Source organism: Paraburkholderia sp. WS6, assembly GCF_030464835.1.
GTDB lineage: Bacteria > Pseudomonadota > Gammaproteobacteria > Burkholderiales > Burkholderiaceae > Paraburkholderia > Paraburkholderia madseniana.
Genome location: NZ_JALQCK010000007.1, coordinates 115,344 through 172,604, shown reverse-complemented (window position 1 = coordinate 172,604; position 57,261 = coordinate 115,344). Strand labels below are relative to the sequence as shown.

Below are 57,261 nucleotides of genomic sequence, written 5' to 3'. Positions count from 1 at the left end.
GGCGGATGGGTGGAAAATCTCGACGGCGGAAACTGGAAGACCATTACCGTCTCGAATGCTTACATCCTGTCGAAAAGAACTACTGTCTACCAGCAGGTGACCTACCAACACGCGTCGGGCGCCAATGGCTTCGCTTCGCTCGCGGCCGCAGGCGTGGCATCCGGCCGGTCCACGACCGGCGTCTCGGTTGGTATTCAGCACAACTTTTAGCAGTGCAACGCTAACCTCGACGGGTGGTACGTTCGTTTGGCAGTGCAGCCTCACGCTGACTGCCACAAACATGTGCAATTGGTCGAAGGAATCCTGCCGGATGTGTATCGTCTCTGACGATAGGTTGCATCGAAATGTATAGGCTTCTTTCCAGGCATGCAATCGCGTACCTTTCCTTTGACGAGATCACACGCCGAGCGGCGGCTTCTTTCACGGCCGCCGCCCGGCACTTAGTCTATGAGGAATAGCATGCAGAACGTCCATGCCGGTAACGCGGCCATTCCGGCCATAGGCTTTGGCACCTACGGGATGACTGGCGACGACATCTATCGAATGATTCCTGAAGCCCTTCGTGCCGGCTTCCGTCATATCGACACCGGGCAAATCTACCGTAACGAGGCAGAAATCGGCGACTGCGTCGCCGCATCCGGCATCCCAAGAAGCGAAATGTTTCTGACGACCAAGGTCTGGGTGAGCAACTACTCGGCAAGACACTTCGATGCGTCAGTCAACGAAAGCCTGCGCAAGCTCAAGACGGACTACATCGACCTGCTCCTGCTGCACTGGCCGGGGGGATCGGATGTGCCTCTCGCCGAACAGATTGGGGAGCTCAATGAGGTCGTGCGTGCCGGCAAGGTCCGGCACATAGGCGTCAGCAACTTCAACCGCGCACAGATGACCGAAGCGATCCGGCTCTCGGCGGCTCCATTGGTCACGAATCAGTTCGAATACCATCCGTATCTGAACCAGTCCTTGCTCATCGAAAGCACACGCGAGGCTGGGCTTGCCGTGACAGGATATTGCGGCATGGCGGTTGGCCGCGTGTTCTCGGACCCAACGCTCAAGGAGATCGCCGCTCGCCATGACAAAACCATCGCCCAGATCGTCCTGCGGTGGCTTGTTCAACAACGCGGCGTTGTGGCGCTTTCGAGAACCACGCGGATCGATCGGCTGGCACAAAACCTGGCGGTATTCGACTTCGAGTTAGATAACGCGGACATGGCCGCAATCCAGGCATTGGCGACGACAAACAGCCGAATTGTCGATCCGCCCGGTCTTGCCCCGCGGTGGGATAGCACAGCCGCCTGACTATCTGACCTCTGGCGCGATAACCAGACATCCGGAATGTCCGAGTTCGCGACGATGCCTACGTTGCCCGATCGAACTTGTGTGCAAACCGCTCCGTCGCCCAGTCGATAAAGACACGCAACCGTTGGCTCATATGCCTGTCTGGCGGATAGACAAGGAAGAATGGGTAGGGATCCGGTTGCCATGCGGGCAGAACAGGCAGAAGCTCGCCACGCGTGATCGCGTCCTTCGCGGCAAAGGAGAAGGTTTGAATCACACCGAGGCCGGCCAGTCCAGCCGCGACATGTGCGTTGCTCTCGTTGACACCCATGCCTTGTGAGCCGCCGATTTCGATTCGCTCGCTGCCCTTCTGAAAACGCATCGGCATGACGCGTCCGGTCCGTGCCGAAACGTAGCTCACGATGCGATGCCCGTTTTTTAGCTGGTCGGGATGCGTCGGCCTGCCGTGCTGCTTCAGATAATCGGGCGCCGCGCATGTCACCCACGATGCACGGCCAAGCGGACGTGCGATGAGCGAGAGCTCGTCGACGCTACCGCCGCGCACGACACAATCCACGTTATCGCCTATGAGGTCGACTTGCCGGTCGCTCACGCCCAGATCGACACGTATGTCGGGATATCGCTCAATAAAGTCGGGCAGTGCGGGGATCAACACGCAGCTTGCGTTCGCCGAGCCGATGTCGATGCGCAGCCGTCCGCGCGGACGCTGATGTGCGCTGGCGAACCCCGAGTCGATGTCCTCGATCTCCTTCAGCACGCGCGAGGTGCGCTCGTAGTACGCAGCCCCCTCGGGCGTGACAGTGACGCGTCGCGTCGTTCGCTGGAGCAGCCTGACACCGAGATGCAGCTCCAGCAAACGCACGAGTTTGCTCACCGTGGCGAGCGGCATGTCGAGCGAGTCGGCGGCACGCGTGAATGCGCCCGCTTCGACAACGCGGGCGAACACGCGAATGGCAAGCAATTGGTCCATGTCGATTATCTATCCACGTAGATAAAGTTATTAGATTTAGCCACTTTTTCAACATTCTCCTGGTTTGTACAGTAGCTCTCACATCTTTGAAAAGGAAGTTGATCGTGACTACGAACGCACTTGAACGCCTGTTTGAACCCGCTCGCCTCGGCAGGCTGGAACTGAAGAACCGTCTGGTCATGGCGCCGTTGACCCGCAGCCGCGCCGGGTTTGACGGCACGCCGGGAGAGTTGACCGCGGAGTACTATGCGCAGCGCGCGAGCGTCGGCCTGATTGTGACTGAAGGCACTCAGCCGTCTGACGATGGTCAGGGCTATCTTGCTACGCCGGGCATCTATACCGATGCGCATGTGGCGGGATGGAACAAGATTACCTCCGCCGTCCATGAGCGCGGTGGCCATCTCTTCATCCAGCTTATGCACGCAGGGCGCATGTCGCACCCGGACAACACGCCGCATCATCGTCAGAGCGTCGCGCCTTCGGCCATCGCGGCGCCCGATACGTCGATGTTCACGGCCAAGGGGATGCAGGACATTCCGGTACCGCGTGCGCTGACGACCGACGAGGTGCGCCAGACGGTGTCCGACTTCCGCTTCGCGGCACGCCGCGCGATCGAGGCCGGCGCCGATGGCGTCGAGATCCACGGTGCGAATGCCTACCTGGTCCATCAGTTCCTCGCACCAAGCGCAAATGTCCGCACCGACGAGTATGGCGGCTCGATCGAAAACCGCGCCCGCTTTGCCATTGAGGTGGCGATTGCAATCGCTGAGGAAATCGGCGCTGACAGGACGGCCATTCGCCTGTCGCCTGGCCTCGCGCGGTGGGGCATCGACGAAGGCGCCGAAGGACCGGCGCTCTACCGCTATCTGGTGGCTGAACTGAACAAGCTCGGTCTGGCGTACCTGCACGTGACGCATCGGGGCAACGAACCGCTGCTAGCTGACATTCGCAAGCTCTGGACGGGCACGCTGATCCTGAACCGGCCCGGCCGCTCCCGCGACCAGGCTGGCACCGACGTCGCATCGGGGCTCGCTGATCTGGAAGCCTATGGCCAGATGGTGTTGGCCAACCCGGATTTCGTTGCGCGCCTGAAGACCGGTGCACCGCTGAACGATGCGAACCCCACTACGTTCTTCGGCGGCGATGGACAAGGTTATACCGACTATCCGGTGTTGGCCGAAGCTGAAGAACGCTAAGAGAGCGCGCCATGCCGGTCATCCTGATCGACCGCGTTGCGTGGGACCGGGGTAGGCGCTAAAGCGCTAACCCCGGATCGACCGCGTTGCATGAGACTGGAGTAAGCAATACACCATGACACGGAAGGCAGGCAGTCACTCGACCATGATCGAGGCAAACCAGTTTGTGTACTTCGCGTGCGTAGTCAAGCATAGAAGCTTCAGCGCAGCGGCGAAGGAAGTCCGCGTAAGCAAGTCGACGTTGAGTCGTGTCGTCGCAGACCTGGAACAGGGGCTCGGGACATCACTTCTCACGAGAACGAGCCGGCGCGTGGACGTCACGCACGCAGGCGAACAGTTATACACACGTTGCCTCGCCGTCTACAGGGCCGTACTGGCGGCTCAGAAGGCACTCGATAATATCGAGGCAGAACGCGGGGCGAACGACCCCGGCCCACTGCGCAGCGACATCGAGCGCCAATGCGCCATTTACCCGCCGACCTGCGTTGCGCCCTAGAACGGATACTGCGTCTGGGTGCTGCGCGAATTGAATGTGACTTTGCATCAATCCAACCGGAAACACACGGGCGATTGCATTGCTCACTAAACTTTGCAAACGTAAAAAATAACGTATAAGATGGATCTAAGCCGAGGAGGGAATGCCCCCGCCCGATGCTAAAGAATTCCTCATAGGAGACAACGGCCATGCCGAAGCGAAAAATTGACACGCACCAACATTTCCTGCCGAAGCTCTACGTGGACGCAGTTGGGCTGGACTTGCTGAATGCGGCGATGCCGGGCGGCGTGGCCCCAACCTGGTCCGTCGAGGCAGCCCTCGCGATGATGGATGAAAACGGAATCGACGAGGGCATCCTGTCGATCTCCTCCGGCCCCACGCTTCCGGATGCAGCCACGCTGCTGAGAAAATGCAACGACCACGCTGCGGAACTCAGAACCCGGCATCCTGGACGGTTCGGTTCCTTCGCGAGCTTGCCGCTGCCCGACATCGACGCCTCTCTGAAGGAAGTCAGCTATTGTCTTGACGTGTTGAAGGTTGATGGTTTCATTGTCTTTACGAACTACGACGGACGGTATCTGGGGGACGAGCATTTCACGCCGCTGTGGGAAGAATTGAACCGGCGCGGGACGGTGGTTTTCGTTCACCCCAACCAGCCGCCTCACGATGTGCCGTCGGTCGCTCCTGCGTCCGTGCTCGAGTTTCCCTTCGAGACGACACGTACAGCCACCAGCCTGATCATTTCAGGGGCGATGAGCCGCTTCAGGAACATCCGGTTTATCCTTTCGCATGCCGGGGGGACGCTGCCGTTTCTCGTCCCTCGCATCGCCCTGTCAATTTCCATGATGCCCGCGGTGGCCGAGCGCGTGGGCGACACGTTGGCGGCGGTCCGATCCTTCTACTTCGACACGGCACTTTCCGCCGGCAACGCGCCCCTCAGTGCGCTGGCGCAAGTGGCAGACCCCGATCACATTCTCTTCGGGACGGACTTCCCGTTCGCACCGGTAAGCGCAATCCGGCAGTTCGGGAAAGTGCTCGATAATATCCAGATTCCCGGCATTGAGATGGACAAGGTGTACGGAGACAATGCTGCCCGGTTGCTTGCGCGCTAACTGTATTGCGAACGCGGAGTTCAAGGAAAAACGATGCGTAATATCAACGAAGACACCATCACCCAAGCGGTGCTCGCGGCAATGGCCGGCTGTAACAACGACAGGCTGAGCACCGTAATGACCAGCCTTGTCCAGCATTTGCATTCGTTCGCAAGAGACGTGAAGTTGACCGAAAGTGAATGGGCATACGCAATCAACTTCCTCACCGAGGTTGGCCATATCACGGATGAAAAACGCCAGGAGTTCGTCCTTCTGTCCGACACGCTCGGCTTGTCGATGCTGGTTACGACACAGAACAACCGCAAGCCGGTCGAATGCACGGAAGCAACCGTTCTTGGTCCCTTCTTTGTTGCCGGTGCTCCCGAGTACAGGAACGGTGACGATATCTCCAACGGCGCAGCGGGTCTTCCCTGCTTTGTTGCCGGCAGCGTTCGGGGTCTTTCGGGAGAACCTGTCGCCGGGGCAGCGATCGAAGTCTGGCAATCCGATGAAGACGGGTACTACGACGTGCAGTACGGAGACTCGCAGGATCCAAACGTGGAGTTTCAAGCACGTGGTCGCTTGCAGACGCTGCCCGACGGGCTCTTTCATTTCCGCTCGATTCTCGCCGAGGCCTATCCCATTCCGCACGACGGGCCGGTTGGTCGAATGCTCGATGCGCTCGGACGCCATCCGTGGCGGCCAGCCCACCTGCACTTCTGGATCACGGCGCCGGGGTACGAGCCATTGATTACGCATGTGTTCCGCAATGGGGACAAGTATCTCGATTCGGACGCCGTATTCGGCGTGCGCTCAACGTTGATCGTCGACTGGGTCGAGCACTCGCCGGGTATCGCGCCGGACGGCACGGCGATCGACACCCCGTTTTATACGCTCGATTACGACTTCGTTCTCAACCCCGCGGTACACGGGTCATGAACGGGCACATTTTCGCCGGGACCCGCCATGTCACCATCTGAATTCGTCTATAACGGGCGCGGCACGCGTGTCGTCTTCGGGTGCGGCTCACGCAGCCACATCGAACGCGAATTGCACACGCTGCAAGTACGCCGCGCTCTGATTCTGTGTAGTCACGAACAACGCACATTGGGTGTATCAGTTGCCGATCAGTTGGGTGTGCTCGCAGCGGGTGTCTTTGATCGAGCTGCCATGCACGTGCCGGTCGAACTGGTCACGGAGGTACGCACGGTTGCCGCGTCGCTGGATGCCGACTGCCTCATCGCCGTGGGCGGCGGCTCCGCAATCGGCCTCGCGAAGGGTCTTGCTCTCGAGACAGGTCTGCCCATTCTCGCCGTGCCAACCACCTACGCCGGCAGTGAAATGACGCCCATATTCGGGTTGACCGAATCGGGCCTGAAACGGACAGGCACCGATCTGCGCGTATTACCCAAAACGGTTGTCTACGATCCGGACTTGACCCTGACTTTGCCGGTAAGCATGTCCGTGACCAGCGGCATCAACGCAATCGCACACGCGGCAGAAGGTCTGTATTCACGCGATGCCAATCCTCTTACCAGCCTCATGGCCGAAGAGGGCATCGCGGCGCTCGCGCGCAGCTTACCCAAAATCGTCGCCCAGCCGAACGACCCATCCGCACGCGCCGATGCGCTTTATGGTGCCTGGCTTTGCGGCGCCGTGCTCGGAAGCGTCGGCATGGCGTTGCATCACAAGCTATGCCATACGCTCGGCGGGAGTTTCAATCTGCCGCACGCACCCACCCATACCATTGTGCTGCCGCACGCCCTGGCGTACAACGCAGGCGCTGTGCCTGATGCGATGAGACGGATTGCGCGGGCGCTCGGGCACGACAGCGCTGCACAAGGTCTGTACGAACTCGCGCGCGCAAACGGTGCGCCCGTTGCGCTGAAGGAGATCGGTATGCTCGAAGAACAACTCGACCAGGCGGCCGACATTGCCTGCAACAACGCCTACTGGAATCCCCGCTCGCTAGAACGCGGAGCAATTCGCGCTTTACTGCAGCGCGCATTCGACGGTAACGCACCGATTGATGGCTTGTAGAGCGAGTTTCGTCCGGACCAATGATCCAGACACTCATTATTCATTTCAACGTGTCGCAAGGTATTCGCACATGGCGTCACATACACTTCCTGAGGCAAGAGATATCCGGGCACGTCGCCCGGTTGAACTGAAGCGTACTGAACAGCTTCGCGCGCAGGAAACGCGCTCGGCCATCTTAAATGCGGCCCTTACTGAATTTTCATCAAAGGGTTTCGAGGTCGCGAGTATTCGTAGCATTGCAGAGCGGATTGGAATGCAACATCCGCTCGTTACCTACCACTTTCGTTCCAAAGAGATTCTGTGGCAGGCGGTAGCCGAATATGTATTCGAACGTGTCCGGCAAGAACGCGATGCAAGTCTGTCCAGCTTCGGTCCGGCTAGCGCGGTCGATCGGCTCAAGCTGGCATATAGGGCGCTATTTCGTTTCACTGTAGCGTTTCCCGAGTTTCACCGCTTCATACTTCAGGAATCGCTAGGTTCCAGCTCGCGGCTGCAATGGCTCGCCGATGCTTTCCTGAAACCGCTGATCGGCTGGTTACTTCCGCAAATCCGCGCCGCCCAGGAGGAACACGCGCTACCCAACGTCGAGCCTATTGTTTTCCACTATATGCTGATTAGTTTGACGTCGACCCTCTCGAGCTTCGGTCCGGAATTTTCGGCGACCAGTGATCTATCGCCATCCGATCCGGCGCTGGCCGAAGAATATTGGCGCACCGTGGAGCAGCTCGTGTTTGGAGCATTTGCATCACGCTAGAGGGGCCGCATCCCGCAACGCGCCATTTGCCGACGCCCGCTCTAAACGGGCGATCTCCGTCGACACAACAACATCAATTGAGTACCTTGCGCGCCATCAGTGCCTTACCCGAGCGTGCGCCGTTCTCCCGGCCCATTTGCTGACTCACCCAATCGCCAATCGAAACGACGGCGTCCAGGTCAATGCCTGTTTCGACCCCGAGGCCATCTAGAAGGTAGAGCAGATCTTCGGTGGCAACATTGCCAGTTGCGCCTTTGGCATAGGGGCAACCGCCCAGTCCACCAACGGACGCGTGGAACGTTGTCATTCCGACCTGAAGGGCACCGAAGATATTTGCCAATGCCTGCCCATAGGTATCGTGAAAGTGGCCAGCGAGACTTGCCAACGGAAACTCCCTGGAAGCGGCCTCAACCACTCGCTGAACCTGGTGCGCCGTGCCCACCCCAATGGTGTCGGCAATATCGATTTCGTCACACCCCAGATCGCGAAAGCGCCTGACCATATCGACGACGGCATCAACGCTCACCGGCCCCTGGTACGGACATCCAAAGGAGCATGAAATGCTGGCGCGCAATTGCAATCCCGTTTCTTTCGCTATCCGCGCGACCGGCGCAAAGCGTTCGAGCGATTCCGCTACAGAACAATTGATGTTGCGAATGGAAAATGCTTCGCTCGCGGCACCGAAAATGACGACCTCGTCGACCTTGCTCTCAATCGCGGCCTCGAGCCCTCTCATGTTGGGTGTCAGCGCGGCGTACGAGACCCCCGCTGCGCGATCGATTCCAGCCATGACTTGCGCGCCGTCGGCCATTTGCGGAATCCATTTTGGCGACACGAAGGACGCCGCTTCGATTCTTCGTACGCCGGCGCCAACGAGTCGATTGACCAGTTCAATCTTGGTGTCCGTTGGTATGAACGTGCTTTCCGCCTGCAAACCGTCTCTAGGCCCGACTTCGACAATGTGTACGCGCTTTGGAAGACCGCTATCCGTGCCCTGCCTCCAACGTTCCTGCTGATTCATTTGAAACTCCATTTCGTGGCGAAGGTCCACCCTCGCGACGTGGGGCACGATTGCGACACCGCAGAAACGGTTCCATCACGAGTGGGCCCACATGCCTGCGGCGAGCAAGACTAACGGTGCCCGACGAATTGTGCATGCGTCCCGCCGTCGACCCGCAATCACACGAATCCAGGCGAGACGCTCGCTTCCAGTATTTACTTCGAGAGCACCTGTCCCAAGGCCCGGCGAAGTTCGGCTGCCGGATCACTCGGCAAAGTAAGGCTACGCCACGCAACATGATGGTCCGGGCGGGTCAATACGCAACCACTGTCGCCGATTTCACGCACGCGAGCCCAGTCGCCCGTGTGGTCCGCATAGGCCTGCCGCGGACCAATTACATGTACGTCAATCTTCAACCCCAGCTCCTCACCGACCTTTGAGGCAGCCTCGACCCATGCTTCGCCGCCCAGACCGGTGAACAGTACGAATCGCCCATGTCCCGCGAGGTCAAGCGTGGAGTGTTGCCGTCCACGGGCGTCGAAAACCCAGGCATGCGGCAGACGCGCGCCCGGCCATGTCGTCGCCTGGTAATACAGCTCACGGTCACGCGTGAACTCCGGTTCGGCTTGTCCATCGGTCACCGCAGCGCTCGATTGATAGCGTTGATTCATCTCTACGCCCTGGGCGTCCAGTTCATATCGCTTGAACGCCAATGCTTCCCGGATTTCGTCGCGCTGTTTTTCGGCGGCCGCCGTGGACCCGCTTCGAGCATGCATATTCGCTTGCAAGACCTCGCCGTCGTTCGATTTGTCGATTCCAAGCGCGCTATAGAGCGGAGCAAATTCGGCAATCGACTGGTTCGCGCGGGTTACAACCTGCTTGGCGATCGGCGCACGCTCGGCCGAATAGGTATCCAGAAACGCTTCACCCGCGCGCCCCTTGATGACTTCCGCGAGCTTCCATGCGAGGTTAAACGCATCCTGAATCGACGTGTTGGAGCCCAACCCGCCGGACGGTGGGTGCCGGTGGGTCGCATCGCCCATGCAGAACACTCTCCCCTCCTGCATGCGGGTCGCGTACATGTTGTTCACTGTCCAGGTATTCGCACCCAACAGTTCGATCTCGAGATCCGGCTTACCCACGAGTTGGCGTGCGATCGTGGTGGCCTTTGCCTCGTCCACAACCGGCACCGGTTCGTTGATGTCATAGCCCCAAACGATCAACCACTCGTGCCACGGCCGAACCATCCGGATCAGGCCCATCCCGATACCGCCCACTTCTGCACCCGGTTGCATGATTGGGTACAACACTGCCGGGCGGTGTGCGACGAATTCAGACAGGTCCGCACGGAACCAGATGTTCATCGATCCCCGCACACCCATCTGCCCTTCGAAAGGCAGACCTGCGTCCTTTGCGACCTTGGAATTCCCGCCGTCCGCGCCGATCAGGTACTTTGATTTGACCGTGAACTCCTCCCCGGACAATCGGTCACGGCAGCGCGTGAGAACACCCTCGTCAGTTTGCGTATGACTCAGATATTCCGTGCTCATCCGCGCTTCAGTTCCTCGCGAGCAAGCCGTTTTGAAAAGCAGCGGCTCCATGAACGTCTGCGGCAAATCGTTCATCTTGGTCGGACTCGACAATTGACGTTCCGCTCTTGAGAGCGGATGCAGTCCCCAACTGGGCACCCGGCCAATCTCCTCACCGGTCAGGCTTTCGCAGAAAACCGTTCCACCCATCAGATCCTGATCGGTCGCGTGCAGGTAGGCCTCCTGCTCCACCTGCTGGCCGAGGTCGCGCAGGACCTCCATGGTGCGCAGGTTCGTGATGTGCGCCCGCGGCGTGTTGGCCAGCCAGCGATACTGGTTGATGACCATGTTGTCGATACCGTACGTCGAAAGCAGCGCGGCACTGGCGGAGCCGGCAGGCCCCGTTCCGACGATGAGTACGTCCGTGGTTATTTCATACATTCGACACCTCCAATTGTCATGCCTTCGTGCCTCACCGTTTCCGTGTAGTTCGGATAACTAATTCAAGGTGAGTGTACGAGTCTCTGTTTTTACGATCCTGTCCGGTTTTCGCTAACCTGTCAGGCGGTCTTGTGCTCGGTCAGATTGAGATAGCGGATCATCTCCTCACGCATGGCGAACTTCTGTACTTTTCCCGTAACAGTCATAGGCAGTTCGCTCACGAAGCGAATATATTTGGGTACCTTATAGTGCGCGATCTGTCCTCGGCAAAAGTCTCTGATGTCCTCCTCAGTCGAACCTTCGCCTTTTCGAAGCACGATCCAGGCGCACAACTCCTCGCCGTTCTTCTCATCCGGCACGCCGAACACCTGCACATTCTGTATTTTTGGATGCCTGAAGAGGTATTCCTCAACTTCGCGGGGATAGATATTCTCTCCCCCTCGAATCACCATGTCCTTCAACCTTCCGACGATGTTGCAATATCCGTCGGCATCGATCGTTGCGAGATCACCCGTATGCATCCATCCGTCAACGATGCTTTCGCGCGTTTTTGTCTCGTCTTCCCAGTACCCCTGCATCACCGAGTACCCTCGTGTACAGAGTTCTCCCGTCTCGCCGACCGATACAGTCTTACCGTCGAAATCAACGATCTTGACTTCGAGATGAGGTTGAATCCGCCCGACCGTTGTCGTGCGCTTATCGAGCGGATCCGTGGTTCCGCTCTGAAACGATACGGGGCTGGTCTCTGTCATGCCATACGCAATGGTGACCTCTCGCATATTCATCCTGGTCACAACCTGATTCATTGTCTCGACCGGACAAGGCGATCCAGCCATGATCCCGGTCCGCAGAGTGCTCAGATCAAACGATGCAAAGTCCGCATGCCCCAGTTCAGCGATAAACATGGTCGGCACCCCGTGAAGTGCAGTGCAACGCTCTTCCGAGACGGCTGCGAGGGTCGCGCCAGCGTCGAATCCTTCGCCCGGGAAGACCATCTGAGCGCCAACCGACACGCACGCCAATACGCCGAGCACCATGCCGAAACAGTGGTATAGCGGCACAGGAATACAAAGCGAGTCGGCTTCGGACAGCTTCATCGCCATGCCGACAAAGCGTGCGTTGTTGACGATGTTTCGGTGCGTCAGCGTTGCACCCTTGGGGCTGCCGGTGGTGCCGCTCGTGAACTGGATATTGATCGGGTCCTGAGAAGAAAGTGTTTGCTCGACGGTGTCGATTGCCTCACGCCCTTCGTCTCGAAGAATCCCCTCTCCACGCTGCATGACCGTGTGGAACGACATGACGCCCGATACGCGCCAGTCACCCACGGAGATCACCGTGCGAAGGTCCGGCAGACGTTCGACCTTCAACTCGTCCGGCTGCTGCGACGCGAGTTCGGGCGCTATGTCGAGCAACATCGAAATGTAGTTCGACGTTTTGAAGCTCTCGGCGGTGACGAGCGCCTTGCATTTCACTTTCCGCAATGCGTACTCGAGTTCCGAAACACGATAGGCGGGATTGATGTTGACCAGCACAGCACCGATGCGCGCCGTCGCGAACTGCGTGAGCAACCATTCGAACCGGTTGGGAGACCAGATGCCAACGCGGTCCCCTTTTCCTATTCCCAACGACAGAAGCCCTGCGGCGAGCTGATCAACATGATCGTCAAATTCGCTCCATGTCCACCGTACAAGTTGCTCCCGGAATACCACAGCTTGCTGATCAGGAAATCTGCGTGCTGTTTCCCTCAGAAACTGGCCGACTGTAGACTCGCTCAACGGAACGTCCGTCGAACCCCGCACGTAGGCAACGCCATCGGCAGGCGCTTCGAGCGTAAGGGAACCGGGTAAAGTGTGCATGAAGCCATCCTCCATCGTTACTGCGCGTTTCCGTCAAAAATTCCGCTGAACGGAGTTATCTAGCGATTGCAATGCCGTCGGCCCCTGTCGAAGGCCGACATCGAAAACGCTTTATTTCCCGTGAAAAACCATCTCACCGGGTTCTTCATCGCGATCAAACGCCTCGGCTGTGTTGGCGAAACCTCGCGTGGCATCCTCCGTGTTGTACAGGTCCATGCACACATCCAGCATGGTGGCATCCGCACCGGGAATGCCGCCACTTGACCAGACCTTGAGCAGGGTGCGCGTGGCTGCGTACGAAAGCGTCGGACCGTCGGAGAGCTGCGTAACCAGCTCGACAGCAACACGTTCGAGCGCATCGGGTTCAGCCACGTGCGTTGCAATTCCGAGGTCCCGGGCCACGCTGCCGGGAATCGCTTCACCCAGCATCGCGAAACGGGACGCGTTGCTGCGTCCCACACGCTCGGCCAGCCGCTGCAGCGCTCCCGCAATAGGAAGCATCGCCGTCGTGACCTCGACGCACCGGAACACGGCGTCGGTTGACGCCACAATGAAGTCGCAGTTCAACGCGAGTTCAAAGCCGCCGCCAAAAGCCAGACCCTGCACCACCGCCACCGTCGGGACGCGGAGCGCTTCGATCGCGCGATACGAAGTATTGATTTCCGCGACGAAGGTGCGAAACCAGTTCAAGTCCTTTCCCGGCCATTCGCGAACCTCGCCACCGAGACTGAAGTTGGGCCCTTCGGCCCGAACGACCAGTACCCGGATGTCGCTTTCGCTGGCTTCATGAACCGCCTGCCGGAGACACTCTGCAAACCGTGCATCGAGACGGTTGTACGGCGGATTCGCCAGAACGATATTCCCGACCTTCCCGTCGCGCTCAAAACGTATGCTTTTCATCGCCTAACCTCACTATTCAGTCAGATTCACCGAGCGCCTGTGACGCTCGGGAATGTTTCGTAATTCAGGAGTTCTCTTGATTCAACGGAATGATCGGAAGAAGCAGATGTGAAGGACGATCCGCGTCACGGTAAACCTTGTGAGTGACCGTGTTGCTGCTGGTGACGTGATACGGAATGTATTCGACATCGGTCATCGCGCCCGTTCCTGTCGGCGCGTCCATGCTGCAGATCTCGATACAGATCCGATGGCCGGCCTTGAACTGGTTTGCCGTTGCGAGCACCTGGATTTCATACTTGACGATCTCGCCAGGTGTGACAGGCGAGATCGACTCTTTCGTCAATTTGTGGAACGGCTCCGCAAGCGTGGATCGCGCAGGATCCGTTGCACGGTATGACGCTTTCAGCCAGCCGCGGGTAAGTTCACGCTCAGGTAGCGTCTCCGGCACCGACCGTTCGCCGACGCGTGCAGTAACCACCGATACGTCCGGACCGACGTCCTTGAGTACGACAATCCAGTTCGTATCCGTCTGATCAATCTCAGCATAGAGCGTCAGCGAAATGGGACCCGCCACCAACACGTCCTGCGCAAGCGGCTCTGTCATGTAACGCAGGCGCTCAACCTTGGACGTCTTTTTGAGCGGCATTTGCGTGAAGACATCAGGTTCCCGATGCGCGTTGCCAACCTCCGCTGAAGGTCGAGGGGCGTCTGTGGAAAGCTGCTCCCAGCCTGACAGGTAGTACTTCGCCCATTGCGTCTCCGGCAAAGGCCAGTCACTACCCGTTCGCCATTCGTTGGCGCCCATCACCCAGTAACGGACCGGCGGTTCGTTCATGATGCCGGTATCGATACCCTTCAACCAGTAGTCGTACCAGCGAATAACCTCGTCGTGATACTGATGGAATGGCCGCTCCAGATGCGCAGGGCCCGTAAAGATCAGCTTGCGCGGCTGTTTGACATTGCTGAAGTAATGCTGCGCGCCAAGCCAGTGCAATTTGTACGTGTAAGCGTAGGCGCCAGAGCCGGTATAGAACGGCACCTTGATCGACTTGAAAATTTCCTCGGCTCGTTCGACCGTCCCTTCCGGCTCCCAAGGGTTCGTCATGATGTGGTACATCACCCCTGTGCGCTGCCCCTTCTGCGTCAGGATGTTGTACAGATTGATGTACATCTTGTAGTCGGGATTACGCATGGCCGCGCGCCAGAGTTCCTCTTGCGCTTCAGGTAACGTACCCGGCACACCGCGCGGCTCATGCACCGTGCTGAAAACGTCAAGCAGATACGGGAACGTGTGAATGACGCCACCGGGATTGAAATCCCGAAACCCGAACATCCCGCCGTATGCACTACAGGCGTCATACGGAAAAATTGCCTTGAGCGCGGGGTGGCCCTGCGCCGCCGCACGCCATTGTTCACCCGCGAAACCCGAGATACCCACCATGCCGACCTTGCCGTCGGACCACGGCTGCTGCGTGATCCATTCGATCATGTCGTAATGGTCAGTATTCTCCTCGCCATAGTGACCTTCCGACTTGGCGGAGCCGCGCGGTTGCGCAATGACGTGCACATAGCCATTGGCGATGAAGCGGCGAGTGTCCCCGGCTTCTATCGGCCCGAACCAGAGCGGCGCATGCGCGGGCTGTGGGGGCAAGACATCCGCAATATCCGGACCCTGGAGATCCTTGTTGTGCAGCGCTGAAGCGTACAGCACGGGATACTTGCCATCCGCATCCGGTCGATAAACGTCTACCGCAAGACGGGTTCCGTCCCGCATCGTTACGACGATGTCGCGTTCTTCAATCATGTCTCCTCCTTCGTTGGCCTGTTCGGCGTCAACAGACGGCCGTCTCAAGGCCGAAAATTTGCTTTACCCGCCGACATGCGCTTTTGCGTTCGCTCATCGAGAGCCGCACGATCAGGCAGGTTCCGTAATTCACTATACTTCACGTCCGTAAAGTATGCAAGACGAACGACGTGCCAAAAAATAAAAGTTTGAATCCCAAATGAATTGCGCCCGAGGAACGGCTACGTGTCCATAACCGCGCGTGCTAGCGCCATACCGTCACTGCGTGGTGCTGTTCGGCAACGGTGGATCATCCGCCGATCCGGTACTGATGTCCGCCACGTGTTCGGTCAGCAATCGCCGTTGTGCAGAGAGCACTCGGGCCATGACGATCATGCATACGCAAGCCATCAAAAGCGGTATCGACAACAACGCACATGTGAGCAGGTACGGAAAACCCGATATGACGATCAGGCCGATCAACGACGAACCGACGATCGACCCGAGCCGTCCGATCGCAACGTTCCAGCCACCGCCAGACGCACGCAGCGCAGTTGGATAGAAAATGCCCGGAATGGTGTTGACGCATATCAGCGGTCCTCCAACAGCTATGCCGGACAGGAAGACCACGCCCGCGTGCCACTGGGTGGCTTCGGAGATGCCCAACGCTACGACAAGCAGCGAGCCTGCGCCGAACGCCACGGAAACGACCGATGCCACGTTATAGCGACGAACAAGGATGGCGAATAGAACCGCGCCGCCGAGCGCACCGAACTGGAACATCGACGATACTTGCGAGGCGTCGTGCATCGATAGCCCCACCTGCTTCAGGTGGGTCGGCATCCAGCTTCCAATCAGAAAGAACACCAGATAACCCGCAAACTCCGCAAGCCACGTCAACACGGTGCCAAGCCGGTAATTCGCGCTCAACAGCGCCCTGCTTCCGCTGACCGATTCACGCGTTTCCGCGATAAATAGATGCATTCCAGAGCAGTCTAAAGACGGAAACACTTTGCCGAGAATTCGCTGCGCCTCGTCATTGGACCTTCGACTGGCCACGACGTAGAGCGGCGACTCGGGCACTTGCCACGCAAATAAAGCAACGACCCCAAGCGGCAAAAGACCACTCAGTACCAGCATGCCTCGCCACCCCAGTGTCCCGATAGCGAGAGACGTCACCAGACCAGCGGCTGCCGCACCGAAAAGAAATCCACAGTAAGTCGATGCAAGCATCGCTGAGCGTGAACGGTCGGGGCTATATTCAGCGACGATCGCCGACGTAGCCGGCATCGCTGCTCCGATGCCGAGGCCGGTTATGAAACGCAAGGCAATGAGCTGAAATATCGACTGTGCTTCGCTCGACATCACACCCGCGATGCCAAACCATGCGATTGCCACGATGCTCACCGTTCGACGACCGACACGGTCAGCCAGTGTTCCTCCAACAATCGATCCAATCAGTAAGCCGGTTAGTCCGAAAGCCACCAGAGGCGAGAGCGCTGCGCTCGATAGCTGCCAATGCTGGCTTATCGCAGGCGCGATAAAACTGATCACAATGGTGTCGAAACCCTCGATCGCTGTTGCCGCGAAGCAGATGAGGAACACAGTCCACTGCTTACGCCCCATCGGCATATCGTTAAAAATCTCGCGCACATCCCGCTGGGCATAGCCTATGCTATTCATCGCATTGTCCTTGATGATCGGTCACCTGGTTTCGGTGTCAATCGGGTGTCAATCGGGTTTCACTTGTCTCTCGACAGCAACGACATCACATGTTCGTTAAAACCGGTGACGAATTCCAACTCGCAACAAACCCTGCGTTTGTCCACTCGACGGTGAAGGAATCAACGTGATCTGGGCGCGAGTCGCCGAACCCGCCGCTTTCAGCAGTTCGGCCGCAAAGTAAATGTCCGTCCGCTTCGAGAGGAAATAGTTGGTGTAGAGATCGATTGCCCGATAGATTGGCGTCGCGGAGGTCGCATCCACTTTGCCGTGCGTGTAGATGTACGCCGCACCTGCGAGCAGAAAGGGCGTAATGAAGTAGCCGACGTTGCCCTCGTAGTTGTCAAACCGCACGTTACTGCCAAGAAAGCCTTTCTTGAATTGCGTCGACGTGTACGTGAAAGCAATTGAAGCGCTGCCGAGCTTGTACGATGCACCTACCCCTGCGATGGATTCGCTTTGCGCGTTCTGCACGTACGGGGCATAAATGATGTTTCGCGGTGTGATGCTATCGAATGCGGCAGCAAACGGATTCTTGATGATCGTATAGGCAGCCGCAACATACAGTGGGAAGCTAATCCCGTTGTAACTCAGTCCCACCGACGTCACGCTATTCGTGGAGAATTGTCCGGGCTGCCCACCAAAGCTATAGAGCGCACCCAATGTGAACCCTGCTATTTTTGGACTGGCGTATTTGACCGAGTTGTTGATGCGTATGCTCCCTCCAACGTTGTCAACGTCACCGGCGTGAGCGAAGTAGACCGCCCAGTTCAAGCCGGCTGCGACGGGGGAAAGCATTTCGGCGACTTCCTCGTATTGACGCCCAAGCGTGAACGTCCCATACGGGCTTGAGATTCCGACATACGCCTGGCGACCGAACAGACGCCCATTGTTCGACAGGTTTCCGCTGGACACGTCAAAGCCGTTTTCCAACGTGAAGACTGCTTTGTAACCTCCACCCAGATCTTCGGCGCCGCGCAGCCCCCATCTGGACAGTGATCCACCTCCGCTCTGAAGCAACCAGCCTGAATGTCCGTTCTGATTGCTTGTGTAGGTCAGGCCTTCATCCAGCAGACCGTACAGTGTCACTGAACTTTGCGCGTACACCACCACAGGCGTGACACAAAAAAGCGCGGCGGCCAAGGACAATCTCTTCATCTCCAGTCTCCTTTGTCATTTTGAACGCACTACCAAACGGCACATCGAAGGTGCTGAAAGAAGGATATGTCTAAATTTTCCACTCGTATAGTTTAATTTGGATAGGAGTATCCCCAGGTATGCTTCGCCTGACGAATGAAGGGAACGGGTACCCGACTTCACGCAAGGACCTGGAAGGAGATTGAATCTGGCAGCCGATCAGATCGGGAATCGATGGCGACGTCGCGCAGTAGCGACTTTACGAGGACGCCAACTGGCAGAGGAGATGGGGATGTACGGACCGCACGAGATAACAGCATCTCAGTTCAGGACTTTTGCGGACCTTCCCTGAGACGAGATTTTTATCTTCAGGTCGATGCCCTTCTGGGCGATTCAGAGTTTGCGATGAATTGTGCGACTCGGTCGGAAAACGCTTTCGTCGACGCGCATCGCAGGAAAGCATGTTTTTCCTGTTCAAGATGGCGCTCAAGGTTATCTTCGGCCACCATCCCAACAAGCGATTTCATTTCTCTGACCGCTGCCACGGGTACATCGATGACTTTCCGCGCGAGCGCCAGCGTAGTGTCCTGCAAGGAAGCGGGTTCGGCAATGCTCTGGACGAGCCCTAACTGTCCAGCCTCGTCCGCACTCAATGAGTCGCGCGTCAACAGGATCTCCAATGCCCTCGCCGCTCCCAATCGACGCGCCAGATGAAACGACAGGCCACCGTCGCTGGATGTTCCCAGCTTGGCGTAGCCGACGACAAAGCGCGCAGTGCTCGACGCGACCACCAGGTCGCACGCCATTGCCAGCGAAAAGCCCGCACCTGCTGCCGCCCCTTGAACGCTAGCGATCACAGGTATCGGCAAGCGCCGCATCGCCACAATCGTGGTGTGCAGTGCGGTAATTAACGATTCGAGGTAGGAATCGGAACGCTGCAGTCCGTCGAAGATCTGGCGAAGCTCTCCGCCGGCTGAAAATATCCTGCCCGTGGCTTGAAGTATCACCGCGCGATACTTCGACGCCCCCTCAATCTCGCGGAGAGTGCCCAGCAGTTCATCGCAGAACGCCTTGTCGATCGAGTTCGCGCGTGCTTCGTTCACCAGCGTAACGAAGGCGATGTCGTCACTTGATGTCAGCGTGATTTTGCTTTCCATCTGTCCTTGATCCGTGAATTAAATCTGTAGTCGGATTCAGTTCTGTCGTCGGCCGGTCAGAATACCTGGACCAGTCAAGTTATCTTCATTATACTTTACGATGTGTCAATTTAAAAGGAAATTGAACGGCAAGGAGCGTCGGATCGACTGAGCATGCGGCATGTGCGATGCAATTTTTGTCTGACGATTAGGCACCTCTTTAGCCTCGTGATTTTTGCCGGACCAACGGCATGCCTTGCCTCGCTTGAAGTTGTTGGCGCATCAGGCCGGCGGTCGTTAAATAGTGTGTTACTGTGCCGGCCAAATCGACTGTGCTCAACGGGTTCAGCGCGGCCAGGCTTCGGCGGTGAGTGTGTGATACCGTTGCGAAGCCTGCCTTCGTTGACGGTCGCGGCCTGCCAAGCCTACCCGGCGCTGGTCTGTCTGAAGGCGGAAGGCACCGGAGCACAGAAGCAACGCAATAACGAATTTCCCAATCGAGAAACCAAATGGCGGACAGCGCAGGTTCCAAGAACGTTGGTAATAAAAGCAGACCAACCGAACTCAAACGTGCAGAGCAGCAGCGGGCGCAGGAAACCCGCGCCGCGATCCTGAACGCGGCACTTGCCGAATTCGCCACGAAAGGCTTTGAGGCTGCGAGTATTCGTAGCATCGCAGATCGCATCGGCCTGCAACATCCGCTTATCACCTACCACTACCGATCCAAAGACGTTCTCTGGCAGGCGGTGGCTGAGTTTGTGTTCGAACGCATTCGCCAGGAGTGGGACACCAATCTGACGGATACGCCCCCTGCCATGGCGGCGGACCGGGTAAAACTCGTGTATCGCTCGTTGTTCCGGTTCACGGTTGATTTTCCCCAGTTTCACCGCTTCATGCTGCAAGAGTTCCTCGTGTACAGCCCGCGTTTGCAGTGGCTCGCCGACACAGTGCTCAAGCCGTTGATCAACTGGCTAATTCCACAGATTCGCGCGGCGCAGGATGAAAACACCTTGCCCAAAGTCGAACCGATCCTCCTGCACTACCTCATGATCAGCCTGACATCGACGCTTTCCGGATTCGGCCCGGAAATGCTGGCAACCAGCAATGTCTCGGCGTCCGATCCAGCGGTTGTCGACGCGTATTGGCAGATGGTCGAGACACTCGTCTTCAGCAAGCCGCCGGAGACGCCTTGTGCGGAAAAGGCCGAACCACGTTCGGTCAAGTCAGGTAGCCGGCCCCGCGCATCCGCGCGCGTGAAGAGCAGTTAAAGTACCCCGCGCTACTGCCGGGTTACCCCTCTCGCCAGCAACGACTCGCGCATCCGCGAGTCGTTCGCGCCTTAAACTGATCCTCCTCTACTCCGCCAGGAACATATCTACTAAAGCGATGGGTTTCATCTGAAAATATAGGCTATCCAGATTGCAGGTCGGAGCCTATCGTGCGGGTTTCCGGCAGACGCATCGTCTGCCACTTCGGAGATCATTTTCATGAAACTGCTACACGTAGATTCCAGCATCCTCGGACAAGGCTCCGTCAGCCGCGATCTGTCAGCGGAAGTCGTCGCGACTTTCCGGACCCGCCATTCCGACCTTACCGTCACTCGTCTCGACCTGGCCGCCACGCCGATCGGCCATCTGACGGCAGCGCACCTCGCGGCCGCGCAAGGCGCTCCGGTCGACGAGGCATTGAAGTCCGACGTCGCCTTGGGACAGGTCGCGCTCGAGGAGTTCCTGGCCGCCGATATCGTGGTCATCGGCTCGCCGATGTACAACTTTGGCGTGCCCTCCCAACTGAAGGCCTGGATCGACCGCATCTCGGTCGCCGGGAAGACGTTCAGCTACGGTGAGCACGGCCCGATCGGACTGGCCGGCGGCAAGAAGTTGGTTATCGCCTCGTCGCGCGGTGGTGTTTACAGCGAAGGCTCGCCCGTCGCCTTCTTCGATCATCAGGAAACCTATCTGAAGGCCGCGTTCGGCTTCCTGGGCATCACGGATATCACCTTCATTCGCGCAGAAGGCGTGGCGATGGGTGAAGAGACACGCAGTGGGGCCATCGCCTCGGCGAAGAAAGCGACCGCCGCGCTCGCCGCGTGAGATAGCACCGCCATCAACGGGTTGCCGATCGGGTTGCCGAATCGTGCCGATTGATGGCGCGTCCGGCATCCGCTGGCACCCGCTTGCGCCCGCTTGCGCCCGATCGACCCAGGCAAAAGGAGCCCCTGCATGACCCATTCCATCCACGGCAACAAACGCTGGCTGGCGCTGATCGTTCTGTGCCTCGGCGTGCTCATGATCGTGCTCGATACGACGATCGTAAACGTTGCCTTGCCGTCGATCGCCGCGGACCTCGGCTTTAGCGAAACCTCGCTGGTGTGGGTGGTCAACGCGTACATGCTCACCTTCGGCGGCTGCCTGCTGCTGGGCGGACGGCTGGGCGATCTCTACGGCCATCGCAAGCTGTTCCTCGGCGGCATCACGCTGTTCACGCTGGCGTCGCTCGCGTGCGGCCTGGCGGATTCGCAAATTCTGCTGGTGTGCGCGCGTGCCGTGCAGGGTTTGGGCGGCGCAGTGGTCTCCGCAGTTTCGCTGTCGCTGATCATGAATCTGTTCACCGAAGCGGGCGAACGCGCCAAAGCGATGGGCATATACGGTTTCGTCTGCGCGGGCGGCGGCAGCATCGGCGTGTTGCTCGGCGGTCTGCTGACCAACCTGCTCAGCTGGCACTGGATCTTTCTGGTCAACTTGCCGATTGGCATCGCCGTCTACGCGCTGTGCGTCGCGCTCCTGCCATCGGCGCGCGGCCATGCTCATGGCGAGCGGCTCGACGTGGCCGGCGCGGTCACAGTCACCGCTTCGCTGATGCTGGCCGTGTACGCAGTCGTGAATGGCAACGAAGCGGGCTGGACCTCGGCGCAGACGCTCGGTCTTCTGTTCGCCGCGCTCGCGCTGCTGGCCGTGTTTCTCGTGATCGAAGCGCGCGTGCAGCATCCGTTGATGCCACTCGGTCTGTTCCGCTTGCGCAATGTCGCAACCGCCAATTTGGTCGGTGTGCTGTGGGCGGCGGCGATGTTCGCGTGGTTCTTCATCTCCGCGTTGTATCTGCAGCGCGTGCTCGGCTACCGGCCCTTGCAGGTCGGGCTCGCGTTTTTGCCGGCCAGTCTGATCATGGCGTTCTGTTCGCTGAGCCTGTCGGCGCGCGCCGTGATGCGCTTCGGTCTGCGCGTGCCGCTTGCCGCCGGGCTGCTCTGTGCAGCGTGTGGCCTCGCGTTGTTCGCTCGCGCACCGGTTAATGGCAGCTTTGTGCTCGACGTGCTGCCCGGCATGATCCTGTTCGGCTTCGGCGCCGGCATTGCATTCAATGCCCTGCTGCTGGCCGCCATGAGCGACGTCGACCCGAGCGATTCGGGCCTCGCGTCCGGCATCGTCAATACGTCGTTGATGATGGGGGGCGCACTCGGCCTCGCCGTGCTCGCGAGTCTCGCCGCCGCACGCAGTGACGCAATGCAGGCGTCCGAAAACGCGGTGGCGGCGCTCAATAGCGGCTATCACGTAGCGTTTCTGTTCGGTGCGATCCTCGCGGCGGCGGCCGGTGTGCTGGGCGGTTTGTTGTTGCGTCCTGGGCAGCCGGGTGGTGCCGGCGAACAGGACAAAAGAGGTCCGGTGGCCGCAAAAGAAGAAACCGCCGCGACCTCGTGACGACGGTGACAAAAGCGCATTCATAAGCAGCACGCTCACCCACGCCACCACGAACCGTCGGAACAGTTACGGATTGGGATCGCCGAGACTGGCCGCGCGCAATCGGTCGAAATCGAGAATGGTGATTTCCCCGGATTTCAGGCTCACTATGCGTTGACTTTCGAGGTTCCTGAGCAACTGATTCGTGGTCTGTCGCGACAGCGACACCATCGAAGCCAGGCTGTCTTGCGAGACCCTTATCCTGCTCTGCGAGGCATTGAGACCGCCATAACCTCCGGCGATCATCAGCAAACGGTTGGCCACGCGCTGTGCCGCGGGCAACAGGGTCATCGCTTCGGCATTCTCGAATGAAACCCGAAGTCTTTGCGCCATCAGCAACGCAAAATCTCGCCAATAACGGGGCGTGGCATCGAGCAGGTTCTGCAGCGCGGCCCCGGGCACGTGCAGCAACAACGTCCTGCTGACGGCCGTGGCGTCGTTCGGCCGCGGCAGCCCATCGAACATCGAGATCTCCCCCACCCATGCAGTCGGTCCGAGCACCGCGAGCAACGCCTCTTTCCCATCCATTCCGACTGTGCCGATAGCGAGCGCGCCGCCCAGCACGGCGTACAGGCCATAAGACTGTTCACCTCGCCGATACAGGAATTGGCCCTTTTCCAGCGTGAGCAGGCTGGCATGGCTGATCAGATAGTCCCGCAACTCGACAGGCAGGCCCCGGAACCATGGGGTCGTTTCGAGTTGTGACCGGTAGCGGTGCAGGCTGGATTCCATTGGCGCGTCGACCTGTCGGGTATCCGACAGATTTTAGGCGGGTTCGCGAACATCATGTGGATTCGCATCTGACGACGCAATGACTTTGATCCCTGCTGCACCTGCAGCGTCGCGGGCGCAAAATGAGCGATTTCGCAGGGCGCTATTCAGTGTTGTTCCGGGTTATTCCAGGTTGTCCCATTGCTTGAACCATCGAATAAGGAGTGTCGACGTGGCCTCATCTGCTGTCAGTCTGAAGAACGACGTTTCACCTGCCGAATGGGAAGCGCGAGTCAATCTCGCGGCCGCGTACCGTCTCACGGCGCTGTTTGGGTGGGACGATCTGGTGTTTACCCATATCTCGGCGCGCGTGCCGGGCCCCGAACACCATTTCCTGATCAACCCCTACGGGATGATGTTCGACGAAATCACCGCCTCTTCGCTGGTCAAGATCGGCCTCGACGGCCGCAAGGTTGCCGAATCGCCGTATGACGTCAATCCGGCCGGCTTTACGATCCATAGCGCCGTGCATGCGGCACGCGAAGACGCCCATTGCGTGATGCACACTCACTCGGTCAACGGCGTTGCCGTGTCGGCGCAGGAGGCGGGATTGCTGCCGCTCTCCCAGCAGTCACTGGGTGTGCTGGCATCGCTCGGCTACCACGACTACGAAGGCATCGCGCTCAATGAAGCCGAGAAGCCCCGTCTCGTTCAGGACCTCGGAAGCAACACTTATCTGATGCTGCGCAACCACGGCCTGCTGACGGTTGGCGCGGCGCCGGCGGACGCCTTCGTCGCCATGTACTTCTTTGAAGCAGCCTGCATGATTCAGGTGCGCGCCCAGTCAGGCGGCGGCAAGCTCACGCCAATCCCGCAGCCGATTCTCGCCGGCATCAAGGACCAGATCCGGATGGCGACGCGGGGCCTCACGCCCGGAGCGCTGGTGTGGCCTGGGCTGCTGCGTCGGCTCGATCGCCGCAACCCTGGATATGCCGACTAGTGCAGTCCGTTCGCGAGATGTCCGGCGCACGAAGGCCTATGCCGGGCAAACAGCGTAAGCATGTATCAAGCGTCATAGGCCGCGCTTGCCGATTCAACGCAACGCGGATGTAACCTGGTAGGTCACGTGAGAACCTGTATGGCAAAGATCTTTATCTACGGTGCCGGCTCAATTGGTTGCTATGTCGGCGGACGGCTTCTCGCCGGAGGAAGCGACGTCAGTTTCATTGGACGTGCACGCGTGGCCGACCTGTTGCGCAATCAAGGCATCACGCTGTCGCGGCACGACGATAGCCGCTGGCATGCCCCGTCGGAACGCATCGACGTATCGACGGACGCGGCCAGCGCCGCCGCAGCCGATCTCGTGCTCGTCACCGTCAAGTCTGCCGCGACGCCCACGGCCGCGGCCGAACTGGCGAACGTGCTACGCCCCGGCACGATCGTCGTGAGCTTCCAGAACGGCATTGGCAATGCGGACGTGCTGCGCGCCGCGCTGCCACAGCACACGGTGCTGGAAGGGATGGTGCCATTCAATGTCGTCGAACGCGGCCCGGGTGCGTTTCATCAAGGTTCAGCGGGAGAACTGGAGATCAGGCATGCGCCGGCCATGCAGCCATTCGTCGACGAGTTCAGGAGAGCGGGTCTGCCGCTGATCCAGCACGCCGATATGCTGCCGGTGCAGTGGGCGAAGCTGTTGCTCAACCTCAACAATGCCATCAACGCGCTAGCGAACCGGCCTTTGAAGGAAGAGCTCTCGCAACGCGCCTATCGGCTTTGCCTCGCGATGGCGCAGAAAGAAGCGCTCGCGCTGCTGAAGCGGGCCGGCATACGACCGGCCAGAGTGACGCCGCTTCCAGCCACGTGGATACCGCGTGTTCTCAGCGTGCCTGATGCGTTGTTCGAACGGCTGGGCCGCACGATGCTGACGATCGATCCGCTCGCGCGCTCGTCGATGTCCGACGACCTGGCGGCCGGGCGCGCCACGGAAATCGACTGGATCAATGGCGAGGTCGTGCGTCTCGCCCAACGCCTTGGGCAAACGGCACCAGTCAACGCACGGCTATGCGAACTCGTGCGCGAAGCCGAGCGAGCCGACGTGCGCCCTTCATGGTCAGGCGAAGCATTGCTGGCTGAGATGCGGGCCGCGGCGCATACCACCTTGCCATTGCCCGCAAAAATCTGAACGCCGGCGCACACGCATCAGGTCGCGGCCATGCCATCAATGGAGTAGATTGATGTCTTGGTCACGCCCCCCGGCGTCTGACTTGGGAGAGAACCATGGAAAGTCGTTACGCGGTTTCGCTGGCAGTCGCTGCAAGTCTTGCCGTGTCATTCGCATTTGCTCCGGAAGTCGTGGCACAGACAGGCACTCCCGGGACGAAGCAGATGCAGGACACGCAACGGAAAGCCGAACAAAAGGCTCATAGCGCAGGCAAGAAACCTCACCACAAAAACACGAACCAGAAAGCCGTGCCTCAAAAGGCTGGAAGCGCCGAGCCGACATCCGCGCCTTAGTTTCGCTAGTTGTCAGGCGGTGCGTGGGCTCAGCGGGTTATTAGATCGCGTCGAAATACTTTCGGTGCACGCCTGAAAAACACCGATGGCGCTCGTGCTGAAGAACGCACCGCTGCGGTATGGCAGCGATGGGGTGTAGTGGAGATACCGGCGAGCAGCTCGACCAGACGCTTGAGCTTGCTCATCGTCATGGGAACCTACCCCGCCTCGTCAAACGCAGTACTTCGTGAGAGCGTCTCCCACTCATCAAAATCCTCGAACATGGCAGCAAGCTGTTTGTGCGCAAGGTCAAGCGCGTACTTGCTCGCATGGTAGTAGCCGGCATCCGGCACGCCGATAATCGCTGCCTCGCTCACGCCGCGATGAACAGTAAGGGCATGTTCGACTTCGGTCGGCGAGATGTTCGACCCGCCGGACAACGGCGTGTATATCCGTAGCGCCATCATCTAATCTAACGGCACCGTAATAACAGCACGCCCTGCGGCGCGTTTCACCAGCTCCGCGTGGTTGGATGGCTGGCTCCACCATCTTGCCAGTCCGCGCGGATTGCGGTGACCCAGCACAAGCAGGTCCGCGTTGAGCAAGCCTGCGTACCTGGCCATGCTATCGACCACGTTACCTGCTGCAACATATCCGCGCGCCACCGTTCCGCTCGCTCTCAGATGGTCCAGCGCTTCCTTCAGGACCTGCTTCGCCGCGCCTTCCATTTGCAAACACGCCATGTCCGATAGGTACCCAACACTGCAGCCGACAGCCGAGCCAATATCCACAACAGAGAGGACATGAACTGTAGCGGTCAACGCATATCCCAAACGGGTCACGCGCAGTAAGGCCGATCTGGATTCAGGCGATCCGTCGTAGTAGACGAGCAGATTGTAGTGGTCAGGCATGGGGTCCTCGAATCGGGCGATGAAGGGCGTTGCGGCGGTTCTGCCTTTTCCACAACACCGTTGACCGATGAGATATTCCAGAACAACGCAGGTTTCTTGTCGCTTGAGACTGTTTTCCGTCGCGGAATAAAAACGCAAGCCCAGGCGTTCGGAGAAGGACGATTCAGAGCCAACGGGATCGGGCAATTCAATCCGTGGAATTCCTGTTCCCTGGTTGCACGCCCCTTCCATTGCGCGCGCCCGGATCGTTCGTTCGCGTGCATCGCAGGTGGAGAGAGACGATTGCGGCGGGCGCCACTCCGAACACAAGAGGAATCCGCGAAAATGAAACTGCGTCAGAAGACTTTTATTGCCTGGTCATTCGCCGCTTGCGCGGCAACACTCACCGCGTGCGGTGGCAGCAGCGACAATTCCACGCCGCCGGCCCCGGTCACTGGGCCTTTCAAGGCCACCGTGCTGGTTTCCGACGGCAGTGTGAGCGCACCGAACACGGACGCCAATCTCAAGAACGGCTGGGGCATCGCCTTCAACCCAACCGGCGTCATGTGGGTGTCCGACAACAATACGAAAAAGTCGACGCTCTATGACGGCAATGGCGTCGTGCAGTCGCTCGTCGTGACGATCCCGCCCGCGGCAAGCGGGCAAGCTGCCGGTCCGACGGGCATCGTGTTCAATGCCAGCACCGACTTTGAAATTAGCGAAAACGGCGTTACAAGCAACGCGGTCTTTCTCTGGGCCACCGACGCGGGCACGATCGCCGCCTGGTCGCCGAAGGTATTGCCGACGCAAGCGGTCAACGCGCACGACGACGGCTCTGGCGGCGCGGTCTACAAGGGCCTCGCCATCGGCACGAATGCCGGTCAGAACCTGCTCTACGCGGCGGACTTCCATAACGGCAAGGTCGATGTGTTCGACAAGTCGTTCAACAAGCTGCAACTCGACGGGCAATTCAAGGATCCCAGCCTGCCTGCCGGCTTGTCCCCTTTCGGAATACGTGTGGTCGGTACAACCGTATATGTGACGTTTGCGAAGCTCGGTCCCGATGGACACACGCAGGTGAACGGCCCGGGCAACGGCGCCGTCGACGCGTTCGACACGGCCGGGCATCTCACGAAGCGCATTGCCCAGGGCGGATCGCTGAATTCACCCTGGGGTCTTGCGGTGGCGCCGGCTAATTTCGGTGCACTGAGCAATGATCTGTTGGTCGGGAATTTTGGCGATGGCACCATCGACGCGTTCGATCCCAATTCCGGTTCGTTCATCGGCGCCATGACGCAATCGGACGGATCGACATTCAAACAGCCGGGTATCTGGGGCATCTCGTTCGGCAACAACGCTGCCAATCAGCCGCTCAATACCTTGTTCTTCGCTGCCGGCCCGACACCGACGACTGGTGTCTATGGTCGGATCGACGTCACCCAATAGCGAACTGGCGGAGGCGGCGGGCGCCCTGAACGCCGACCTCAGCCGCGATCTTCTCATTGAAGCCGTTTTATTCCGTGACGAGGTGACAAGATCCGCGGTTCACGGCGAATAGATTCCATTGGGCAGCCAAGCAGCGAAACGTACCCTGCTCTATACTCGTCAACTTTCTGGATCGGCGCGTTTCGCTTTCACGCTGCATCATGTCCCGCCCCCAGCCATCGTGGCTTGTTCTCCGATACGCCCTCATCGTGATCGTCATTGCGGCTGTCGCCGGAGCGTTCGCGTGGGCCGCGGACTGGATTCAATGGCCGGGCAGCGAGCCCGCCCTGACGCCCGCCCGGATGATCGACGCCTTCGAGGACGGCATGGGCAGGCATGCCGGCTTTCGCCGCAATCATGCCAAGGGAGTCTGCGTAAGCGGCTATTTCGACAGCAACGGAAGCGGCGCCGCACTTTCGCGCGCGCGTGTGTTCGAGCGCGGCCGCACCCCCGTGATCGGCCGCCTCTCCGCACCGGGCGGCAATCCCGCCCAGGACGACGCCAACGCGTCCGTGCGCAGCTTTGCACTGCTCTTCTCGCTGCGCAACGGAGAACAATGGCGCACCGCAATGAACTCCGTGCCGATCTTCCAGGTCGCCACGCCACAGGCGCTGTACGAGCAACTGGTGGCGCTGCGCCCGGATGCGCGGAGCGGCCTGCCTGATCCCGCGAAATTGAGCGCCTTTTTTTCGCAGCACCCCGAAACGACGGCCTTTCGCGCGTGGGTCGATACCCATCCGCCTTCCTCGGCTTTCTATAACGCAAGTTACTTCGGCATCGACGCGTTCCGTTTCGTCGATGCCAATGGCAACACGCGTTTCGTCCGCTGGAGTGTCGTTCCAGACACACCCTATGCGCCTTCGAACGAACGTACTAACCCGGCGCGCGATTCCGACTTTCTCGCGCGCGATCTCGACCTCCGTCTGCAGACCGGCCCCGTTTCCTGGCACCTGATGCTGACGCCGGCACGCCCGGGGGATCCGGTCGACGACGCGACGCGCGCATGGCCGCCCGAGCGCGAATTGCATCGGGTGGACGCCGGCACGATTGTGATCGAGCGCGCCGAGAGCCAGATCGACGGCGCCTGCCGGGACATCAATTTCGATCCGCTGATCCTCCCCTATGGCATCGCGCCCTCAGACGATCCGCTGCTCGCCGCACGCTCGGCCGGCTACGCGGTTTCGTTCGACCGGCGAACGCGCGAAGAGGTAGGGGCCGGTACGCGTCGCCGCTAGAAAGAACGGCATCGAGACCTTCGTCGATGCAGCAAGGACCACTTTCACGCATTGTTCAGTCTCAAGTTAAACTAGACTGTTCGAACTTCGTGGCGAAAAAACGGTGGCGAACGATAGTCCAAATATTGGTGCGAGGTTGACGTGCTCGCAGTGCTTTCGAACGCGTCTCGGGGAACATGGGAGATTTTCGTTCAATGAACGGTGCAGATTTACCAGGCATGCTTCCCGAAATGCTGCCGCGCTTGTGGGCGTTCGCGCTTCGCCTGTCGGGGGACCAGCATGATGCGGAGGATCTCGTGCAACGCGCCTGCCTGCGCGGGCTCGAACGCGCCCATCAGCTTCAGCCCGACACGGCTCCTTTGAGCTGGATGTTCTCGATCGTCCATTCGACCTGGATCAACGAACTGCGCGCCCGCAGCGTGCGTAAACGGTCCAGTTTCGATTGGGACGACGACTTCCTCGAAAATCTTCCCGACCCCGTCGACAGGGGTCCCGAAACGCAATTGATGCACGGCCAGATCATCGAGGCCGTCGAGCGCTTGCCGGAAGCGCAGCGCGTCGTGATGCTGCTCGTCGCCGTGGAAGGCCTGAGCTATCAGCAAGCCGCCGACGTGCTCGAGGTGCCCATCGGCACGGTCATGAGCCGCCTGTCGCGCGCCCGCCAGGCGGTCGGCGCACTGCTTGGCGGCGAGACGCCGAAAGTGCGGCCCGCGAAGATACAAAAGGATTCAATCGCATGATGGCTGACGACGCTCAACTGCTCGCTTACGTGGATGGCGGCCTGTCGCCCGAGGATCGCAGCGCGGTCGAAGCGCGACTGCGCGAGTCCGCCGAAGCAAGGGCAAAGGTTGCGCTGTTGCGCGCTTCACGGCTCGATTTCGAGGACGCCTTCGCGCAGCAGAAGCTCCCGCCGGTGCCCGATTCGCTGAAGCTCAAGGTCGACGAGATGGTCCGCGCGCATCGCGCCCCGGAATCGAACGACCCGGCCCTGCCTCCCGGCGAAAAAGCGCCCTCCGAACCCGTGCGCTCGCGTCTGCGCGCCATGCCGGTTTGGCTTGCCGCCGCTTGCGTAGCCGGCGCTTTCGCCTGCGGCCTGTTCGTGCGGCTCGGCCCGCTTGCAAGCGGCGGCGCGCAGATGACCGCCAACGCCGACGTGTCGCCGTGGGTGGCGGCGGCGGTCGGTTATCAGAAGCTGTACACGCGCGATACCGTCGCGTACACGCAGGAAGATCCGGAGGCCGCCGCAAAGGCCGTCAGGGATATTCGCAGCGACGACCGGCTCGCCCTGCGCGTTCCGGACCTGACAAGCGCCGGGCTGACGTTCAAGTCGGTGCAACGCCTGCGCTTCAATAACAAGCCGCTCGTACAGATCGTCTATCTGCCAAAAAATGGCCCGCCCATTGCGCTGTGCGTGATGAAAGACTCGAAACCGGACCAGCCGGTCGCGACGAAGACGGTCGATGCAATGGACGTCGCGACGTGGCGGCAAGCGGAGTTGAGCTATGCGCTGATCGGGAAATCGGGCGACCTCGATCTCGGCGCGCTCGGCAAGCGCATCTCCAATCTCGACATGGCTCCGCTTTTCAGCGATGCCTCGCCGATCGCGCCCGCCACCTCCGGATGACGGCATGCCCGAACGCGTCGCGCGAAAGCGACGCATCGGGCAGTGGCGAACACGCTCACGCAGGCTCGAACAGAATCTTGAGAGTCCGATGGAATAATGCCGGCCCACGGGTGTTGTGTCATTAGCCCCTATGGCGTCATGCAGGTTTGGGCGAGGCGTCCCATTCCGCGAAGAGCGAAGACAGGCCTTATGAATCCGGACGACATCGAACTGATGGCCTACGTGGACGGCACACTGCCCGCCCATGCACGCGAAGCCGTGGAGCGCGCGCTGAACGACTCAGCCGACGCCATGCTACGCGTCGAGAGGCTCAGGGCGTCGCGTCTGCCCTACGCGGAAGCGTTCGCGCAGCAGGCTCTGCCGCCGGTGCCCGAAAGCCTGAGGGCGCGGATTGCCGGGATGGCACGCGCGGCACAACAATCTGCGCAAGATCCCGCTCGGAACGAAGCGCCGGGCCGGCAAGACGCGGTCGCGCCGGCCGGGCGCGATGCGAGCGCCAACGATGCCGCCGTGCCGCATCTTGCCGGCGCCGAGGCGTCAGCGACGATCCGCTCGCGCTTGCGCATCGCGCCCGCGTGGCTCGCCGTCGCGTTCGTCGCGGGGGCGTTCACCTGTGGGTTCGTGCTGCGCCTCGGAAGCGGCACCGGGTCTGCGTCCACGGTCGGCGCATCGGTGGCGTCGGTGGCGTCAGTGGCGTCGGTGGGAACGGGGGTGTCGCCCTGGGTCATGGCCGCCGCCAGTTATCAACAACTCTATTCTCGCGACACGCTCGCAAATATCGAAGCCGACCCGGCGTTGGTGGCGAAAACCACCGCGCAGATTCGCGACGACGACGGCCTCGCCGTTCGCATTCCGGACTTGAGCGCCTACGGCCTCACGTTCAAGCGCGTGCAGCGCCTGCGTTTCAACGACAAGCCGCTCATTCAGATCGTCTATCTGCCCAAACAGGGCGCGCCCGTCGCCTTGTGCGTGATGAAGGAAGCCAAGCCCGACGCGGGTACGGCAACGCGGCAGGTTGCGTCGATGACCGTCGTCACCTGGCGTCAGTCCGAACTCGGCTACGCGCTGATCGGACCGCCCCGCGGTCTCGATCTGCATGCGCTGGGCAACAGCATTTCCACCCGCCGCACCGCGCCGCTCTTCGGGACCTAGCCTGCGCCCTTTTCGCTCGCTGTCCTCGATGCGCCGTTCTTTCAGCCACGGAGTAATTCGGGCGCTTCGCTGTTGTGTTGAAGAGACCGGCGTTGACCGGCATCGTCAACCTGCGAGCAAAGCACATGACTTATCGACTGCGGGCATGGACCCTGGGTATCGTTTTGCTGGCTGCGCTGACTAGTCATGGGACTCAAGGGGTACCATCCGCTGCCGCTTACTACTTGAAAAATGTATAGGTGGCGATGTACGGCGAGCTGCCTGCCGCATGTTCGACGGTGCAAGGTGCTGTCGGCTTGGCGCCGCCTGCGGTCATCGTGCGTTGCACGTAGCGCACCTCGCTCAACATTCCCTTCGCGCCCGTCGAGCGTGTTTCCAGCAGGAGCTGTGGCACGCCGTTCTGCGTTTCGCTTGGCATCTGCGCGAGGACATGACCGACGATCCGGCTGCCGTCGCGGGCTTCCCAGGAGGGGCCTGCCGAATGCTCGATCACGGCGATCCCGGCCGTATCGAACAACGTGGCGCGCGGACTGCGGAACACCCAGCCGAGCGTGTGGTTTGCATCGTATTCGCAGGAATAAATCTGGACGCCGGATGCGGCCGCGCTCAAGAGCGCTCGTGCATCGGGCGGGTCGATCGGCGCAGCGCCGGCCGGCGTGCCGATTACTGCCAACAGCCATACGGCGCTGATTGAATGGCGTATTCTGCGTGGCAAGCGAACCATGGCGATGCTCCTTTTGACCCGATACGATGAAAGCGTGAAACTGCCCCGCGACTTGTCAGACACGGTCAAGATTGGCTGAGGCGAACGCCCAGTTCAGGTGACGCGAAACCGTCGCGACCAGATAGTCCGGTCGACGATTCTGATAGTCCAGGTAGTACGCGTGCTCCCATACATCGACGGTTAGCAGCGGCACGAGTCCGCGCGTAAACGGCGTTTCCGCGTTGCTCGTCTTGACGACCGCGAGTTCTCCGCGATCGAGCACGAGCCATCCCCAGCCACTGCCGAACTGCGATGCCGAAGTCGCGACGAGCGCCTTCGCGAGTGCATCGACGGAACCGAACTTACGGGCGATCGCCGCCTGAAGCTTCTCGCTCGGCGCGCCCGGCGCTGGACTCAACGAATTCCAGTAGAAGTTGTGGTTCCATGCTTGCGCGGCGTTGTTGAAGACGTCTGCGAGCGCGGGCTGGTCATGCGACTGCATGATGATCTGCTCGAGCGATGCCTGTTCGAGCGGCGTGCCGGCAAGGAGCTTGTGCAGATTGTCGAAATAGGCCCGGTGGTGCTTGCCATGATGTATGCCGATGGTGCGCGCCGAAATGGTCGGTTCGAGTGCGTTTTCTGCCCACGGCAGCGGCGGCAGTGTTTGCGGCGACGAGCCGAGAAATGCCGGAACGACGCTCGTTGCCATGCTTGCGGCGGGCTCGGCGCCGCTGGCGGCCGCGCCGTAGGCAAGCTTCGAAAACAGCACGCTGAATGAGGCCATGGACCCCGCTGCCATCAGACGCCGCCGGGAAATGAGGGTATTGAGCATGTCCGAACCTGTTGTTGTGTGGGCGACCGGTTCACCCGGGCTGCTCATACAACAGCTCGTCATTGCGATCTATTCCACGTCGCTTCGAAATCTCCCCGCGCGCGGAAAGCCTCGCGTTCTGCTCCTCGCGCCCCTCCTCGTCTATCACCAATGCCATATAGCCGAGCCCGCGCCCGACACACATACTGCAATCAACCTAAGCGTCTCTGCAACCCCGCCCGATCGCACTCACTCCGTTCCACGGAGCGACCCGCTTTCTCCCTGGACACGGCGCACATCGGCGCTTCGGTTCGGCGCAGCGGGTGCATGCGCCGCCATTTCGAAAGGAGAGTCAAAATGAAGACAGCACTTTTACTGGTCAGCGGCGTGCTCTGCGCGTGCTCATGGCAGGCAAACGCGCAGGAAACCACTGCGCAACAGCCGCCGACGGCAACCGAAATCCTGAACAGTTCGCAAGGGTCAGACATGTCCACCAACTCGATGTCGGGCGGCGCCGCGATTCAACAAGGCAAAACCCGTGCCGATGTCTATCAGGACCTCGTGCGCTCGCAGCACAACGGAGAAGCGGCAAGGCTCCAGCAGCTTTTCAAGGGAGGTCAATGATCTTTCTGTCCGCTCCGGAGCGCGGCAGCGGACGCACGTGACGCACAACGAGGGCCGGGGAACAAGGCCCGGTCCTCGATGCGTTATGGCCTCGCTACAGCTTGATACCTCTTTTCTTCCAGCGCGGCGAAGGCAACCTGCCGGAGCCTGCCCGAATCTCAAGCAGACGCGGCACATAGGCATGTTGACCGAGCGGCACCGGTGGTGGATTCAACGTGCCGAAGCATGGGCCTAGCAGGTGAGGGACCGCCGCGACCTGATCTGGATCGAGGGAATTCGCCTCGGTTTCAATCCACACGCGAGCGGAAGGCTGAGGCGTGAACGTATTGGGCTGCAATCCATTCGCGTACTCGATGATTTTTTGCCGCGCCAGCAAGCGGGCCACCTGCGGCGCCGCGGCGCTGGTTCCGCTCAACGCAACGAGGCAGCCGCTGCGCGTACTCGCGCTCAGCACGCCTGCGCATGCGACGGAGTCTTCGCTGACCGCCGCCGCATCCGGACCCGATCGCTGCGTCGCCAGAAGAGAAGGTCCGGTCGATGAGTAGGTCGCAGCGCGTCCGTCAGTCCTGCGATAGGCACCGACCACGACGGTGTGCTCGCCGGTCGCAATGGAACTCAACGTGCCACTACGCTTGATCCACGTCGACGGATTGCCTTCGTCGAAGTCCCGCACGTGGGCCCCAAAAACAAACCGCTTGTACGCCAGATCCTCGAAGCGCGACTGGCGCCCTCGCAGTGGATAGCCGTAGGCCGTTTCATTACGCTGTACCCACGCATGAATCTTCAGATTGTCACTCGACCCGTTCGTCAGCGTCACGGTCCAGTTGCCCGCCGGCGCCGGATCGCGCTGCGGATGATTCATCGTTGTAGGGGCGAGTGCGATCAGGATCATCTTGCAGTCCCCCGTGGCGACGCGATCCAGATAGACGGCCGTACACAGCACATTGCGCCCCGGTTGCCACGTGTAGAGATTCTCGACGGGAAACGCGGGGCTCGTGCCTCCTCCCGGAGGTGTGATCTGAACAGTCAGATTGGATGCGTCGACATTCTTCGGCAACCATATCTCAAGAAAACCGGGCGTGGCGCAATCGGGCAGGACGCGCCACGTAAGCGGGCTCGACGTTCCTTTCTCAAGCTCGAGTTCCGCATGACAGCGCAGCATGTTGCTGTTTCCCGCGGGTACGACGATCGATAGATCGCGATGCAGGCCGATCAGTTCATCCATCGCGCTTTCTATGATCGAACTGCCGTCGTGCGGACCCGCCATATAGCCGTAGCTCAGGTTGAGCACAACCGAGTACCCCGCGCCGTCGGCAAGATCGTCGGCGCGACGCAGGAGGTAGCGGATCGCGTCGAGTGCGTGAACGGCGAACCAGAGCCCGGACGTGTCGCGAATCGTTCGCCCTGCCGTCTTGAACTGGACGCACAGGATACGCGGCGGTTGAACCGTTCCCGTCCGCTCCCCTTCCAGGGTCAACGCGGCGGCCTCGATCTTGTTGTGCCTCACGCCGCACGCGAGATCCATGACCTCCGTGCCGTGCGCCCAGCGTTTGCGCGCACCGACGTAGCCGTTGAGCCGATACACGGCGTCTTCGTCCACGAGCCCTTTGCTCACGCACTGCTTAAGCAAGCCGTTTATCTCGGCGCGGGTTAGCTCACGCCCGTAGTGCACGCCAAGCGGCGCCGCCGCCGCGTCATCCTGATTCCAGAAGTATTCGATGCGGGTCGACGGAATATCGGCGACGGAACGAAAGCGTTCGTGAGCGAACGCCAGTCCGTCGTCCATGACACCCATGAACACGGCGTGCGGCGCGTCAGTGGCCACTGCGCCCGGTTGAACGACGGGACCGAAGATGGGCGGCGTTCCCGGCATGGACGCTTCGGAACCAGGAGCCACAGACTGCACCGCGTCGCCAGGAGCGATCGGCATCCCGAGTTCAAAGCGCTTCACGACACCCTTCATTGCGCCATCGATTTCGGTGAAGAACTGCTTTGTCACGATCGCAGTCAGGAAGCGCGACGCTTCCAGATCATGCGGCGGAAAGCGATAGACAGTCGATACTTGAATCCAAGACTTCCACGCGGCATTCGCGTTTTCCAGACTCTCCGCGAACGTCTGCGCGGTAAGGGGCGGAGCGCCCGCCACTGGCCAGTGCGCTTCCAGTTCAAGGATGACGCGCACCCAACCGGTGGGTTGCCCACCGACGTGAGCAAACGCCGTTGTGTCCGCCCACGCCAGATAGGGGTCGGCGCGGGTGCTGTTAGCGGCGCGTCCGATCCAGTTGAGACCGCTCCACGCGCCGCCGCCCGCCAAAGATTGCCAACTCATATGCCACCTCGTATGCCACCCTTTCTGCACGCATCGACACGCTTACGGCTAACGCGTGTTCTGGAGACTCTTACCCGTCCACTCGCTCGCCGCTTGGTTCCATAGCCACCACAGAATGTCGGATCCATCCACGGCCGTTTGCGCAGCGTCCCAGTCGATGAACGAGAAGTAGGCCCGCACCTGGGGCGCGGTCATGGCCGGATTGTTCAAGATATAGGTAGCAACATCGGCGTCGCTCAGCGGCTCGTGATAATCGAAATCCGGGTTGCCGTGCGGACCGTTGGCGTTGATACCGTTGCCCTTGAAATAGCGCGGAGTAATCATGCCGTTGCCGCCAAGCTTCGGCTTACACCGCGCGACAAAGTATTCCCCGAGTGAAGTACCAAGCACGTGCCCCGCAATGCTGTCGATCGGAAAATGCACACCCGCCACCGTTCGATTCACCGCGACACGGTACGCCTGCCTCATCGCCTGCTGATGGAATACGGAGTTGGGCTGCGCATTGAACAATGCGCACAGCACTACCGCGATAATGAACGCCTGAGTCGAATGGCCGCTCGGTAGCGAGCCATGCCCCGGCGTCTGGATCATCGGCTGGACCTGGGTCGAGTACTCGATGGCCCTTTGCGCCGCTATCGCATGCTTGAAGCGAATTTCCGCGAAGATTGCGAACCGCACAGCGGCATCGAGCAGTTCGAGCGTCTTCGGCGTGCGGCTCGGGTGCAGATAGATGAGGGTGCTCCAGAATGCCACTTGTGGGCCCATCTGACACAGTATCTCAGCGGCGCGGTCCTCGCGCAGGTCCGAATAGAAGTCCAGCCAGTCGAGTTGTTTCGTGAAAACGGCCACGTCCGGGCGGCTCAAAGAGACGACTTTCACGTCCGCGCCGCCTGACGCGGCCCGATGAGACAGCATGGCGGTGTAAGGGTCGGGAAACGAAAACTTCAGACTGGTCAGCAGTTCGAAATCGAACACCGTCGCGCGCACCCAAGGTTCCCATCGCCACAGTTGAGCGGGATCGTCGAGCGCAGGCGGCTGCGGTGTGGTGAGATCCTGCAGTTTCTGATTATCTTTGTTGAGCGTCACCAGCTCCGGAGTCCGCCAACTGCCCACTATCCCGTCGCGGTGTCCCATCAGCGCTTCCGCGAGAAGCCGCGGGTCGCCCGAACTGCCGCCGCCCGCATCATAGACGCCACCCGCGCCGCCACCGCCGGGCGGAACGCCAGCGCCGCCAGCCCCACCAGCTCCACCTGCACCGCCTGCCCCACCCGCACCACCCGCACCACCAAGTCCGCTCACGATATGTCTCCTCTCTCAGGGATCCAGCACCGCATTCATCGCTTCTTCTATCTAGCCAGGCAATCCCGCCTGACGGAGTGCCTCCGACCAGATCTTGCCGGTCTTGTATGCGCCGCTAGGCGAGCGTTCAAGATAACGTCGCACCGTCAGCGCCGGCTCGATGGCCAGCACTTCGCCGACCGTCAAACGCGCCGCCTCGACGTTGCCGAGCAGCGACTGCGCAATCGCCAGCGCGCGTAACGTGGACGTGTTGGTACGGTTCACCCGCAGGGACCGTTGCGCCAGTTCCACCGCGCGTTCGTATCGGCCCGCGGATAGCGCGGCCGTTGCGCCTAGCGACTCGTAGAAATAGCGCAAGGGATCGAGCGGCGAAAGCCTGAGGGCGTGCTCAGTTGCGTCGACAGCCTCCTCGCCCTCGCCTTCGAATGCGTGCAGCGTGCCTTTGAGCAGCCATGCAAGCGAATCGTTGGGATTGACCGAGAGCGCGAGCGCGTAGCGCTGCTGCGCGACGTCGAGCTGCTTGAGCAGATTGGTGTGCACGAATCCGTCGATGGTCAACGCGAGCGAACACTCAGGATCGGCGTCGAGCGCGCGCCGCGTGCATTCGAGCGCCACATTTGCTTCGCCGCTGCGGTCATCGGTCCAGCCGCGATTGAAGCGCAAGACATGCCACTTGGCGAGCCACGCATGCGGCAATGCCTGTCTGCCCGCGCGTTCGATCACCACGTCCAGCATGTCCCGCGCACGGTTGAAGTCGTCCGCCACGCCGCGGTGCATCAGCACGATGGCGCTCATCAGCAGTGTCGAGATTTCGAGCGTGGGCAACGCCTGCGATCGTGCCCGATGCAGTTCGCGATTGATGATCGCATTGCTGACCCCGCCGACCACCCGGCCGATCAGCTCGTCTTCGCCGAGCATGATCTCGGAAGTGCGGCCTCTGATGCTCTCAGTCCACAAAATGTGACGCGATTTGGCCTCGGCGAGCTCGGCGACGAGCACGAACTGATCGCCCGACATGCGATATGCGCCCGACAGTACGTAACGCGCGCCGAGAAATCTGCTGATTTCGTCGAGTGACGCGCCGCGCTCGCGAAACGCGGTCGTGGACAAACGCGAGATCACCAGAAGCTCGGCCGTGCGAGACAAGGAGGAAATGATCTCGTCGGCGAGCACTTCGCCGAGCATCTGCTGTTCGACGTCGCCGCCGCGCAAGACGAACGGAATCACCGCAATGGTGGGCCGCAGCTCCGGCAAAAAAGCGGCACCACGCTCGATCAGCGGACGTGGACCGGGCGGACCGATCCGATAGGCGTGCACCGGATGCTCGAAATGCTTCAGATGGCATTCGCCGAGGTCGTCGATTTCCGCGTCCAGTTCGGAAGTAAGCTGATCCCGTACCTGCGCGGACACCACGATCTCTCCCGGCCCCGCCAGCGTGTAGAGGCGCGCAGCCAGGTTGACGCCGCGACCGTACACGTCACGCTCGTCTTCGTACAACTCCGTGATGTGCAAGCCCATCCGCAAGAGCATGTGCTTGCTCGCCGGCTCGCCTGCGTTGACCTCGCGCGACGCGCGCTGGATCGCGAAGGTCGCGGAGAGTCCATCCTGCAGGCGCACGAACGTGACCATGAGTCCGTCGCCCTCAGTTCTGATCAGGCGGCCGCCATGCGCAGGCACAAACTCATTCTCGATCTGCGCCTTGAACGCGCGCCAGCGCCGCGCTGCTTCGACCTCGTTATCCTGCATCAGCCTGCAGGACTCAACGAGATCCATAAACAGTACGGCGCGAACGACACAAACCAGTCCATCCGGCGAACGGGGGAAATCTGCCATCACTTTTATTCAAGCCATTTTTTGCGTGCACGGGTCTTATACGCAACGGACTTAACTGTCCCTGCGCATTCTTTCAAATGTCACGTCGGAAGAGCTGCGCCCACGCAAGCGCAACCTTTCAGCGTTGAGCCGAAATGCTCGAAATGGTGAATCTCGCCGCCTGACGGAGCGACGCGAACGCGCGGCCGATGTCTTCAGGAGACTGGCGATTTGTATGTGTTATAGATCAAAAAAACATTGGAAAAACGGCTTTTTTCACCCGCCATCCGCTTTATGTCAGTCGATATCGGACAAAGCCAAAGCACACTGAAATACCGTGTCTGCAATAAACGTTCGACAGTCGCAATTAATGCCTCGTGCGCAGCTTATCTGCCTCCAATCGGCGGGTAATCAAGTGGATCAGATAGGTGGCGAATTCCGGGTCCTGGTAATAAAGTCGCATCGCGTCGGTCGACGAGACCACCAGCAACTCGCATTCGCTCTTGCAACGCGCCGTGCACGTGCGCCGATGGTCCGGAGAGAAGAGCCCGATTTCGCCCAGTATCGTGCCCTGCCCCACCTCGATGCCGATCTCCTCGAGCATGACCGTTCCGTGCACCACGTAGTAAAGCGCATCGCTTCGGTCATCTTTGTGAAAGAGGACGTGGCCGGATTGAAAACGGGTGGGCGTCGTATAAGTCAGCAGCCGACTGATCGAAAGCTGGCCGTCCAGCGCCTGGTGAAGTTGCACATCGCCGACCTTCTGCAACCGCGCCGCGGCAACGCTCGCCTGCCCCCGACTTCCGACCTTGAGTGCTTTGTACACCGTATATAAGTGCACTTTTACGGTGCCTTCCGTAATGTTCAACTGTCGCGCGATTGACTTGTTCGAATCGCCGCGCGCCGCGAGCGCCAGCACCTGCAGTTGGCGAGGCGTCAGAAAGTGGGGATTGGGATCGGCCGCGACGGCGGACCTTTGCAGCGCGTCGGTGGAAGCGGTAGCGGCGGTGGCCGCCGACCAGCGAATGGCCGACGGCAGATACCGCCCGCCGGCAACGAGGAGGCGCAGTGCATCGACCAGTGCATTGCTCGACTCCGATTTACCCAGGTGACCTGCAACGCCTGCCGAGATGAATTGCTCGACGGCCTGAGGATCGACCGAGGTCAGCAGCGCAAGCACGGGCACGTTCGGTGCACCGCGATGAGAAGCGCTTGCGGTAGTGAGCGCCTCCGGCAGGTAGTCACCGTCGAGCACGAGTACGTCGACCGTTTGCCCGCTATCGATAGGGCTCAACGTGTAGTCGGCGCATTTCACTTCGGCGCCGTCGGCCACCTCGCCAAGCAGACGTGCGACGCCATCGCGAAACAAACCTGCGGGCGCAATGAAAAGGATCAGCATGAGCCGTGCGCGCCAGACGTGGCGCCTCGGACTGATCGACCTCTCTTCACGACAGCGAGGCAAGCATGATCGACAATCTTTTGATGTGAGCCCTGAACGCGTCGCTCGCTTCCCGATCGGTTGTCGGATTCAGGTGCGAAGTCCCCGCGAGTTCGACCTGCTCATGAAAATCGTTGGCGACCGCGCGTCTGATGTCCGGTGGTAACGACCGTACGATGGAGACCAGTAAAGCCTCTTCGGCGTGAATCATGCCCAGAATCGAATGAGTGTCCATGGAAGAATCCCCGTTGAAGGCGTCGTAAGTACACTCTAGTACACGCCGGTCAATCGTTTCAGGCTACCTGGGAGGTTTCCTACTGATGGCCTCGGACAGTAAGCGAGTATCACCGCCCGGCATCGTTACGGGGCGCGTAAGGCACCCTTTCCTCCTCGTACAACCGATAGATGAGTTCAAGCAGTTCCCGAAGGTCCCGCGACTCGTCGAGCATTCGCGTGCTCATGATGATTGGGGAAACCAGAGTGGGGTCGTCCAGTTCCTTGTAACTCACGTCGTCTCGCTTCAGGCCATACACGCTACTCGGAACGACAGCAATTCCTTCCCCCGCTGCGACGAGGCCTAGCGCAATCTGCAACTCCCGTACTTCATATATCCGGCGAGGCTTGAGACCACGGTCTGCGAATGCCGACAGCACCTGGTCTGCATAACTGGGCCGCGGCGCCTTGGGGAAAATAATCAGCGTCTCGTTGATCAGGTCGCTGAGCGCGAGGACGGGCTTGCCCAATGAGAGTGCATGGCCCTCCGGGAATGCAACAATCATCTTCTCCTCGCGAAGAATCACCCGGCGGATGTTTGCGTCCTCATGGCGGATACGGCCGAACCCGACATCGATCTGGCCGTCTTTCAGCGCGCGAATCTGGTCCATCGTCGACATCTCATGGAGGCTGAGTTCGACGGTCGTGTTCTCGTCGCGAAAGCGCCGGATGATTTTTGGCAGCATGCCGTACAACGTTGAACCCACGAAACCGACAGAGAGGCTGCGCTCGATGTTGCCCACACGCCGCGTCATTGATTCGAGTTCGGACGTCTGAGCCAGCAACTGGACAGCATGAGCATAGAAAAACTTGCCCGTCTCCGTTAGCTTCAACGGGCGCGAGTCGCGCTGGAATAACTGCACCTCGAGAATCTCTTCAAGTTGCTGTATCTGACGGCTCAAAGGCGGTTGGGCCATGTTCAGCCGCTGCGCCGCGCGCGTGAAATTACGTTCCTCGGCTACGGCGACGAAATAGCGAAGATGGCGCAGCTCCATTTCAATACCTTGTAGATATAGACCAATACTAAATCAGTGTTGGACGAGGCCTTCCGGCGTCCACTATTCTGCATTCACACTCTGTTTCAGCACCCATTATACCTTTCAAGCATATCCAAGAGGGCGCTAAACCAAGGGTTTACCCCCAAATAAAATAGAGATTCAGGAGCAGACATGAGCGTCAAAGTGTTTGATACGAAGGAAGCGCAGGACCTGTTAAAGGCTGCTGCCAACGTCGGTAGCCAGGACGGCAGTGCTCGCGCCAGGCAGATTGTCCATCGCCTGCTGGGCGATTTGTTCAAGGCCATCGACGACCTTGACATGACGCCCGACGAAATCTGGGCCGGCGTTCACTATTTCAACAAGCTCGGCCAGGACGGCGAAGCGGCGTTGCTTGCCGCTGGTCTCGGTCTGGAGAAGTATCTCGACATTCGCATGGATGCAGAGGACAAGGCTGCTGAAATCACCGGCGGCACGCCGCGCACTATCGAAGGTCCGCTGTATGTCGCCGGTGCGCCGGTGCGCGATGGCGTGTCCAGGATTGACGTCAATCCCGATCCGGATGCAGGCCCACTCGTCATCCGCGGCACCGTGACCGGCCCGGACGGCAAACCCGTTGCAGGTGCGGTGGTCGAATGCTGGCACGCTAATTCAAAGGGCTTCTATTCGCACTTCGACCCGACCGGCGCGCAAAGCGAGTTCAACCTGCGCGGTGCGGTCAGCAGCGGCTCCGACGGCAAGTACGAATTCCATACGCTCATGCCGGTGGGCTACGGTTGCCCGCCGCAGGGCGCGACCCAACAACTGTTGAACGTGCTCGCCCGCCATGGCAACCGCCCGGCGCACGTGCACTTCTTCGTCACCAGCGACAAGTACCGCAAGCTGACGACGCAAATCAATATTGAAGGCGACCCGCTGATCTGGGATGACTTCGCCTACGCGACCCGCGAGGATCTGATTCCGCATGTCGTCGAAAAGACCGGCGGCACTGCGTTGGGTATGAAGGCTGACGCGTACAAGGAAATCGAGTTCAACATCGAGTTGACTCCACTGGTTCAGGGCAAGGATAACCAGGTCGTCCATCGTCTGCGTGCGTCTGCTACCGCCTGACCGCTGAACGCGGCAGCTACGTCGCACCACTGCTGCCGCTCAATCCTTCGCAAGAATCTTTCGACACCGATGCGCGTGCTCCATCACCTGGCGCACGCGTAGGGAGAGCACTCATGTCTGCAATTATCGACAAAGCCTCGCAACTGGATGAACTGCTGCATACCGCCGTTCAGGACGACAAGCAGAACGGTGTATTCCGTTGCCGCCGCGACATCTTCACCAACGCCGATCTGTTTGAACTCGAGATGAAACACATCTTCGAGAGCAACTGGGTGTACCTGGCTCACGAAAGCCAGATTCCCGACAACAACGACTACTACACCACCTGGATTGGCCGCCAGCCCATCGTAATCACTCGCGACAAAAGCGGAGAACTGCACGCGGTCATTAACGCCTGCGCGCACAAAGGCGCCATGCTTTGCCGGAAGAAGCACGGCAACAAAGGCACCTTCACCTGTCCGTTCCACGGCTGGAGTTTCGCCAACACGGGCAAGCTCCTGAAAGTGAAGGACGTGAAGACCACCGAATACCCGGTGCAATTCAACACCAACGGCTCGCACGACCTGAAGAAAGTCGCGCGCTTCCAGAGCTATCGCGGCTTCCTGTTCGGCAGCCTCAACGCGAACGCGATGCCGCTGGAGGACTACCTCGGCGAGACCAAGGTCATCATAGACCAGATCGTCGACCAGGCCGCGAACGGGTTGGAAGTGTTGCGAGGCAACTCCTCGTACATCTACGACGGCAACTGGAAGATGCAGATGGAGAACGGCTGCGACGGCTACCACGTCAGCACCGTGCACTGGAACTATGCCGCGACGATGGACCGCCGCAAGGTCGATGGCACGAAGGCTGTGGATGCGAACAGCTGGAGCAAGTCGGTAGCCGGCGTGTACGGCTTCGACCACGGCCACATTCTGTTGTGGACCAAGACGATGAACCCTGAAGTGCGACCGGTTTATCAATACCGCGAGGAAATCAAGGCACGCGTCGGCGAAGTGAAGGCGGATTTTATCGTCAACCAGACTCGAAACCTGTGCCTGTATCCAAACGTGTTCCTGATGGACCAGTTCAGCACCCAGATTCGCGTGGTACGTCCGCTGAGCGTAGACAAGACCGAAGTCACGATCTTCTGCTTTGCCCCCAAGGGTGAGAGCGCAGCCGACCGCGCTACGCGCATTCGCCAATACGAGGATTTCTTCAACGTCACGGGAATGGGCACCGCAGATGACCTTGAAGAGTTCCGCGCGTGCCAGGCTGGCTATGCCGGCACCACGGCGATGTGGAACGACCTTTCGCGCGGCGCGCCGTTGTGGGTCGAAGGTCCCGACGCGAACGCGAAAAGCATGGGCATGAAGCCGCTCATCTCAGGCGAGCGCAGCGAAGACGAAGGCCTGTTTGTGTGCCAGCACGAATACTGGGTTCAGGTGATGCGCGACGCACTGAAAAAAGAACAAGAGGAGACCGTGGCATGAGCTTCGACTACCCAAAAATCTGCGCCACGCTGTACCGCGAAGCGCGCCTGCTCGACGACCGCCAGTGGGACGATTGGCTCGCCTGTTATGCCGAGGACGTCACCTACTGGATGCCGGCGTGGGACGACGACGACCAGCTCACCGATGACCACGAGAGTCAGATCTCGCTGATGTATTACCCGGACCGTGGCGGCCTGGAAGACCGGGTGTTCCGCATCAAGACCGAACGCAGTAGTGCGTCGATGCCCGAACCGAGAACCAGTCACAACGTCACCAATGTAGAAGTGCTGGCCGAACGCGGCAACGAAGTGGACGTGCGCTACAACTTCGACACGCTCAGCCACCGCTACAGAATCAACGACCATTTCTTCGGCACGATGTTCGTTACGTTGCGAAAGGTCGACGATGCCCTGTTGATTGCCAGCAAGAAAATTGTGCTGAAGAACGATTACATCCGCCAGGTACTCGACATTTACCACGTTTGATGTCGCGCCCCGGGAGGAAACTGGAAGTAGAGGAGACAACATGTCCAGCTACAACATTGCACTGAACTTCGAGGACGGCGTGACCCGCTTCGTCGCATGCAAGCCGGGCGAGAAGGTGCTTGATGCCGCCTTTCGCGCGAAAATCAACCTGCCAATGGATTGCTCCGATGGCGTGTGCGGTACCTGCAAGTGCCGCGCCGAGAGCGGCAACTATGATCTTGGCGACGATTACATCGAAGACGCGCTGAGCGACGACGAGAAAGACAGTGGCCTTGTACTCACCTGCCAGATGGTGCCGCAAAGCGATTGTGTGATTGCCGTGCCGGCCTCTTCCACTGCGTGCAAGACTGAACAGAGCCGGTTCGCCGCGACGGTATCGAAGGTGGAGCCGCACAACGATGCGGCCGTCGTGCTCGAACTGGACGTGGATGCGACCGCGCCGGCATTCCTGCCGGGTCAGTACGTCAACATCGATGTTCCCGGCAGCGGCCAGCATCGTTCGTATTCTTTCTCATCGGCGCCGGGGCAATCGAAAGTCAGTTTTCTGATCAAGCGGATTCCCGGTGGCGTGATGAGCACCTGGCTCGATTCCGCGCAGCCTGGCAACAAGCTGGAGCTGACCGGGCCGCTCGGTAGTTTCTATCTGCGCGCAGCAGAACGGCCGTTGCTGTTCCTCGCTGGCGGCACGGGCCTGGCGCCGTTCCTGTCGATGCTGGAAGTACTGGTGCGTGCCGATTCGCAGCAGAAGGTCCACCTGATTTATGGCGTGACCCGGGACCTCGATCTGGTGCAGGTCGATGCAATCGAAGCGTACCTGGCGAAGTTGCCGAATTTCACCTACGCCACCGTCGTGGCCGACACGGATTCGACTCATCCCCGCAAAGGTTGGGTGACGCAGCACATGCCGGCCGAGGTCCTGAATGACGGCGATGTCGACGTTTATTTGTGCGGGCCGCCACCCATGGTCGATGCAGTGCGTAAGCATTTCGACGACAACGGCGTGAAGCCCAACAGCTTCCACTACGAGAAGTTCACTCCTAACGCAGCACCGAGGACCGCATGAGCACGCAACGATTTGCCGGCAAGGTCATGGTCGTCACTGGCGCGGCACAGGGTATTGGTCGCGCCGTAGCGCTTCGTGCGGCCGCAGAAGGCGGCACGGTGCTGTTCGTCGACCGCGCCGAGTTCGTCTCTGAAGTGGCTGCAGAAGTAAGTGGCGCGGAGACGGCAGGCTTTGTTGCCGACCTCGAGACGTACGAAGGTGCGGCATCGGCGATGGCTTTTGCAGTGCGCAAGTTTGGCGGCATCGACATACTGATCAATGGCGTCGGTGGCGCGATTCGCATGCGTCCATTCGCCGAGTTCGAACCCGAGCAGATTGACGCGGAAATTCGCCGTTCACTCATGCCCACGCTGTATGCCTGCCATGCTGTGTTGCCGCACCTGCTCACGCGTGGCGGTGGGACCATCGTCAACGTCTCATCGAATGCCACGCGCGGTATCCGCCGCGTACCGTATTCGGCGGCCAAGGGCGGTGTCAACGCGATCACGCAGTCACTGGCGATGGAGTACGCGGAGCACAACATCCGTGTGGTCGCCACCGCGCCGGGCGGGACCGACGCACCGCCGCGACGCGTCCCTCGCAATACCGCCGGCGACAGCGAGCAGGAAAAGATCTGGATGGGCGATGCGGTGAAGCAGGTCACTGAATCCACCTTCTTCAAACGCTACGGCAGCATCGGCGAACAGGTCGCGCCGATTCTGTTCCTCGCTTCAGACGAGGCGAGCTATATCACGGGCACGGTGTTGCCAGTAGCCGGCGGTGACACCGGCTGAGGCGATTCAAGCTGCGCCCCTTTCCTCCCTGAACAGATAAAGCGCCTCCTGTATGGGCCGGTCGGAAAAGGAGAACAAGACGCTGTCCTCGTCTGCCTCGTGCTGGACGTGATGCCACGACGGGACAACAAAGATATCCCGCTTGCTCCACTCCACGACGACGTCGCCTCCGATCCGGCTACGGCCCCGCCCTTCGATAGGCACAAAGACGGTCGCGTCGGTTGAGCGATAGGGTTCCGTCGAAAACCCCTTCGGCAGCAACTGCGTGAAGGTAGCCATCGTCGCCATCGCATACTTCCCATTGTTTGGGTTGACGTATCGCATCTTCAACCCATGACAGGGATCCCAGGCATTCGCGCGACGCATCTGCTCCAGCGCTTCGCGTGTCCGGGCATAAGGATAGTTGAAGATCGGCGAGGTTCCGCCGGCAGGCCGATGGTCTACCGGCAGCAGATTGGCGCCGTAGCGGACGTCACTATCGCCGGTGGGACGGGTAATCGGTTGCTCGTCCTCGCCAAGATGCTCGGCGAACGAGGCGTCCACAAACTGCACCACCGGTATGTCCAGACCGTCCAACCAGAAAATGGGCCTGTCGCTTTCGTTGCCATGATCGTGCCATGCCATCGGCGGCGTGATAATGAAATCCCCTTCGTTCATTAACGTACGTTCGCCATTCACCGATGTGTGAGCGCCACCGCCTTCCAGCACGAAACGCAGGGCCGTTTGCGTATGCCGGTGCGCGGGCGCGACCTCGCCGGGAAGAACCAGCTGCACCCCCGCATACAGATCGGTTGTGATTTTCGATAGACCACGCAGGCCAGCGTTCTCCAGCACGAGCACGCGCCGTTCGGCTTCTTTTGCCGTAATGATCTCGCCCGCCTCCATCATGGCCGCGCGGACGTCTGCGAATCGCCAGTGTGCCGGCACGCATTTGCTCCGCGGCTCGGGCGTAATCAGGTCATTCAACGACGTCCAAAGCGGCGCGAGGTTCTTCTGGCCGATCCGTTCGTAAAAATCCTCGCGCTCGGGCGTCCCCTTCGCACTCACCTTGTCAGCGTTATCAGCCATCATTTCCCTCCTTCTCGACCGGTTCAATTCCGCGTTTGTTGAAAATCCGGGCAGGAGCGGTTTCCTTCAACGCTGCGACCGCAATGGCTCCGGCGCAGATTGTCCAGAGCGGCATGGTCACCGCATGCTCGATGCCGAAATGCTTGGCCAGATAACCGGCATACGCAGGTGCGACGCCGCCGCCAAAAACTTCGCCAATACCGATGATCATGCCCGACGCTGTGGACATCAATTGGACCGGCACGGCTTCAGCTGCGACCGGACCGACAGTCAGTGTGATCAGGCTATACAGACAACCCATCGCGATCATCAGGCAGATGAACAGCGCTACCGGCGAAGCCCCGGTTCGCAGGAAAATCCATAGCGACAGAAATACGCCTGCCGCGGAAGCCAGCATGACGGGCTTGCGCCCAACGCGGTCTGAAAGGGCCGGCAATACGAGAGCGCCGATCGCCCCGCCAAAGCCTAACGACGAGAGAATGAAACCCATCTGCTGCATGTCGAGATGCAGATAGTCCACAAGATAATTGGGGAACAGCGCGGCAATGACGATCTGGCACGCGAGCCAGCACAGCATGCAGATGATGCCAAGCGGTACATTGCGATAACGAAATACCTCATACCAACGATGTTGTGCCGTGTCATGCGTGGCGGTATGTTTTGCAATTTCAACCGGCGACGGTCGACGCAAGACCCGTTGCGCGAGGAACGCAACAATGAGACCCGGAAATGCGACGAGCAGGAAAATCCACGGCCAGTTCATCACCTTGAGAAGCTGCGTCACCACAATCGGAGTGAGACCAAGCCCGAGCAGAGCCGGCATCATCTGCTGGATCCCGACGTTACGTCCGTGCCGGCTCGGGGGCGACGCATCCATGGTCGCAATGATGCTGGCAGGTGTGAAGGCACCCTCAGCCACACCCATAAATGCCCGGATGGCAATCAGGCTGCCGACCCCGGTTGCGAGTCCGCCAAGACCCGCCAGCAACGAAAATCCAACCATCGCCGGCACGATGACTCTCTTGAAACCGATCCTGTCCGAGAGATTGCCTGTCAGGAGCGCCGATAAGCCCCATGCGAGCGCCAATGCGCCCGTGATATGCCCGAGATCCTGATAGTCGAGCTTCAGGTCGCGCATCAGTACCGGCATCAACGGCACGATCAGGAAGCGGTCTATGCCGACCAGCCCCATGCCGAGGGCCATCAGCGTGACAGCCTTCCATTCATAGCTCTTTGACGACTCAACCTGCAACGGCGCTGCCGTTGCGGGAGTCAGCGGTGGGGTGACGTTCATTCGAAGTCCTTCTGGTTTGATGGCATCGCACGTTCGAATGCCGGCATGGCAAGCGCCGCCTCCGAAATTCGCTGCAGGATGGGAAAGGGAGTCATGTCCAGATCGAAGTTACGCGCATTGACTACTTGCGGAACGAGGTAGATGTCCGCCATGGTGACGCTGTCACCGTGGCAAAATCGCCCTGCCTCGGGATTCGTTGCAAGCATCCCTTCGATGGCCTCAAAACCGTCCGCTATCCATCGGTTGTACCAATCCTTGATCGCGTCTTCTGGTTGATGAAGCGTTTTGCGCAGATAGTTGAGAACGCGCAGATTGTCGATCGGATGAATATCGCAAGCGACAATTTGTGCCAACGCGCGTACGCGCGCACGCCCGGCCGGATCGGCAGGCAGCAATGGGGGATTTGGCCGCGTCTCGTCAAGGTACTCGAGAATGGATAGCGACTGGACCAGTACCTGTCCATCAATGCCCAGCGTCGGCACAAGCCCCTGACGATTCAACTTCAAGTAGTCTGGTGCCCGCTGCTCGCCGCGCCGCAGATGATGAAACGCATCCTCGTAGGCTATCGCCTTGAGATTGAGCGCTATCCGGACACGAAATGACGCGGAAGACCGGTAGTAGCCGTGAAGTGTGACCGGATCGTTCATGAGATCGAATCCGCCAAAGACAGCGACACGTCGATCTGCTCGCGAAGCGAGTCATCGGCAACAACTGCGCCGGATCTCTCCGATGTCCCAGAATGGTAAGGATCGGCTGACGCCGAAGGTTCATTGATCATCTCCGTCTCCTCGAACTTGTGTTGTAACTAACTATCGACGCTGCCGTGATCACTGTCCAACGATAAAAATCGACTACATGATCTCGATAAATAATTACCAGCTAGCTGAACCCAAAACGCATTCGTCATGCGAGTTTCGCAACGCTAACTATCTTTAAACACGGCTGGATACGGACTACCACATTAAAAGCCGAAGCCGTTGCACGTCAGGCAACGGCCCGCTCGGGCTTACCGTTCTATCGCATATACACTGAGCCGATTGTCGACTGAAGAAACGCCAGGCACGCTTTTGGCGACCTCCTCAGCGCGATCCACCTGAGCGCTTTTTGGCACAGAACCAGACAACGTTATAGCGCCGCCCTTCGCGTAGACGAACAACTGGGTCATGTCGATGCCTTTTGCCTTCGCCATTGCTGTTCGCACAGTTTTTGCGAGCTTACGGTTAGCGGCCCTGATGGCCTTTGCGCTCGGCGCGCTGGCTGCAATTCCGGACGTCGCCCCCGCGCTGTCATTGCCGTCCTGCGCGAATGCCGTCAACGGTGCGATAGTGGCGGCCAATGCGGCGACCAATCCAATCTGTAAGATTGCTCTCATTTTTGCTTCTCACTATGTTGGAGATGTTAGAGACCGGCCTGGATTCGCCCAGTGGAGCGCGAACCAATGCCGGCGTCTTCCGTTTTTTGCCTTAGAACGAATGGCGCACACCAATCTGCACACCGGTCTGACTGCTATCGGCAGATGCCGTCCTATAAGCAGCAGACGTACTGTTGTACGAGTCGAAGTTAAGCGCTGAGTGACGCGAATAACCCACTACCACGTACAGATCGGTGCGCTTTGATAGCAGGTAGTCGCCGATGGCCATAACCTGCTGCGGGCTGGCCGGCCTTGCCACCTCACCATTTGCTCCGGTCGCTGTCTGAATGCGGTCGTAGTAGTACGCAAGGGTCAGTATCTTGTCGACCGCGAGCAGATAGCGCGTAGCCACCCAGAAGTAATCGTCGCGTGCGGCATACCCAGCGAGTGGATCGTTCTTTCCATACCGATACCCGCCCATGAACTTGAATGCGGCGGTTGAATAGGTGATACCGATAGCCGCCTTTTCGAAACGTGCATAGTTGCCGCCAATGCCCTCTGAGCGATGAAGATTGTCGTATCCGAGACTGACGGAGAGCGTGCCGTTGTCGTATGCGGCGGCACCGCCGTAACCCGAGCCGTTCGAGAACTGCCCCGCGAGATTGCTAAAGGAATAGTGCCCGGTCAGCGTCACCGGCCCGAGAGCGTTCTTATATTTGACGACGTTGCTTTCCCAGAGGTTGGATCCAACTTCCGCAACGACCGGTTCGTATGTACCCGAGAGGTCCGTCGGCGACGACGGGTACAGTGCATCCACGAGGGACGTATACTGCCGGCCAAAGCGCAGCGTGCCAGCCTTCGTTGATGCCAGACCGATCCACGCGCTCCGACCGAAGAATTCCTGCATCAGCGCGCCGTTAGGAACCAGAAACCCGCTCTCGATCTGAAATTCCGCCTTCAGACCACCGCCAAGATCTTCGTTGCCGGTCAGACCCCAGCGGGAGCCACCGGAGCGCGCTCCATCGGCCATTGACCAACGGTTGCCACTAGTCGCAGGCTGGCCGGGATTGATTGGCCAATGATTGGTGAACTCGATTGCGGTGTCGAGAATGCCATAGAGCGTTACACTCGATTCAGCATGTCCGCATACTGCAAAGGTACCGGCCAGCAGGCCGGCGCACATCTGCCTCTTCATCAAAAGTCCCCTCCTTATAGAATTGCCACCTCGAAACTCTTTGTCTCCCGCGTATTCGTTTTTTTGTAGCGGGAACGCTCTCCATCGCATGAAATCTGCGAGTAACCTTGTTTTCAGGCGAGGTAAATAGCGGAGCGCATCCCGCTGTACTTTTACTAATCGAGATACGGTATTTATTTATTCAGCAATGCTACTAATATGGTTTGCTATTTCTACACGCAGCAAGCTGGTTTGCCTGTGCTCCTGCTCCACGGCCTGCGCTAAAAATCCTGTGCGTGGCATCGGGGAAATAACCCGACCCGTCAACGCAATACACACCCTCCTTCGATTTCGGGCGCAAAGATTCGCCCGGACATTGAAAGATGCCGGTATTGAAGGATTTTTTTGACTTTTTGCACCGATGGTTCAAGCGGGAACCGACGCGTCAATCATGAGAAGGCTTCAGAACTTTTTCGCCTCCGTTCTTGCGTCTTGCATTGATGCAGACTATCGAGGTTCCGGCAATCGCTGTCTAACGATTAAAAATAACTACGTGATCTCGGTACCTGATCACCAGCATGCAAAGTTCGGAGAGAGGAACCGATACGGTCTATCGACCCAGCGGTTGGAGAAGCAGTTGGTCAGCGACTCCGGCTGCGATCTCACGAAAGTTCGCGACCGCCGGATTGTCCGTGTTGGGATTCCATGCGGCGATCAACTCATAAGGCGTGAGCAGTTCGTCAAGAGGTATGTAGACGACGTCGAGTTGCTGGACGCGCGCAACCCACTCAGGCACCAGCGTAACGCCCAGGCTCGCGCTAACGAGCGCGAGGAGAGTGTGAAGCTGTTCGGCCTCCTGGACGATTCGAGGCGCGAAGCCGGCCGAAGCACAGCACGCGACGATGATTTCCAGAATCCGGCTGTTCATTCTCCGTGGAAATAGAACAAACGGCTCGCTCGCCAGTTCTGCGATCGAAAGGGTCGGCCGTACAGCTAGCGGATGGCCCTGCGGGATGGCCGCAATCAAAGGGCCCGCAGCAAGTTCTGCAGACTTGAGAGCATGACCAGGCGACGGCGAGGGCATGATCCCTATATCGATGACTGACGTCCGAATCGCCTCGATCTGCGCGCTTCGATCGAGCGGATGCAGCGTCAATTCGATCTGCGGCCACCTCTGGCGAAAGTCTCGAAGTATCGGCGGCAGGATGGACCACAGAACGTTATCGACGAAGCCGATCGCCAGTCGCCCGACCGTACCATCTGCCGACGCACGCGCGCGGCGCATCGCTTCATCTGCCCGACGCAGCAGATCGCGCGCTTCAGGTAAGAATATCTCGCCGGGAACAGTGAGACGAACGTTGTGGCGTGAACGCTCCAGCAGCGAAAATCCGAGTTCTTCTTCGAGCAGTTTCACCTGATGGCTCACCGCTGACTGCACAACGTGCATACGCTGTGCGGCCCTGCCGAAATGCAGCTCCTCGGCGACTGCCATGAAATATCGAAGTCTACGCAGGTCCATGATGAGAGAGCGCCATAAGGTTACGAAAGTCCCATCGAAGTCCCGCGCCTTGAGGCGCTTTCCTCAAGAGGTGACCCTTGGCCGACAGACGACGGCCCGCCAGGCGGATTGCGGAAGCCGTGCTTCCGCAATCCGGCCGAGCGGAACTAGCGGGTCGCATCGAGCACGAGTTTGCCGCGCGCATGACCAGTCAAGTTTCTATGTAAGGCATCGGCGGCACGCGACAGCGGAAAGACCGTCTCAACTTCGACCACGAGTTCGCCCGAATCGAAGTGTGCTGCGATTGCGCTCAATTGCCTGCCGTCGGAGCGGGTTGCGAAATGCTTCGCCACCACACCTGCACGCCTCGCGCGCTCGGCGTCTGGCGGGCTGACCGGCGACGCCAGGACCCCGCCAGGTTTCAACAGCGACCAGGAACGATCCTGCGTTTCGCCGCCAATCAGATCCAAGACGATGTCCACGGACGACACGCTCTCTTCGAAGCTTCCCCTCCGATAGTTGATGACCTGCGTCGCACCAAGCCGTCTGACGTAGTCGAGATTGACGGACGACGCCGTTCCGATTACCTCCAAACCGGCGATTCTGGCCAACTGCACCGCCATACTGCCAACGCCACCCGCCGCGCCGTGAATCAGCACGCGCTGACCCCGCTTGACGCCAGCGTGCTCGTGCAACGCCTGCCATGCAGTCAACGCGGCCGCCGGCACCCCTGCCGCTTCAAGCATCGAGAGCTTTTTCGGCACTACAGCGAGGCGTTCAACAGAGGCAACCACCTTGGTGGCGTAACCGCCGACGATAGCAATGAAACCAAAGACGTCGTCACCTACGGCGAAGTTCGTGACCCCAGCGCCCAACGCGGAAATCTTTCCCGACACTTCGACGCCAGGGGTGTACGGCAGTGACAGCGGCAGGAAGGCTTTCATCCTGCCCTCGAGAATCTTCCAGTCCACTGGGTTGACGCCGCTCGCCGCGACGTCGATCAACACCTCGCCCTCGCCCGGAACGGGGTCAGGAATATCTTCCAACGTCAAACGTTCGGGCCCGCCATAAGCGTAGGCACGTATAGCTTTCATGGGTAACTCCGGATTAAACGATCGTACATATGCAAGCGCTCGGGCGTCTCAGATCACCGAGAGCAGGCCACCATCGACAAGCAAAGCGATACCGGTGACATAGCTCGACATGTCCGAACCGAGCCACGCAACGGCGTCGCCTATTTCTGACGGCTGCCCCAGGCGGCGCAACGGCGTGCGTTGCCGAAAACCTTCCGAGGCTGCGGCAATGCCGGGATTCGTGCGCAACAGGTGCGTGTCGATCGTGCCGGGGCAAATCGCGTTGACGCGGATGCCGTCGGGGCCGAGCGCATCCGCGAGGGCCTTGGCCATCAGCACGACGCCACCCTTGCTGGTGGAGTAAGCGACGGTCATTCCGGCGCCTGCGATACCGCCCATGCTCGCCATCAGCACGATGCTGCCTGGCTTGCCGCGCGCCTTCATCTGCCGCGCCGCGGCTTGCGCACCGAAAAGGACGCCGTCAAGATTGACCGCCATCAACCGCCTGTAGTCGCTTTCGGCGACCTCGGGACCGTCCTCGCGCAGCGTGATGCCGGCATTGCAAACCATCACGTCGACGCCGCCGAACTCAGTCGCTGCATCGACCAGCGCGCCGACTTCCGCGTGCTGCGTCACGTCCGTGCGCTGAAACCGCGTAGGCACACCTAGCGCTTCAATCTCGGACGTGGTCGACGTACCGCCCTCATGCGGGGTTTCCGTGACGTCTGAGACGATCACCGCCTTCGCACCATGCCGCGCGGAACTAATCGCAACAGCTCGACCGATTCCGCTGGCCGCACCTGTAACCAGTACGACCTTGTTCTTGAGAATGTCGCTCACTATGGAATCCTTATAAATATACAAACTTGACTGCAAGTCATTGGCGAACAGCCTAGCGGTGTGGAGCTTGCATCGCAGCGCCGCCGCGTAGGCTCATTCCGTTCCTCACGCTTGCGTCTCACCGCCAGAAAAGGCACCGAGCTGCTGCATCAGCGAGAAGAGATTGGCGACACCCCAGTGCTCAGCGATCTTGCCGTTACGCACGCGCATCGCGTCGACGGTTTCAAAATGGATCTTTCGACCGGTGGGCGCTACGCCAAGGAAGGCGCCTTCGTGTGTGCCGTGATACGTCTTGTAGGTCGTCACCAGATCCCCGTCGGCAACCTGCCAATGGATGTCCGCATGGAAATCGGGGAACGCGGCACGCAGCGCGTGGTAGAGGCCGCGTGCGCCGTCCTTGTCTGGCGTGCAATTCGGTTGCGGCGTATGGTCGACGAAATCGTCCGCGAATAACTCTTCGAATACGTCGAAGTTGCCACCGCCTTGTACCTCTTCGGTATTGCGCCGAACTACAGCCTTTGCTTCTTCGCTTGTGTTGCTACGGGTCATGTCATGCTCCAGAACAGTTGAAATGCGGGTGTTTCAGTTCACCGCTCATCTTGATCGCACTCATAGTTAGCATTACGATCTATGGTGGCGATACGCTGGGCAATAGTGCCCAGCTCATTCAGATACTTGCCGGAAAGACGTTAGCCGAACAGCTTCGCCGCCGTCTTCGCCACCAGCTCACCCTGATGGCGTGCGCCGGCCAGATCGATTCCGCTTGGCTGACGCGAGCCGTCGCCGGAAGCAACGGTGGTTGCACCGTAAGGCGCGCCGCCGACGATCTCGCTCATGTTCATCTGTCCTTGATGGCTATACGGCAAACCGACGATAACCATGCCCAGATGCATCAGGTTCGTAATGATCGAAAAGAGCGTGGTTTCCTGCCCGCCATGCTGGGTGGCAGTCGAGGCGAACGCGCCGCCAACCTTGCCGTTCAGTGCACCACGCATCCACAAACCACCGGTCTGATCAAGGAATGCCGCCATCTGCGACGACATGCGACCATAACGGGTGCCGGTACCCACAACGATCGCATCGTAGTTCTCGAGGTCGGCGA

Annotated in this window: 55 protein-coding genes (2 of these 55 running past the window's edge); 24 read left to right on the top strand and 31 right to left on the bottom strand. The window is 59.8% G+C overall.

Translation table 11 applies throughout. The features are described from left to right. Positions 1-210, top strand: partial view of a porin gene (locus tag M0D64_RS11325; RefSeq protein WP_266257745.1) — the 3' portion only. The gene continues 882 nt to the left of window position 1, outside the view; 210 of the gene's 1,092 nt are visible here — the last part of the coding sequence; its start codon lies off the left edge, out of view; it ends in the stop codon at positions 208-210. A gap of 249 nt (positions 211-459) precedes the next feature. After that, positions 460-1,299, top strand: coding sequence for an aldo/keto reductase (locus M0D64_RS11320; protein WP_266257744.1), 840 nt, complete (start codon positions 460-462; stop codon positions 1,297-1,299). A 58-nt stretch (positions 1,300-1,357) separates the two neighbouring features. On the opposite strand, the gene M0D64_RS11315 is transcribed toward M0D64_RS11320, so the two are convergent. Beyond that, positions 1,358-2,269, bottom strand: coding sequence for a LysR family transcriptional regulator (locus M0D64_RS11315; protein WP_266257743.1), 912 nt, complete (start codon positions 2,267-2,269; stop codon positions 1,358-1,360). Between the two features lie 104 nt (positions 2,270-2,373). On the opposite strand from M0D64_RS11315, the gene M0D64_RS11310 reads away from it, so the two are divergent. The 6 genes from M0D64_RS11310 to M0D64_RS11285 all read left to right on the top strand — a co-directional run bounded on the left by M0D64_RS11310 (position 2,374) and on the right by M0D64_RS11285 (position 7,846). Next, entirely contained in the window at positions 2,374-3,465 is a 1,092-nt protein-coding gene (locus M0D64_RS11310) for an alkene reductase (RefSeq protein WP_266257742.1), read from the top strand. A 115-nt stretch (positions 3,466-3,580) separates the two neighbouring features. Next, positions 3,581-3,961: a LysR family transcriptional regulator gene (locus tag M0D64_RS11305; protein ID WP_266257741.1), complete on the top strand. Its 381-nt coding sequence runs from the start codon at positions 3,581-3,583 to the stop codon at positions 3,959-3,961. A gap of 188 nt (positions 3,962-4,149) precedes the next feature. Beyond that, a complete protein-coding gene (locus M0D64_RS11300; protein ID WP_266257740.1) occupies positions 4,150-5,073 on the top strand; it encodes an amidohydrolase family protein in 924 nt (307 codons plus the stop codon). Positions 5,074-5,106: 33 nt separating this feature from the next. Further along, positions 5,107-5,991 carry an intradiol ring-cleavage dioxygenase gene (locus tag M0D64_RS11295; protein ID WP_266257739.1) on the top strand — a complete coding sequence of 295 codons (885 nt, stop codon included), beginning with the start codon at positions 5,107-5,109 and terminating at the stop codon, positions 5,989-5,991. A gap of 27 nt (positions 5,992-6,018) precedes the next feature. Next, positions 6,019-7,092, top strand: a complete 1,074-nt coding sequence (locus M0D64_RS11290) for a maleylacetate reductase (protein ID WP_266257738.1) — start codon at positions 6,019-6,021, stop codon at positions 7,090-7,092. A gap of 70 nt (positions 7,093-7,162) precedes the next feature. After that, on the top strand, positions 7,163-7,846 hold the full coding sequence (locus tag M0D64_RS11285; RefSeq protein ID WP_266257737.1) for a TetR/AcrR family transcriptional regulator: 684 nt from the start codon (positions 7,163-7,165) through the stop codon (positions 7,844-7,846). Between the two features lie 73 nt (positions 7,847-7,919). Here the strand turns inward: M0D64_RS11285 and M0D64_RS11280 are convergent, their stop codons facing one another. The 8 genes from M0D64_RS11280 to M0D64_RS11245 form a co-directional block, all read right to left on the bottom strand. Beyond that, positions 7,920-8,867 carry a hydroxymethylglutaryl-CoA lyase gene (locus M0D64_RS11280; RefSeq protein WP_266257817.1) on the bottom strand — a complete coding sequence of 316 codons (948 nt, stop codon included), beginning with the start codon at positions 8,865-8,867 and terminating at the stop codon, positions 7,920-7,922. Positions 8,868-9,061: 194 nt separating this feature from the next. Further along, a complete protein-coding gene (locus tag M0D64_RS11275) occupies positions 9,062-10,816 on the bottom strand; it encodes an FAD-dependent monooxygenase (RefSeq protein ID WP_266257736.1) in 1,755 nt (584 codons plus the stop codon). Between the two features lie 119 nt (positions 10,817-10,935). After that, entirely contained in the window at positions 10,936-12,672 is a 1,737-nt protein-coding gene (locus M0D64_RS11270) for an AMP-binding protein (protein WP_266257735.1), read from the bottom strand. A gap of 111 nt (positions 12,673-12,783) precedes the next feature. Continuing rightward, positions 12,784-13,572, bottom strand: coding sequence for an enoyl-CoA hydratase/isomerase family protein (locus M0D64_RS11265; RefSeq protein WP_266257734.1), 789 nt, complete (start codon positions 13,570-13,572; stop codon positions 12,784-12,786). Positions 13,573-13,636: 64 nt separating this feature from the next. Next, complete coding sequence (locus M0D64_RS11260) at positions 13,637-15,376, bottom strand: CocE/NonD family hydrolase (protein ID WP_266257733.1); 1,740 nt, start codon at positions 15,374-15,376, stop codon at positions 13,637-13,639. A gap of 258 nt (positions 15,377-15,634) precedes the next feature. Beyond that, positions 15,635-17,038 (bottom strand): MFS transporter, encoded by a 1,404-nt coding sequence (locus M0D64_RS11255; protein ID WP_266257732.1) that lies wholly within the window; start codon positions 17,036-17,038, stop codon positions 15,635-15,637. A gap of 96 nt (positions 17,039-17,134) precedes the next feature. Continuing rightward, entirely contained in the window at positions 17,135-18,235 is a 1,101-nt protein-coding gene (locus M0D64_RS11250; RefSeq protein ID WP_154559747.1) for a porin, read from the bottom strand. 347 nt (positions 18,236-18,582) lie between these two features. Further along, the gene (locus M0D64_RS11245) at positions 18,583-19,371 is read right to left on the bottom strand and encodes an enoyl-CoA hydratase/isomerase family protein (RefSeq protein ID WP_266257731.1); all 789 of its coding nucleotides are present in this window, start codon (positions 19,369-19,371) and stop codon (positions 18,583-18,585) included. Positions 19,372-19,859: 488 nt separating this feature from the next. Here M0D64_RS11245 and M0D64_RS11240 point away from each other — a divergent pair, with 488 nt between their 5' ends. From M0D64_RS11240 to M0D64_RS11230, 3 genes are all read left to right on the top strand, one after another. Further along, positions 19,860-20,618: a TetR/AcrR family transcriptional regulator gene (locus tag M0D64_RS11240; RefSeq protein WP_266257730.1), complete on the top strand. Its 759-nt coding sequence runs from the start codon at positions 19,860-19,862 to the stop codon at positions 20,616-20,618. 219 nt (positions 20,619-20,837) lie between these two features. Beyond that, positions 20,838-21,443: an FMN-dependent NADH-azoreductase gene (locus M0D64_RS11235; protein ID WP_266257729.1), complete on the top strand. Its 606-nt coding sequence runs from the start codon at positions 20,838-20,840 to the stop codon at positions 21,441-21,443. A gap of 129 nt (positions 21,444-21,572) precedes the next feature. Further along, positions 21,573-23,045, top strand: coding sequence for an MFS transporter (locus M0D64_RS11230; RefSeq protein ID WP_266257728.1), 1,473 nt, complete (start codon positions 21,573-21,575; stop codon positions 23,043-23,045). 66 nt (positions 23,046-23,111) lie between these two features. On the opposite strand, the gene M0D64_RS11225 is transcribed toward M0D64_RS11230, so the two are convergent. Further along, positions 23,112-23,816: a Crp/Fnr family transcriptional regulator gene (locus M0D64_RS11225; protein WP_266257727.1), complete on the bottom strand. Its 705-nt coding sequence runs from the start codon at positions 23,814-23,816 to the stop codon at positions 23,112-23,114. A gap of 211 nt (positions 23,817-24,027) precedes the next feature. Between M0D64_RS11225 and M0D64_RS11220 the strand changes: the two genes are divergently transcribed. Both M0D64_RS11220 and M0D64_RS11215 read left to right on the top strand, forming a co-directional pair. After that, positions 24,028-24,795: a class II aldolase/adducin family protein gene (locus tag M0D64_RS11220; protein WP_266257726.1), complete on the top strand. Its 768-nt coding sequence runs from the start codon at positions 24,028-24,030 to the stop codon at positions 24,793-24,795. 138 nt (positions 24,796-24,933) lie between these two features. Continuing rightward, positions 24,934-25,977: a 2-dehydropantoate 2-reductase gene (locus M0D64_RS11215; protein ID WP_266257725.1), complete on the top strand. Its 1,044-nt coding sequence runs from the start codon at positions 24,934-24,936 to the stop codon at positions 25,975-25,977. Positions 25,978-26,506: 529 nt separating this feature from the next. Here M0D64_RS11215 and M0D64_RS11210 read toward each other — a convergent pair. Both M0D64_RS11210 and M0D64_RS11205 read right to left on the bottom strand, forming a co-directional pair. Beyond that, positions 26,507-26,752 (bottom strand): hypothetical protein, encoded by a 246-nt coding sequence (locus tag M0D64_RS11210; RefSeq protein ID WP_266257724.1) that lies wholly within the window; start codon positions 26,750-26,752, stop codon positions 26,507-26,509. 3 nt (positions 26,753-26,755) lie between these two features. Beyond that, the gene (locus M0D64_RS11205) at positions 26,756-27,430 is read right to left on the bottom strand and encodes a universal stress protein (protein WP_266257723.1); all 675 of its coding nucleotides are present in this window, start codon (positions 27,428-27,430) and stop codon (positions 26,756-26,758) included. Between the two features lie 93 nt (positions 27,431-27,523). Between M0D64_RS11205 and M0D64_RS11200 the strand changes: the two genes are divergently transcribed. The 5 genes from M0D64_RS11200 (at position 27,524) to M0D64_RS11180 (ending at position 32,674) form a co-directional block, all read left to right on the top strand. Next, positions 27,524-28,624, top strand: a complete 1,101-nt coding sequence (locus M0D64_RS11200) for a TIGR03118 family protein (protein ID WP_266257722.1) — start codon at positions 27,524-27,526, stop codon at positions 28,622-28,624. A 200-nt stretch (positions 28,625-28,824) separates the two neighbouring features. Beyond that, on the top strand, positions 28,825-29,898 hold the full coding sequence (locus tag M0D64_RS11195) for a catalase family peroxidase (RefSeq protein ID WP_266257721.1): 1,074 nt from the start codon (positions 28,825-28,827) through the stop codon (positions 29,896-29,898). A 194-nt stretch (positions 29,899-30,092) separates the two neighbouring features. Next, on the top strand, positions 30,093-30,638 hold the full coding sequence (locus M0D64_RS11190) for an RNA polymerase sigma factor (protein ID WP_266257720.1): 546 nt from the start codon (positions 30,093-30,095) through the stop codon (positions 30,636-30,638). Continuing rightward, on the top strand, positions 30,635-31,522 hold the full coding sequence (locus M0D64_RS11185; protein WP_266257719.1) for an anti-sigma factor: 888 nt from the start codon (positions 30,635-30,637) through the stop codon (positions 31,520-31,522). Before M0D64_RS11190 ends, M0D64_RS11185 begins: the two co-directional genes overlap by 4 nt. Positions 31,523-31,711: 189 nt before the next feature. Then, on the top strand, positions 31,712-32,674 hold the full coding sequence (locus tag M0D64_RS11180; protein ID WP_266257718.1) for an anti-sigma factor: 963 nt from the start codon (positions 31,712-31,714) through the stop codon (positions 32,672-32,674). 220 nt (positions 32,675-32,894) lie between these two features. Here the strand turns inward: M0D64_RS11180 and M0D64_RS11175 are convergent, their stop codons facing one another. Then, positions 32,895-33,398 carry a DUF3455 domain-containing protein gene (locus M0D64_RS11175; RefSeq protein WP_266257717.1) on the bottom strand — a complete coding sequence of 168 codons (504 nt, stop codon included), beginning with the start codon at positions 33,396-33,398 and terminating at the stop codon, positions 32,895-32,897. A 55-nt stretch (positions 33,399-33,453) separates the two neighbouring features. Next, positions 33,454-34,086, bottom strand: a complete 633-nt coding sequence (locus tag M0D64_RS11170; protein ID WP_266257816.1) for a superoxide dismutase — start codon at positions 34,084-34,086, stop codon at positions 33,454-33,456. A 459-nt stretch (positions 34,087-34,545) separates the two neighbouring features. On the opposite strand from M0D64_RS11170, the gene M0D64_RS11165 reads away from it, so the two are divergent. Next, positions 34,546-34,812, top strand: a complete 267-nt coding sequence (locus M0D64_RS11165) for a hypothetical protein (RefSeq protein ID WP_154559715.1) — start codon at positions 34,546-34,548, stop codon at positions 34,810-34,812. Positions 34,813-34,906: 94 nt separating this feature from the next. Here M0D64_RS11165 and M0D64_RS11160 read toward each other — a convergent pair whose 3' ends face one another. From M0D64_RS11160 to M0D64_RS11135, 6 genes are all read right to left on the bottom strand, one after another. Beyond that, on the bottom strand, positions 34,907-37,141 hold the full coding sequence (locus tag M0D64_RS11160) for a S8 family serine peptidase (RefSeq protein WP_266257716.1): 2,235 nt from the start codon (positions 37,139-37,141) through the stop codon (positions 34,907-34,909). Positions 37,142-37,189: 48 nt separating this feature from the next. Next, positions 37,190-38,440 (bottom strand): phosphatase PAP2 family protein, encoded by a 1,251-nt coding sequence (locus M0D64_RS11155; protein WP_266257715.1) that lies wholly within the window; start codon positions 38,438-38,440, stop codon positions 37,190-37,192. A gap of 51 nt (positions 38,441-38,491) precedes the next feature. Further along, on the bottom strand, positions 38,492-40,273 hold the full coding sequence (locus tag M0D64_RS11150; protein ID WP_154565004.1) for an adenylate/guanylate cyclase domain-containing protein: 1,782 nt from the start codon (positions 40,271-40,273) through the stop codon (positions 38,492-38,494). Between the two features lie 346 nt (positions 40,274-40,619). After that, positions 40,620-41,651, bottom strand: coding sequence for a LuxR C-terminal-related transcriptional regulator (locus M0D64_RS11145; protein ID WP_154565002.1), 1,032 nt, complete (start codon positions 41,649-41,651; stop codon positions 40,620-40,622). 46 nt (positions 41,652-41,697) lie between these two features. After that, on the bottom strand, positions 41,698-41,925 hold the full coding sequence (locus tag M0D64_RS11140; RefSeq protein WP_154565000.1) for a hypothetical protein: 228 nt from the start codon (positions 41,923-41,925) through the stop codon (positions 41,698-41,700). A gap of 109 nt (positions 41,926-42,034) precedes the next feature. Beyond that, a complete protein-coding gene (locus M0D64_RS11135) occupies positions 42,035-42,958 on the bottom strand; it encodes a LysR family transcriptional regulator (RefSeq protein ID WP_154564998.1) in 924 nt (307 codons plus the stop codon). A 174-nt stretch (positions 42,959-43,132) separates the two neighbouring features. On the opposite strand from M0D64_RS11135, the gene catA reads away from it, so the two are divergent. The 5 genes from catA to benD all read left to right on the top strand — a co-directional run bounded on the left by catA (position 43,133) and on the right by benD (position 47,861). Beyond that, positions 43,133-44,068 carry a catechol 1,2-dioxygenase gene (catA, locus tag M0D64_RS11130; RefSeq protein WP_266257714.1) on the top strand — a complete coding sequence of 312 codons (936 nt, stop codon included), beginning with the start codon at positions 43,133-43,135 and terminating at the stop codon, positions 44,066-44,068. Between the two features lie 113 nt (positions 44,069-44,181). Beyond that, complete coding sequence (locus M0D64_RS11125) at positions 44,182-45,540, top strand: Rieske 2Fe-2S domain-containing protein (RefSeq protein ID WP_266257713.1); 1,359 nt, start codon at positions 44,182-44,184, stop codon at positions 45,538-45,540. Next, a complete protein-coding gene (gene benB, locus M0D64_RS11120; protein ID WP_054035207.1) occupies positions 45,537-46,025 on the top strand; it encodes a benzoate 1,2-dioxygenase small subunit in 489 nt (162 codons plus the stop codon). Before M0D64_RS11125 ends, benB begins: the two co-directional genes overlap by 4 nt. A gap of 40 nt (positions 46,026-46,065) precedes the next feature. Then, complete coding sequence (gene benC / locus M0D64_RS11115) at positions 46,066-47,088, top strand: benzoate 1,2-dioxygenase electron transfer component BenC (RefSeq protein WP_266257712.1); 1,023 nt, start codon at positions 46,066-46,068, stop codon at positions 47,086-47,088. Beyond that, positions 47,085-47,861: a benzoate diol dehydrogenase BenD gene (benD, locus tag M0D64_RS11110; RefSeq protein ID WP_266257711.1), complete on the top strand. Its 777-nt coding sequence runs from the start codon at positions 47,085-47,087 to the stop codon at positions 47,859-47,861. The genes benC and benD overlap by 4 nt, the downstream gene beginning before the upstream one ends. A 6-nt stretch (positions 47,862-47,867) precedes the next feature. Here the strand turns inward: benD and gtdA are convergent, their stop codons facing one another. The 11 genes from gtdA to wrbA all read right to left on the bottom strand — a co-directional run. After that, positions 47,868-48,932, bottom strand: a complete 1,065-nt coding sequence (gene gtdA / locus M0D64_RS11105; protein WP_266257710.1) for a gentisate 1,2-dioxygenase — start codon at positions 48,930-48,932, stop codon at positions 47,868-47,870. Continuing rightward, complete coding sequence (locus M0D64_RS11100; RefSeq protein ID WP_266257709.1) at positions 48,922-50,223, bottom strand: MFS transporter; 1,302 nt, start codon at positions 50,221-50,223, stop codon at positions 48,922-48,924. Before M0D64_RS11100 ends, gtdA begins: the two co-directional genes overlap by 11 nt. After that, positions 50,220-50,870, bottom strand: coding sequence for a maleylacetoacetate isomerase (gene maiA, locus M0D64_RS11095; RefSeq protein WP_266257708.1), 651 nt, complete (start codon positions 50,868-50,870; stop codon positions 50,220-50,222). The genes M0D64_RS11100 and maiA overlap by 4 nt, the downstream gene beginning before the upstream one ends. Continuing rightward, the gene (locus M0D64_RS11090; protein WP_266257707.1) at positions 50,867-51,001 is read right to left on the bottom strand and encodes a hypothetical protein; all 135 of its coding nucleotides are present in this window, start codon (positions 50,999-51,001) and stop codon (positions 50,867-50,869) included. Before M0D64_RS11090 ends, maiA begins: the two co-directional genes overlap by 4 nt. Positions 51,002-51,229: 228 nt before the next feature. Beyond that, positions 51,230-51,559 (bottom strand): BON domain-containing protein, encoded by a 330-nt coding sequence (locus M0D64_RS11085; protein ID WP_266257706.1) that lies wholly within the window; start codon positions 51,557-51,559, stop codon positions 51,230-51,232. A 127-nt stretch (positions 51,560-51,686) separates the two neighbouring features. Continuing rightward, positions 51,687-52,769, bottom strand: coding sequence for a porin (locus M0D64_RS11080; protein ID WP_266257705.1), 1,083 nt, complete (start codon positions 52,767-52,769; stop codon positions 51,687-51,689). 589 nt (positions 52,770-53,358) lie between these two features. Continuing rightward, the gene (locus tag M0D64_RS11075; protein ID WP_266257704.1) at positions 53,359-54,267 is read right to left on the bottom strand and encodes a LysR substrate-binding domain-containing protein; all 909 of its coding nucleotides are present in this window, start codon (positions 54,265-54,267) and stop codon (positions 53,359-53,361) included. A 146-nt stretch (positions 54,268-54,413) separates the two neighbouring features. Next, a complete protein-coding gene (locus M0D64_RS11070; protein WP_266257703.1) occupies positions 54,414-55,340 on the bottom strand; it encodes an NADP-dependent oxidoreductase in 927 nt (308 codons plus the stop codon). Positions 55,341-55,388: 48 nt separating this feature from the next. After that, a complete protein-coding gene (locus M0D64_RS11065) occupies positions 55,389-56,159 on the bottom strand; it encodes an SDR family oxidoreductase (protein ID WP_266257702.1) in 771 nt (256 codons plus the stop codon). Positions 56,160-56,264: 105 nt separating this feature from the next. Then, the gene (locus M0D64_RS11060; RefSeq protein WP_266257701.1) at positions 56,265-56,708 is read right to left on the bottom strand and encodes an ester cyclase; all 444 of its coding nucleotides are present in this window, start codon (positions 56,706-56,708) and stop codon (positions 56,265-56,267) included. 140 nt (positions 56,709-56,848) lie between these two features. Next, a protein-coding gene (gene wrbA / locus M0D64_RS11055; RefSeq protein WP_266257700.1) for an NAD(P)H:quinone oxidoreductase crosses the window boundary here: on the bottom strand, positions 56,849-57,261 show its 3' portion. 187 nt of this gene lie beyond the right edge of the window; 413 of the gene's 600 nt are visible here — the last part of the coding sequence; the start codon falls outside the window, past its right edge; it ends in the stop codon at positions 56,849-56,851.

Coding starts and splice junctions, on each gene's coding strand:
- M0D64_RS11320 (WP_266257744.1), top strand. CDS start 460: ATGCAGAACGTCCATGCCGGTAACGCGGCCATTCCGGCCATAGGCTTT.
- M0D64_RS11315 (WP_266257743.1), bottom strand. CDS start 2,269: ATGGACCAATTGCTTGCCATTCGCGTGTTCGCCCGCGTTGTCGAAGCG.
- M0D64_RS11305 (WP_266257741.1), top strand. CDS start 3,581: ATGACACGGAAGGCAGGCAGTCACTCGACCATGATCGAGGCAAACCAG.
- M0D64_RS11300 (WP_266257740.1), top strand. CDS start 4,150: ATGCCGAAGCGAAAAATTGACACGCACCAACATTTCCTGCCGAAGCTC.
- M0D64_RS11295 (WP_266257739.1), top strand. CDS start 5,107: ATGCGTAATATCAACGAAGACACCATCACCCAAGCGGTGCTCGCGGCA.
- M0D64_RS11290 (WP_266257738.1), top strand. CDS start 6,019: ATGTCACCATCTGAATTCGTCTATAACGGGCGCGGCACGCGTGTCGTC.
- M0D64_RS11285 (WP_266257737.1), top strand. CDS start 7,163: ATGGCGTCACATACACTTCCTGAGGCAAGAGATATCCGGGCACGTCGC.
- M0D64_RS11280 (WP_266257817.1), bottom strand. CDS start 8,867: ATGAATCAGCAGGAACGTTGGAGGCAGGGCACGGATAGCGGTCTTCCA.
- M0D64_RS11275 (WP_266257736.1), bottom strand. CDS start 10,816: ATGTATGAAATAACCACGGACGTACTCATCGTCGGAACGGGGCCTGCC.
- M0D64_RS11270 (WP_266257735.1), bottom strand. CDS start 12,672: ATGCACACTTTACCCGGTTCCCTTACGCTCGAAGCGCCTGCCGATGGC.
- M0D64_RS11265 (WP_266257734.1), bottom strand. CDS start 13,572: ATGAAAAGCATACGTTTTGAGCGCGACGGGAAGGTCGGGAATATCGTT.
- M0D64_RS11260 (WP_266257733.1), bottom strand. CDS start 15,376: ATGATTGAAGAACGCGACATCGTCGTAACGATGCGGGACGGAACCCGT.
- M0D64_RS11255 (WP_266257732.1), bottom strand. CDS start 17,038: ATGAATAGCATAGGCTATGCCCAGCGGGATGTGCGCGAGATTTTTAAC.
- M0D64_RS11250 (WP_154559747.1), bottom strand. CDS start 18,235: ATGAAGAGATTGTCCTTGGCCGCCGCGCTTTTTTGTGTCACGCCTGTG.
- M0D64_RS11245 (WP_266257731.1), bottom strand. CDS start 19,371: ATGGAAAGCAAAATCACGCTGACATCAAGTGACGACATCGCCTTCGTT.
- M0D64_RS11240 (WP_266257730.1), top strand. CDS start 19,860: ATGGCGGACAGCGCAGGTTCCAAGAACGTTGGTAATAAAAGCAGACCA.
- M0D64_RS11235 (WP_266257729.1), top strand. CDS start 20,838: ATGAAACTGCTACACGTAGATTCCAGCATCCTCGGACAAGGCTCCGTC.
- M0D64_RS11230 (WP_266257728.1), top strand. CDS start 21,573: ATGACCCATTCCATCCACGGCAACAAACGCTGGCTGGCGCTGATCGTT.
- M0D64_RS11225 (WP_266257727.1), bottom strand. CDS start 23,816: ATGGAATCCAGCCTGCACCGCTACCGGTCACAACTCGAAACGACCCCA.
- M0D64_RS11215 (WP_266257725.1), top strand. CDS start 24,934: ATGGCAAAGATCTTTATCTACGGTGCCGGCTCAATTGGTTGCTATGTC.
- M0D64_RS11210 (WP_266257724.1), bottom strand. CDS start 26,752: ATGGCGCTACGGATATACACGCCGTTGTCCGGCGGGTCGAACATCTCG.
- M0D64_RS11205 (WP_266257723.1), bottom strand. CDS start 27,430: ATGGAAGGGGCGTGCAACCAGGGAACAGGAATTCCACGGATTGAATTG.
- M0D64_RS11200 (WP_266257722.1), top strand. CDS start 27,524: ATGAAACTGCGTCAGAAGACTTTTATTGCCTGGTCATTCGCCGCTTGC.
- M0D64_RS11195 (WP_266257721.1), top strand. CDS start 28,825: ATGTCCCGCCCCCAGCCATCGTGGCTTGTTCTCCGATACGCCCTCATC.
- M0D64_RS11190 (WP_266257720.1), top strand. CDS start 30,093: ATGAACGGTGCAGATTTACCAGGCATGCTTCCCGAAATGCTGCCGCGC.
- M0D64_RS11185 (WP_266257719.1), top strand. CDS start 30,635: ATGATGGCTGACGACGCTCAACTGCTCGCTTACGTGGATGGCGGCCTG.
- M0D64_RS11180 (WP_266257718.1), top strand. CDS start 31,712: ATGAATCCGGACGACATCGAACTGATGGCCTACGTGGACGGCACACTG.
- M0D64_RS11175 (WP_266257717.1), bottom strand. CDS start 33,398: ATGGTTCGCTTGCCACGCAGAATACGCCATTCAATCAGCGCCGTATGG.
- M0D64_RS11170 (WP_266257816.1), bottom strand. CDS start 34,086: ATGGCAACGAGCGTCGTTCCGGCATTTCTCGGCTCGTCGCCGCAAACA.
- M0D64_RS11165 (WP_154559715.1), top strand. CDS start 34,546: ATGAAGACAGCACTTTTACTGGTCAGCGGCGTGCTCTGCGCGTGCTCA.
- M0D64_RS11160 (WP_266257716.1), bottom strand. CDS start 37,141: ATGAGTTGGCAATCTTTGGCGGGCGGCGGCGCGTGGAGCGGTCTCAAC.
- M0D64_RS11150 (WP_154565004.1), bottom strand. CDS start 40,273: ATGGCAGATTTCCCCCGTTCGCCGGATGGACTGGTTTGTGTCGTTCGC.
- M0D64_RS11145 (WP_154565002.1), bottom strand. CDS start 41,651: ATGCTGATCCTTTTCATTGCGCCCGCAGGTTTGTTTCGCGATGGCGTC.
- M0D64_RS11140 (WP_154565000.1), bottom strand. CDS start 41,925: ATGGACACTCATTCGATTCTGGGCATGATTCACGCCGAAGAGGCTTTA.
- M0D64_RS11135 (WP_154564998.1), bottom strand. CDS start 42,958: ATGGAGCTGCGCCATCTTCGCTATTTCGTCGCCGTAGCCGAGGAACGT.
- catA (WP_266257714.1), top strand. CDS start 43,133: ATGAGCGTCAAAGTGTTTGATACGAAGGAAGCGCAGGACCTGTTAAAG.
- M0D64_RS11125 (WP_266257713.1), top strand. CDS start 44,182: ATGTCTGCAATTATCGACAAAGCCTCGCAACTGGATGAACTGCTGCAT.
- benB (WP_054035207.1), top strand. CDS start 45,537: ATGAGCTTCGACTACCCAAAAATCTGCGCCACGCTGTACCGCGAAGCG.
- benC (WP_266257712.1), top strand. CDS start 46,066: ATGTCCAGCTACAACATTGCACTGAACTTCGAGGACGGCGTGACCCGC.
- benD (WP_266257711.1), top strand. CDS start 47,085: ATGAGCACGCAACGATTTGCCGGCAAGGTCATGGTCGTCACTGGCGCG.
- gtdA (WP_266257710.1), bottom strand. CDS start 48,932: ATGATGGCTGATAACGCTGACAAGGTGAGTGCGAAGGGGACGCCCGAG.
- M0D64_RS11100 (WP_266257709.1), bottom strand. CDS start 50,223: ATGAACGTCACCCCACCGCTGACTCCCGCAACGGCAGCGCCGTTGCAG.
- maiA (WP_266257708.1), bottom strand. CDS start 50,870: ATGAACGATCCGGTCACACTTCACGGCTACTACCGGTCTTCCGCGTCA.
- M0D64_RS11090 (WP_266257707.1), bottom strand. CDS start 51,001: ATGATCAATGAACCTTCGGCGTCAGCCGATCCTTACCATTCTGGGACA.
- M0D64_RS11080 (WP_266257705.1), bottom strand. CDS start 52,769: ATGAAGAGGCAGATGTGCGCCGGCCTGCTGGCCGGTACCTTTGCAGTA.
- M0D64_RS11075 (WP_266257704.1), bottom strand. CDS start 54,267: ATGGACCTGCGTAGACTTCGATATTTCATGGCAGTCGCCGAGGAGCTG.
- M0D64_RS11070 (WP_266257703.1), bottom strand. CDS start 55,340: ATGAAAGCTATACGTGCCTACGCTTATGGCGGGCCCGAACGTTTGACG.
- M0D64_RS11060 (WP_266257701.1), bottom strand. CDS start 56,708: ATGACCCGTAGCAACACAAGCGAAGAAGCAAAGGCTGTAGTTCGGCGC.